The 56,101-nt window shown below is 58.7% G+C and carries 56 protein-coding genes and 1 pseudogene; 25 read left to right on the forward strand and 32 right to left on the reverse strand.

Annotation, left to right across the window (positions count from 1 at the left end):
* Positions 1-880 (reverse strand): Hsp33 family molecular chaperone HslO (hslO, locus tag AC2FEE_RS21255; protein WP_496867355.1); only part of this gene is annotated, 880 nt, incomplete at its 3' end.
* A 76-nt stretch (positions 881-956) separates the two neighbouring features.
* Between hslO and AC2FEE_RS21260 the strand changes: the two genes are divergently transcribed.
* Positions 957-1,400, forward strand: a complete 444-nt coding sequence (locus tag AC2FEE_RS21260; protein WP_496867356.1) for an NUDIX hydrolase — start codon at positions 957-959, stop codon at positions 1,398-1,400.
* On the opposite strand, the gene AC2FEE_RS21265 is transcribed toward AC2FEE_RS21260, so the two are convergent.
* The gene (locus tag AC2FEE_RS21265; protein ID WP_496867358.1) at positions 1,397-2,692 is read right to left on the reverse strand and encodes a PP2C family protein-serine/threonine phosphatase; all 1,296 of its coding nucleotides are present in this window, start codon (positions 2,690-2,692) and stop codon (positions 1,397-1,399) included. The genes AC2FEE_RS21260 and AC2FEE_RS21265 overlap by 4 nt on opposite strands.
* 132 nt (positions 2,693-2,824) lie before the next feature.
* On the opposite strand from AC2FEE_RS21265, the gene AC2FEE_RS21270 reads away from it, so the two are divergent.
* Positions 2,825-3,154, forward strand: coding sequence for an Hpt domain-containing protein (locus AC2FEE_RS21270; protein WP_496867359.1), 330 nt, complete (start codon positions 2,825-2,827; stop codon positions 3,152-3,154).
* Here the strand turns inward: AC2FEE_RS21270 and ilvA are convergent.
* Together ilvA and AC2FEE_RS21280 are read right to left on the reverse strand one after the other, a co-directional pair.
* Positions 3,151-4,377, reverse strand: coding sequence for a threonine ammonia-lyase IlvA (gene ilvA, locus AC2FEE_RS21275; RefSeq protein ID WP_496867360.1), 1,227 nt, complete (start codon positions 4,375-4,377; stop codon positions 3,151-3,153). The two genes, AC2FEE_RS21270 and ilvA, sit on opposite strands and share 4 nt — an antisense overlap.
* A gap of 58 nt (positions 4,378-4,435) precedes the next feature.
* Positions 4,436-5,203: a hypothetical protein gene (locus AC2FEE_RS21280; RefSeq protein ID WP_496867361.1), complete on the reverse strand. Its 768-nt coding sequence runs from the start codon at positions 5,201-5,203 to the stop codon at positions 4,436-4,438.
* Between the two features lie 141 nt (positions 5,204-5,344).
* Between AC2FEE_RS21280 and AC2FEE_RS21285 the strand changes: the two genes are divergently transcribed.
* The 5 genes from AC2FEE_RS21285 (at position 5,345) to msrA (ending at position 9,937) form a co-directional block, all read left to right on the forward strand.
* Positions 5,345-6,568, forward strand: a complete 1,224-nt coding sequence (locus AC2FEE_RS21285) for an argininosuccinate synthase (RefSeq protein ID WP_496867363.1) — start codon at positions 5,345-5,347, stop codon at positions 6,566-6,568.
* Positions 6,569-6,706: 138 nt separating this feature from the next.
* Positions 6,707-7,774 (forward strand): YjgN family protein, encoded by a 1,068-nt coding sequence (locus tag AC2FEE_RS21290; RefSeq protein ID WP_496867364.1) that lies wholly within the window; start codon positions 6,707-6,709, stop codon positions 7,772-7,774.
* A 3-nt stretch (positions 7,775-7,777) separates the two neighbouring features.
* Positions 7,778-8,821: a M48 family metallopeptidase gene (locus tag AC2FEE_RS21295; RefSeq protein WP_496867366.1), complete on the forward strand. Its 1,044-nt coding sequence runs from the start codon at positions 7,778-7,780 to the stop codon at positions 8,819-8,821.
* 63 nt (positions 8,822-8,884) lie between these two features.
* Positions 8,885-9,169: an SCP2 sterol-binding domain-containing protein gene (locus AC2FEE_RS21300; protein WP_496867367.1), complete on the forward strand. Its 285-nt coding sequence runs from the start codon at positions 8,885-8,887 to the stop codon at positions 9,167-9,169.
* Between the two features lie 96 nt (positions 9,170-9,265).
* Positions 9,266-9,937 (forward strand): peptide-methionine (S)-S-oxide reductase MsrA, encoded by a 672-nt coding sequence (gene msrA, locus AC2FEE_RS21305; protein ID WP_496867368.1) that lies wholly within the window; start codon positions 9,266-9,268, stop codon positions 9,935-9,937.
* Here the strand turns inward: msrA and AC2FEE_RS21310 are convergent.
* Together AC2FEE_RS21310 and AC2FEE_RS21315 are read right to left on the reverse strand one after the other, a co-directional pair.
* Positions 9,934-10,803, reverse strand: a complete 870-nt coding sequence (locus AC2FEE_RS21310) for a ribokinase (RefSeq protein ID WP_496867369.1) — start codon at positions 10,801-10,803, stop codon at positions 9,934-9,936. The two genes, msrA and AC2FEE_RS21310, sit on opposite strands and share 4 nt — an antisense overlap.
* Positions 10,800-13,064 carry an NADP-dependent malic enzyme gene (locus tag AC2FEE_RS21315; protein WP_496867370.1) on the reverse strand — a complete coding sequence of 755 codons (2,265 nt, stop codon included), beginning with the start codon at positions 13,062-13,064 and terminating at the stop codon, positions 10,800-10,802. Before AC2FEE_RS21315 ends, AC2FEE_RS21310 begins: the two co-directional genes overlap by 4 nt.
* A 161-nt stretch (positions 13,065-13,225) precedes the next feature.
* On the opposite strand from AC2FEE_RS21315, the gene mutS reads away from it, so the two are divergent.
* A complete protein-coding gene (gene mutS / locus AC2FEE_RS21320) occupies positions 13,226-15,838 on the forward strand; it encodes a DNA mismatch repair protein MutS (RefSeq protein WP_496867429.1) in 2,613 nt (870 codons plus the stop codon).
* A gap of 31 nt (positions 15,839-15,869) precedes the next feature.
* On the opposite strand, the gene AC2FEE_RS21325 is transcribed toward mutS, so the two are convergent.
* On the reverse strand, positions 15,870-16,433 hold the full coding sequence (locus tag AC2FEE_RS21325; RefSeq protein ID WP_496867372.1) for a nucleotide exchange factor GrpE: 564 nt from the start codon (positions 16,431-16,433) through the stop codon (positions 15,870-15,872).
* Positions 16,434-16,443: 10 nt separating this feature from the next.
* Positions 16,444-17,508, reverse strand: a complete 1,065-nt coding sequence (gene hrcA, locus AC2FEE_RS21330) for a heat-inducible transcriptional repressor HrcA (protein ID WP_496867373.1) — start codon at positions 17,506-17,508, stop codon at positions 16,444-16,446.
* 112 nt (positions 17,509-17,620) lie between these two features.
* On the opposite strand from hrcA, the gene rph reads away from it, so the two are divergent.
* The 4 genes from rph to AC2FEE_RS21350 are packed head-to-tail and all read left to right on the forward strand — an operon-like array spanning position 17,621 to position 20,446.
* Positions 17,621-18,334 carry a ribonuclease PH gene (gene rph / locus AC2FEE_RS21335; RefSeq protein WP_170326129.1) on the forward strand — a complete coding sequence of 238 codons (714 nt, stop codon included), beginning with the start codon at positions 17,621-17,623 and terminating at the stop codon, positions 18,332-18,334.
* Positions 18,331-18,945, forward strand: a complete 615-nt coding sequence (gene rdgB, locus AC2FEE_RS21340) for an RdgB/HAM1 family non-canonical purine NTP pyrophosphatase (RefSeq protein WP_496867374.1) — start codon at positions 18,331-18,333, stop codon at positions 18,943-18,945. The genes rph and rdgB overlap by 4 nt, the downstream gene beginning before the upstream one ends.
* Positions 18,935-20,089, forward strand: coding sequence for a radical SAM family heme chaperone HemW (gene hemW, locus AC2FEE_RS21345; RefSeq protein WP_496867375.1), 1,155 nt, complete (start codon positions 18,935-18,937; stop codon positions 20,087-20,089). The genes rdgB and hemW overlap by 11 nt, the downstream gene beginning before the upstream one ends.
* A gap of 3 nt (positions 20,090-20,092) precedes the next feature.
* Entirely contained in the window at positions 20,093-20,446 is a 354-nt protein-coding gene (locus AC2FEE_RS21350) for a YbaN family protein (protein WP_496867376.1), read from the forward strand.
* Here AC2FEE_RS21350 and AC2FEE_RS21355 read toward each other — a convergent pair.
* From AC2FEE_RS21355 to AC2FEE_RS21385, 7 genes are all read right to left on the reverse strand, one after another.
* Positions 20,436-21,329 (reverse strand): ParB/RepB/Spo0J family partition protein, encoded by an 894-nt coding sequence (locus tag AC2FEE_RS21355; RefSeq protein ID WP_496867377.1) that lies wholly within the window; start codon positions 21,327-21,329, stop codon positions 20,436-20,438. The genes AC2FEE_RS21350 and AC2FEE_RS21355 overlap by 11 nt on opposite strands.
* 20 nt (positions 21,330-21,349) lie before the next feature.
* Positions 21,350-22,153, reverse strand: coding sequence for a ParA family protein (locus tag AC2FEE_RS21360; RefSeq protein WP_496867378.1), 804 nt, complete (start codon positions 22,151-22,153; stop codon positions 21,350-21,352).
* On the reverse strand, positions 22,146-22,760 hold the full coding sequence (rsmG, locus tag AC2FEE_RS21365) for a 16S rRNA (guanine(527)-N(7))-methyltransferase RsmG (protein WP_496867379.1): 615 nt from the start codon (positions 22,758-22,760) through the stop codon (positions 22,146-22,148). The genes AC2FEE_RS21360 and rsmG overlap by 8 nt, the downstream gene beginning before the upstream one ends.
* A complete protein-coding gene (gene mnmG / locus AC2FEE_RS21370; protein WP_496867380.1) occupies positions 22,757-24,625 on the reverse strand; it encodes a tRNA uridine-5-carboxymethylaminomethyl(34) synthesis enzyme MnmG in 1,869 nt (622 codons plus the stop codon). The genes rsmG and mnmG overlap by 4 nt, the downstream gene beginning before the upstream one ends.
* A gap of 12 nt (positions 24,626-24,637) precedes the next feature.
* Positions 24,638-25,924 (reverse strand): tRNA uridine-5-carboxymethylaminomethyl(34) synthesis GTPase MnmE, encoded by a 1,287-nt coding sequence (gene mnmE, locus AC2FEE_RS21375; RefSeq protein WP_496867381.1) that lies wholly within the window; start codon positions 25,922-25,924, stop codon positions 24,638-24,640.
* 30 nt (positions 25,925-25,954) lie between these two features.
* Positions 25,955-27,226, reverse strand: coding sequence for a transcription termination factor Rho (gene rho / locus AC2FEE_RS21380; protein WP_496867382.1), 1,272 nt, complete (start codon positions 27,224-27,226; stop codon positions 25,955-25,957).
* A 122-nt stretch (positions 27,227-27,348) separates the two neighbouring features.
* Positions 27,349-27,798 carry a CopD family protein gene (locus tag AC2FEE_RS21385; protein WP_496867383.1) on the reverse strand — a complete coding sequence of 150 codons (450 nt, stop codon included), beginning with the start codon at positions 27,796-27,798 and terminating at the stop codon, positions 27,349-27,351.
* A gap of 404 nt (positions 27,799-28,202) precedes the next feature.
* On the opposite strand from AC2FEE_RS21385, the gene AC2FEE_RS21390 reads away from it, so the two are divergent.
* The 4 genes from AC2FEE_RS21390 to dnaQ are packed head-to-tail and all read left to right on the forward strand — an operon-like array spanning position 28,203 to position 30,937.
* Complete coding sequence (locus AC2FEE_RS21390; protein WP_496867384.1) at positions 28,203-28,802, forward strand: Maf family protein; 600 nt, start codon at positions 28,203-28,205, stop codon at positions 28,800-28,802.
* Positions 28,799-29,632, forward strand: a complete 834-nt coding sequence (locus tag AC2FEE_RS21395; protein ID WP_496867385.1) for a shikimate dehydrogenase — start codon at positions 28,799-28,801, stop codon at positions 29,630-29,632. The genes AC2FEE_RS21390 and AC2FEE_RS21395 overlap by 4 nt, the downstream gene beginning before the upstream one ends.
* Positions 29,629-30,222: a dephospho-CoA kinase gene (coaE, locus tag AC2FEE_RS21400; protein ID WP_496867387.1), complete on the forward strand. Its 594-nt coding sequence runs from the start codon at positions 29,629-29,631 to the stop codon at positions 30,220-30,222. The genes AC2FEE_RS21395 and coaE overlap by 4 nt, the downstream gene beginning before the upstream one ends.
* The gene (gene dnaQ, locus AC2FEE_RS21405; protein WP_496867388.1) at positions 30,215-30,937 is read left to right on the forward strand and encodes a DNA polymerase III subunit epsilon; all 723 of its coding nucleotides are present in this window, start codon (positions 30,215-30,217) and stop codon (positions 30,935-30,937) included. The genes coaE and dnaQ overlap by 8 nt, the downstream gene beginning before the upstream one ends.
* 27 nt (positions 30,938-30,964) lie before the next feature.
* On the opposite strand, the gene secB is transcribed toward dnaQ, so the two are convergent.
* A complete protein-coding gene (secB, locus tag AC2FEE_RS21410; RefSeq protein ID WP_496867389.1) occupies positions 30,965-31,462 on the reverse strand; it encodes a protein-export chaperone SecB in 498 nt (165 codons plus the stop codon).
* 54 nt (positions 31,463-31,516) lie between these two features.
* Entirely contained in the window at positions 31,517-32,017 is a 501-nt protein-coding gene (locus AC2FEE_RS21415; protein WP_496867391.1) for an FxsA family protein, read from the reverse strand.
* Between the two features lie 107 nt (positions 32,018-32,124).
* Here AC2FEE_RS21415 and AC2FEE_RS21420 point away from each other — a divergent pair, with 107 nt between their 5' ends.
* From AC2FEE_RS21420 to AC2FEE_RS21430, 3 genes are read left to right on the forward strand one after another with little or no spacing between them, the layout of a single operon-like run.
* Positions 32,125-32,784, forward strand: coding sequence for a Tim44/TimA family putative adaptor protein (locus AC2FEE_RS21420; RefSeq protein WP_496867392.1), 660 nt, complete (start codon positions 32,125-32,127; stop codon positions 32,782-32,784).
* Positions 32,781-33,821: a murein transglycosylase A gene (gene mltA / locus AC2FEE_RS21425; RefSeq protein WP_496867393.1), complete on the forward strand. Its 1,041-nt coding sequence runs from the start codon at positions 32,781-32,783 to the stop codon at positions 33,819-33,821. The genes AC2FEE_RS21420 and mltA overlap by 4 nt, the downstream gene beginning before the upstream one ends.
* The gene (locus tag AC2FEE_RS21430; RefSeq protein WP_496867394.1) at positions 33,821-34,408 is read left to right on the forward strand and encodes a Smr/MutS family protein; all 588 of its coding nucleotides are present in this window, start codon (positions 33,821-33,823) and stop codon (positions 34,406-34,408) included. The genes mltA and AC2FEE_RS21430 overlap by 1 nt, the downstream gene beginning before the upstream one ends.
* Here AC2FEE_RS21430 and AC2FEE_RS21435 read toward each other — a convergent pair.
* The 3 genes from AC2FEE_RS21435 to hslU all read right to left on the reverse strand — a co-directional run bounded on the left by AC2FEE_RS21435 (position 34,405) and on the right by hslU (position 38,123).
* Positions 34,405-35,622: an MFS transporter gene (locus AC2FEE_RS21435; RefSeq protein ID WP_496867395.1), complete on the reverse strand. Its 1,218-nt coding sequence runs from the start codon at positions 35,620-35,622 to the stop codon at positions 34,405-34,407. The two genes, AC2FEE_RS21430 and AC2FEE_RS21435, sit on opposite strands and share 4 nt — an antisense overlap.
* Positions 35,619-36,719, reverse strand: a complete 1,101-nt coding sequence (locus AC2FEE_RS21440; RefSeq protein ID WP_496867397.1) for an alpha/beta hydrolase — start codon at positions 36,717-36,719, stop codon at positions 35,619-35,621. The genes AC2FEE_RS21435 and AC2FEE_RS21440 overlap by 4 nt, the downstream gene beginning before the upstream one ends.
* A gap of 96 nt (positions 36,720-36,815) precedes the next feature.
* Positions 36,816-38,123, reverse strand: coding sequence for an ATP-dependent protease ATPase subunit HslU (hslU, locus tag AC2FEE_RS21445; protein ID WP_496867399.1), 1,308 nt, complete (start codon positions 38,121-38,123; stop codon positions 36,816-36,818).
* 191 nt (positions 38,124-38,314) lie between these two features.
* Between hslU and AC2FEE_RS21450 the strand changes: the two genes are divergently transcribed.
* The gene (locus AC2FEE_RS21450) at positions 38,315-39,556 is read left to right on the forward strand and encodes an MFS transporter (RefSeq protein WP_496867401.1); all 1,242 of its coding nucleotides are present in this window, start codon (positions 38,315-38,317) and stop codon (positions 39,554-39,556) included.
* Here AC2FEE_RS21450 and hslV read toward each other — a convergent pair.
* Entirely contained in the window at positions 39,548-40,105 is a 558-nt protein-coding gene (gene hslV / locus AC2FEE_RS21455; RefSeq protein WP_496867402.1) for an ATP-dependent protease subunit HslV, read from the reverse strand. The two genes, AC2FEE_RS21450 and hslV, sit on opposite strands and share 9 nt — an antisense overlap.
* 197 nt (positions 40,106-40,302) lie before the next feature.
* On the opposite strand from hslV, the gene AC2FEE_RS21460 reads away from it, so the two are divergent.
* Positions 40,303-40,497, forward strand: a complete 195-nt coding sequence (locus tag AC2FEE_RS21460; protein WP_496867403.1) for a DUF1127 domain-containing protein — start codon at positions 40,303-40,305, stop codon at positions 40,495-40,497.
* Between the two features lie 57 nt (positions 40,498-40,554).
* Here AC2FEE_RS21460 and AC2FEE_RS21465 read toward each other — a convergent pair whose 3' ends face one another.
* The 10 genes and pseudogenes from AC2FEE_RS21465 to regB form a co-directional block, all read right to left on the reverse strand.
* Positions 40,555-40,917: a Lin0512 family protein gene (locus AC2FEE_RS21465; RefSeq protein WP_496867404.1), complete on the reverse strand. Its 363-nt coding sequence runs from the start codon at positions 40,915-40,917 to the stop codon at positions 40,555-40,557.
* A complete protein-coding gene (locus tag AC2FEE_RS21470) occupies positions 40,914-41,264 on the reverse strand; it encodes a Lin0512 family protein (protein WP_496867406.1) in 351 nt (116 codons plus the stop codon). The genes AC2FEE_RS21465 and AC2FEE_RS21470 overlap by 4 nt, the downstream gene beginning before the upstream one ends.
* 66 nt (positions 41,265-41,330) lie before the next feature.
* Positions 41,331-41,669 (reverse strand): annotated as a pseudogene (gene trxA, locus AC2FEE_RS21475) (thioredoxin); the annotation flags it as partial.
* Between the two features lie 42 nt (positions 41,670-41,711).
* Positions 41,712-45,071: a double-strand break repair helicase AddA gene (gene addA, locus AC2FEE_RS21480; RefSeq protein ID WP_496867407.1), complete on the reverse strand. Its 3,360-nt coding sequence runs from the start codon at positions 45,069-45,071 to the stop codon at positions 41,712-41,714.
* The gene (addB, locus tag AC2FEE_RS21485; protein ID WP_496867408.1) at positions 45,068-47,995 is read right to left on the reverse strand and encodes a double-strand break repair protein AddB; all 2,928 of its coding nucleotides are present in this window, start codon (positions 47,993-47,995) and stop codon (positions 45,068-45,070) included. Before addB ends, addA begins: the two co-directional genes overlap by 4 nt.
* Positions 47,988-48,674 (reverse strand): nucleotidyltransferase family protein, encoded by a 687-nt coding sequence (locus AC2FEE_RS21490; RefSeq protein WP_496867409.1) that lies wholly within the window; start codon positions 48,672-48,674, stop codon positions 47,988-47,990. Before AC2FEE_RS21490 ends, addB begins: the two co-directional genes overlap by 8 nt.
* Positions 48,671-49,675 (reverse strand): aminoglycoside phosphotransferase family protein, encoded by a 1,005-nt coding sequence (locus AC2FEE_RS21495; RefSeq protein WP_496867410.1) that lies wholly within the window; start codon positions 49,673-49,675, stop codon positions 48,671-48,673. The genes AC2FEE_RS21490 and AC2FEE_RS21495 overlap by 4 nt, the downstream gene beginning before the upstream one ends.
* On the reverse strand, positions 49,672-50,145 hold the full coding sequence (gene tsaE, locus AC2FEE_RS21500) for a tRNA (adenosine(37)-N6)-threonylcarbamoyltransferase complex ATPase subunit type 1 TsaE (RefSeq protein WP_496867412.1): 474 nt from the start codon (positions 50,143-50,145) through the stop codon (positions 49,672-49,674). Before tsaE ends, AC2FEE_RS21495 begins: the two co-directional genes overlap by 4 nt.
* A 41-nt stretch (positions 50,146-50,186) precedes the next feature.
* Positions 50,187-51,692, reverse strand: a complete 1,506-nt coding sequence (locus AC2FEE_RS21505; RefSeq protein ID WP_496867413.1) for a PAS-domain containing protein — start codon at positions 51,690-51,692, stop codon at positions 50,187-50,189.
* Positions 51,693-51,753: 61 nt separating this feature from the next.
* A complete protein-coding gene (gene regB / locus AC2FEE_RS21510; protein WP_496867414.1) occupies positions 51,754-53,151 on the reverse strand; it encodes a sensor histidine kinase RegB in 1,398 nt (465 codons plus the stop codon).
* Positions 53,152-53,243: 92 nt separating this feature from the next.
* Between regB and AC2FEE_RS21515 the strand changes: the two genes are divergently transcribed.
* The 3 genes from AC2FEE_RS21515 to AC2FEE_RS21525 all read left to right on the forward strand — a co-directional run bounded on the left by AC2FEE_RS21515 (position 53,244) and on the right by AC2FEE_RS21525 (position 54,900).
* Complete coding sequence (locus AC2FEE_RS21515; RefSeq protein WP_496867415.1) at positions 53,244-53,864, forward strand: SCO family protein; 621 nt, start codon at positions 53,244-53,246, stop codon at positions 53,862-53,864.
* A 76-nt stretch (positions 53,865-53,940) separates the two neighbouring features.
* Complete coding sequence (locus AC2FEE_RS21520; protein WP_496867416.1) at positions 53,941-54,495, forward strand: ActR/PrrA/RegA family redox response regulator transcription factor; 555 nt, start codon at positions 53,941-53,943, stop codon at positions 54,493-54,495.
* Between the two features lie 60 nt (positions 54,496-54,555).
* Complete coding sequence (locus tag AC2FEE_RS21525; protein WP_496867417.1) at positions 54,556-54,900, forward strand: hypothetical protein; 345 nt, start codon at positions 54,556-54,558, stop codon at positions 54,898-54,900.
* A gap of 36 nt (positions 54,901-54,936) precedes the next feature.
* Here AC2FEE_RS21525 and AC2FEE_RS21530 read toward each other — a convergent pair whose 3' ends face one another.
* The gene (locus tag AC2FEE_RS21530; protein ID WP_496867418.1) at positions 54,937-55,530 is read right to left on the reverse strand and encodes an HD domain-containing protein; all 594 of its coding nucleotides are present in this window, start codon (positions 55,528-55,530) and stop codon (positions 54,937-54,939) included.
* Between the two features lie 205 nt (positions 55,531-55,735).
* Here AC2FEE_RS21530 and AC2FEE_RS21535 point away from each other — a divergent pair, with 205 nt between their 5' ends.
* Complete coding sequence (locus tag AC2FEE_RS21535) at positions 55,736-56,050, forward strand: hypothetical protein (protein ID WP_480641434.1); 315 nt, start codon at positions 55,736-55,738, stop codon at positions 56,048-56,050.
* Positions 56,051-56,101 lie beyond the last annotated feature (51 nt).

The raw sequence follows: 56,101 nt of genomic DNA on the forward strand, positions 1-56,101 counted from the left end.
TCATCTTCTCGATGTCCTTGGCCGAGTAGATCGACAGGCTTTGCCGCACGCGGTCCTCGGAACAGGTACAACCGAACTGTACGGCCTGCGCGTCGTAGACCCGCGGCTGTTCCTCGTGAAACAGGCGGATCAGCAGGTCGGTCGGAGCCACCGAAGGCCCGATCAGTTCCAGATCCTCGACCGTATCCAGCAGGATATTGACGCGGCCCCAGTTTTCACCCTCTTCGCCGTCCACCAGATCTTCGGCGGTCAGGATCTGACCCTCACCTTCGCTGGTAGCGACAAACGGCGAGGCTTTGGGCATGTGCTGCAACATGACCCCGCCGGCGCGCCAGTGCTCACCAACGCCCGGTTCGGTCGATTTACCGAAGCTCAGCGAGAATCGGGTCGGCAGCTGTTCGGACTGCGCAAAATATGCCTCGGCACAGGCGCTGATCGAACCACCGGCCAGCGGCGTGATCCCCTGGTAGGGCTGCGAACCCTTGCCCTGATCGATCATGATGGCGAAATAACCTTCTCCCACCTGATCGAACGGCGCGCCGTCGGTTAGTCGGTCGCGGTCGAAACTGGCATAGGCGCGGATCCGCGCCGCTTCACCCTCTTGCTTGGGTGCATAATAATCGGTCGCAATCATGCGCACCGGACCCTTGGACTGAACCTGCAGCGACAGTTTCCAACGCAGCGAAATGGTCTGGCCGATTAGCGCTGTCAGCAGGGCCATCTCTGCCACCAGCGCCTCGACCTTTTCCGGATAGTAGTGCTGTTTCAGGATACCGTCCAGAACGCCATCCAGACGGGCCACGCGCCCGCGCATATCCGATACATCAAGTTGAAAGGGCAGGACGGTATCGTCCCACGCGATTTTTGTTCCAAGAGACATGGGGTTTCCTTACACGCCACAGGTTGGCATACCGCCAGCATATAGGTCGAACAATTCGGGTTTTAAGGGGCCATACATGATCAGACGGTTCGGTGAAACCCCGCAAGCGGGTCAGAAATACACCAGACGTGTGGGTGTTTATGCATTATTGCCACGTGGTCGGCACCTTTTGCTGACTTGTCAGATGGAGCCCGGCCCTGATCTGCAACTGCCCGGCGGCGGGATCGACCCCGGCGAATCACCCGTCACCGCCCTGCACCGCGAAGTGTTCGAGGAAACCGGCTGGCTTGTTGCCAACCCGCGCCGGGTCGGCGCGTTCCGACGGTTCACCTTCATGCCTGAATACGACCTGTGGGCGGAAAAGGTCTGCCTGATCTATCGCGCCCGCCCCGTGCGCCGCATCGGCCCGCCGACCGAGCCGTTTCACGAGGCCTTATGGATGGATACCGCAGATGCAACCCAGATGCTGGGCAATGCGGGCGACCGCCACTTTGCCATCCAGCATCTGAACAGGCTTTAGGGGCCGTTATATTCAAAGAACACCGCTGACACGTCGTCATCCATGCCGCTACCGGGGGCCATGGCCTGTGTCAGACGCCAGAACATATCGTCCAGAAACTCTGGTCCGCTGCGGCCGGGCGCGCATTCGAGGGCCATCCGGCGCAACCCTTCTTCTTCCAGCAATCCACCGTCTGCGAGGCCGCATTCTGTAAAACCATCTGAATACAGCAACAGCTTGTCGCCGGGTTGCAAATAGGTTTCGATCTGCTGAAACGTGACATCCGGCAACAACCCGATGGGTAACCCGCCTTCGCCCAGAAACTCGGTACTGCCGTCGTGGCGCAGCACGAGCGGATGCGGATGCCCGGCCTGCACCATCTTCAGATGGCCATTTCGCAGGTCGATGATTGCATAAACCATGGTGAAATATTCTTCGACGCCCGCATCCGCCATCAGGCGGCAATTGAGCATCTCGGCCACCTGCTCGGGCGGCAGCAGCGCATAGAACTTGTCGAACCGCTTTTCCATCGCCACGTTCTGTTCGAAATGGTTGCTGGACAGATAGCCACCCAGACGCGCCGTCATCATCGCCGAGGTGATGCCATGGCCCGACACGTCGATGCTGTAGAACCCCAGTCGATTGACCCCGGGCGAGAACATTCCCACCAGATCGCCGCCAATATGGCCACAAGGTTTCAGCAACATGCTGACCCTCGACTTGCCGAACTCTCGCGTCAGTTCCGGAACAAGTGAATCCTGAATTTTCCGGGCCTGCATCAGATCCTTGTCGATGGCATCATGCGCCACGCGCAGCTCTTCCAGCGCGGTTTCGATCATCCTGTTTTTTTCGGACAACTCGCGCTGCATGTCCAGAATACGCGCCCCGGCCGAAATGCGCGCGCGCAGTTCATCGGCCTCAAGGGGTTTGATCAGAAAGTCATCGGCCCCGGCATCCAGTCCCTTTGCCACCTCCTGTTTTTCGCTTTTCGAGGTCAGCAGGATGAAATAGCTGTATTGCTCGCTTTCCAGCGCCCGGAACGCGCGGCAGAATTCCAGCCCGCTCATCCCCGGCATGACCCAGTCGCTGACCACCAGATCTGGAGGGTTGGCGTGGCACATCTCGATGGCGGTGTCACCGCTGTCGGCCTCAAGCACCTCAAAGCCCCATTTTTTCAGCGAGGCCACCAGAATCCGCCGTTGCAGGCGGCTGTCATCAACGACAAGCACCTTTTGGATCGCGCCAAAATTCAGCTCTGCCCTGGCTTCTGCCTGACTGCCTTCTGCCACCTGCACCCCCTGCACTGCGACCATACCTGAACGCACCGACCCTAACGCGCGCCGCTTTAACATCCCGTGAAGGCGTCTTGTTTGCGTTGCTTAACCCCCTCTTTACCGGCCCTGGGTTACGCAGGTCATGTCGCAATATGTGTGGAGAGACCGAACATGATCGACTGGTCCAGGGTCAGACAGCTGCGGGATGCGGTGGGCGCCGGTGAGTTTGACGAGGTGGTGCAAATCTTTCTGGACGAGGTGCAGGAAGCCATTGATCGGGTGCACCGGGACAAAAACCGGGCCGAGTTCGAGCAGAGCATGCATTTCCTCAAGGGCAGCGCGCTGAGCCTTGGGTTCAACCGCTTCTCAAGCCTCTGTCAGGATGCCGAGCGAAACGCCGCCGCAGGCAAAGCGGCTGAGGTCGATCTGCCTGCGATTCTGAGTATCTATGATGAGTCCCGGGTCGTGTTCCTGGCCGGAAAGGCCGAGAACCTGACCTAGATCACGAATTGCGCCAGTGTCTCGTCTTCGGTGATGTCGGTATAGGTGAAACCGGCTTCATCCAGATGGGCGAACAGCCTTGCAAAGTTTTCAGGCTTTTGGGTTTCGATCCCGATCAGAACCGAACCGAAATTGCGCGCCGACTTTTTCATGTATTCGAACCGGGCGATATCGTCCTCCGGACCCAGAATACCTAAAAACTCCTTCAATGCACCGGGGCGCTGCGGCAGGCGCAGGATGAAGTATTTCTTGACGCCTGAATAGCGCTGCGCCCGTTCCTTGACCTCGGGCAGACGTTCGAAATCGAAATTCCCGCCCGACGTGACGCAGACAACGGTCTTGCCGCGAATGAAGCTCTGCACATCTGCAACCGCCTCGATCGCCAAGGCGCCGGCAGGTTCCAGTACGATGCCTTCGACATTCAGCATCTCGATCATGGTGGTGCAGATGCGATCCTCGGACAGGACCAGAACGTCGGAAAGGTGGCGATCTTTGAGCAACTCAAACGGTTTTGCGCCGATTTTCCCCACGGCCGCACCGTCGACGAAGTTATCCACGTGGTCCAATGCCACCGGATGCCCCGCTGCCATCGCCGCGTGCAGACAGGCCCCGCCTTTGGGTTCAACAAACAGGCAATGCGTCCGATCCCCGAACCACGTCGCCACGCCCGAGGACATGCCACCCCCGCCCACCGGCAGGATCACATGATCAGGCAACCCGCCCAGCTGCGCCTCAATCTCAACCGCCAGAGAGGCCTGCCCTTCGATCACATCCTCATCATCAAACGGAGACAGGAAATGCCCACCCTGCTGCGCACACCACGCCTGCGCGGCGGCCAGAGTGTCGTCGAAATAGTCGCCGACCAGGTGAATCTCGATATTGTCGCCACCAAAGATGCGGGTCTTCTGAATTTTCTGCTGCGGCGTCGTCACCGGCATGAAGATCACACCCTTCACGCCCAGATGTTTGCACATGAACGCCACGCCCTGCGCATGGTTGCCCGCGCTGGCACAAACGAACAGACCCTGCCCCTGTTGCTTGCGCATCGCGTTGAACGCACCCCGGATTTTATACGACCGTACCGGGCTGAGGTCTTCCCGCTTGAGCCAGATATCTGCCCCATAGCGGTCGGACAGATGGGCATTCCGTTGCAGAGGTGTGGGCGGAAACACGTTGCGCATCGCCTGTTCGGCGGCACGGGCGTGGGTCATGAAATCAGTCATGACCGTTTCACTGCCGTATCACCGCCGAAAGGGCAAGGAATACATATGTGTACGCGGATCAGGCGAGTTCGCGTTTTTCGATGAAGACGCCGTACATGGTGGTGAAAAGACTGACACTGATCATGGGCAGGACCAGCACTCCAAAGAATACTGACAGCAATATCCCCAAGACTGGAATGATAGCCAACGCAGTGAAGACAAGCTGAACAAGTAACTGGAACAGGAACGCCACGACAATCAGCGCCAGTACGGCTCCGGCCGCTCCGGCCGTGCTGTTCCAGGCTTCACCAAGAGTAATTGGCTGGCCGATGGCAGCTGCAGGCAGGATGATCGACAGTCGATAGAAGCACACAAACAAAAAGATCGCATAGGCTACCATCAAGATAATTGCCAAAACTGGTGAGCTTTGAACCAGTCCACCAAGAATAAAGCCAGCTGGAATCCAGGCAATGCCCATCAGCAATCCAAGCAGGATAGCTCGTCCGAGGTATGCGAGGATGCGGTCGAAGCGGAACGCAGGAAAAATACCTCTGGGATACTCCTCAAGAAGGATAAACCGGTGCCAAGACACTGCTATCCAGAACATGGTGACAAGCATCACCGCAAACAGCCCAAAAATGAATACGAGGACCTCACCTGCAGTGACTCCCGGTGGTAGGCCGTTTGCGTCTGCCTCAAAAGCTTCAAGCGGAATACCTGATGCCATGAACAACAAAACGATCAAAGCTGTTGCAATCAAAGCAGGACCAATAGTGATCTGCAGAACCTGCTTGATGTTCCCAAACACCATCCGCACCGAATGCACAAAAATCTTCCAACCCAACATCCTTAACCTGCCCTCTCAACCAATCCTTGTTCTCTTTGCACTCGTTTCACCGCAATTCGCACCCGGCGTCAACGCAGATAACTTGCCCCCGCTTTCAAAACCCGTTAGGGGCCAAGCGTTCTACGCATAAGGGGAAGTCAGATGTCCGCGCCCAAGAAAGTTGTTCTGGCCTATTCCGGTGGCCTTGATACCTCGATCATCCTGAAATGGTTGCAGACCGAGTATGGCTGTGAGGTCGTCACCTTCACCGCCGATCTGGGTCAGGGTGAGGAACTGGAACCCGCCCGCCAGAAGGCCGAACTGCTGGGGATCAAGCCCGAAAACATCTATATCGAGGACATCCGCGAAGAGTTTGTCCGCGACTTCGTCTTCCCTATGTTCCGCGCCAATGCACAGTATGAAGGTCTGTACCTGCTGGGCACCTCTATCGCGCGCCCCCTGATCTCAAAACGTCTGGTCGAGATTGCCGAGGCAACCGGTGCTGATGCCGTCGCCCATGGCGCGACTGGCAAGGGTAACGATCAGGTGCGGTTCGAACTGGCAGCTTACGCGCTGAACCCCGACATCAAGGTCATCGCCCCTTGGCGTGAATGGGATCTGACCAGCCGCACCAAGCTGCTGGAATTCGCCGAACAGAACCAGATTCCGATTGCCAAGGACAAACGCGGTGAGGCCCCCTTCTCGGTCGATGCCAACCTGCTGCACACCTCGTCCGAAGGTAAGGTACTGGAAGACCCCGCTGATATGGCGCCGGATTACGTCTATCAGCGCACCGTCCACCCTGAGGACGCACCGAATGAGCCCGAGTTCATCGAAATCGGCTTTGAAAAAGGCGACGCGGTCAGCATCAATGGCGAGGCGATGAGCCCGGCCACCATCTTGACCAAACTGAATGAATATGGCGGTAAGCACGGCATCGGCCGTCTCGATCTGGTCGAAGGTCGCTTTGTCGGCATGAAGTCACGCGGCATTTATGAAACGCCCGGCGGCACCATCCTGCTGGAAGCGCACCGTGGGATCGAATCCATCACCATGGACCGTGGCGCGATGCATCTGAAAGACCAGTTGATGCCGCAATATGCGGAACTGATCTATAACGGTTTCTGGTACTCGCCCGAGCGTGAGATGCTGCAGGCCGCGATCGACAAGTCGCAAGAGCACGTCACCGGCACCGTCCGCGTGAAACTGTACAAAGGTCTGGCCTCGACCGCGGGCCGCTGGTCGGATCACTCGCTCTATTCCGAGGCGCATGTGACCTTTGAGGAAGACGCCGGCGCCTATGATCAGACCGATGCGGCGGGCTTTATCCAGTTGAACGCCCTGCGCCTGAAGCTGCTGGCAGCACGGGACAAACGCCTGAAGTAGAGGCACTGCTGCAAAAAAGTTGATTTGACCGGACGGGTCGCAACTTTGCCGCAGAATTGCCCAGTTGGTTGAACACACAGAACGGGTCGGCCCTGCAAAGGTTCGGCCCGTTTTTCATTCAATCCAATCGAGGTTTTTATGCAGGCAGATCACCTACAGGAACCCCCGGCAGAGTTCGAGTTTCGGGGATCGGCGAGTGAATACTTCGGCATCTGGATCGTAAACCTGCTGTTGTCGCTATTGACCTTTGGCATCTACAGCGCCTGGGCCAAGGTGCGCACAAAAAAGTACTTTTACCAGAACACCTATGTCGCCGGGCGCAGCTTTGATTACCACGCGACGGGCGTGCAGATCCTGATCGGGCGGATCATCGTGATTGCCGGGATCGTCGCTTTCACCGTTCTGGGCGCAATACCGCTGGTGAACCTTGTTATGTTGCTGGGGCTGGTGTTCCTGATCCCCTACTTGCTGGTGCGCTCGTTGCGGTTTCAGGCGCGAATGTCCAGCTGGTCGAATGTTCGGTTCGATTTTCAGGGCACATGGGGATCGGCGGCGGCCAACTATTTCCTTTATCCCTTCATCGCAGCGCTGACCCTGTATACGACCTGGCCGTTCGTCACCCGTTCGATCCAGCGGTTTCACGTGAACGGGCACAAATTCGGCACGACTCCTCTGCATTTCGACAGTCCGATTGCACCTTTTTACAAGGCCTTTCTGGCAACGGTTGCCTGGGTCATTGTCAGCGTTGCCGTGATCGGTACTCTGCTGGGGGTAAATTTGTCTACGTTCGACGCGTTCCGGACCCTGGAAGATAACCCCGAGGACATCACGGCCATCCTGACCATTTTCACGATCTATGCGTTTCTTCTGCTGGTGCTGGTCCCGGCCACGATCATCTATCGGGCCATGGTGCGCAACACGGTCTACAACTACACCATTCTGGGCGACGGACACCGGTTCTATTCGGATGTGAACGCCCTGCGTTTGTTGTGGATTTCCGTGTCCAACGCAGTGATAGTCGGCATGACATTGGGCCTGATGCTGCCTTGGGCGCATGTGCGCAGGGTACGCTATCTGGCCAATCACACCACATTTGTCCCTGCCGGTCCGCTGGATGATTTCGTTGGCGGTGTCAGCGCAAATGTCAGTGCCATTGGCGACGCCTACGGAGATATCGAGGGCTTTGATATCGGCATCGCGGTCTGACCTTTGGGTGCGTTTCCCGAAGATATCGGCGCGCCTGTCCACGGGCGCGCCTATCCGCCTCTCAGCTCGCGCGAGATCCCTGCGCGGCTGGCAGTGGGCACCAATACTGTCTGGCTGATTGACGATCTAGGTCAGATCCAGACCCGCTGCACCCCCGAGGAGTTGTCGGTGGAGACCCGCGTCGGATCAACCGAACGGCGGGTGAAGTTCCCTGATGGCACCCTGTTTCTGACCGACAAGCACGCGGCGCTCGAGCATCTGATCTCCGAGTCCAGCGGATCGCGCCTGCATCAGGCAGAGAAGTTTCACCCCCGTCTCATCCTTGTCACACTGGCCAGTCTGGTCGCGATCTGGGGTGTGTGGAAATACGGGCTGGCGGTGTTGGTGGCGCTGGCGGTATGGATGACCCCTCCCCCGCTGGTGGATGCCATTGATGCGGGGGTTATGCAGGCCCTGGATCAGGTTATGACCGAACCCAGCGCCCTGAGCGACCAGGACAAGGCCAGGGTTCAGGACAGCTTCGACCGGATTCTGACAGCCCTGGGACCAGCGGCCGAAGACTACGGCTACACGCTGGAATTCCGCGACCTGCCCGGCATGGGCCCGAACGCTTTTGCCCTGCCGGGTGGCACGATCGTGGTGACCGATGAACTGGTGCGGCGGGTCTCGACGGATGCGCTGGCCGGGGTGATCGGGCATGAGATCGGGCATGTGGCAGAACAGCACGGGCTGACACAGATCTACCGATCGCTGGGGGCGTTTGTGCTGATCGGGATGATGGCGGGTGATACCGGCCCGGTACTGGAACAGGTGCTGCTGGAAGGCAACCTGATCCTGTCCCTGTCCTATTCCCGCCAGCACGAGTTGGCAGCTGACCGTTTTGGCGTCGATCTGGCCAAAAAGGCAGGTTTCGACCCCAATGGTCTGTCGGATTTCTTCGAGCTGCTGGAACAGGAATTCGGCGATCAGGATATGGATTGGCTCAGCACCCATCCCCGTTTCGAAGACCGTCAGGAAAACCTGAAATCCGTGACCCAAGGTCACTAGGCGCGGGCCATTGCCTGCACCCGGCCAGACCCCTAACCCTGTGGCTTAAACAGGAGGACCTCTATGACACTTGCCGCTATCGCTGATGGTATTCAGAAAAACCTTGTCGGGCGCAGCTTTGAAGGCTCATTAAAATTCGACTGCGGTGATGACGGTGTCATTGTTCTGGCCGAAAATCAGGCCACCACGCAGGATCGCGACACCGACTGCACCATCCGCCTTTCGCAAGACAACCTGACGAAACTGCTGACCGGCAAACTGAACCCGATGACCGGGGTGGCTTTGGGCAAGCTCAAGATCTCGGGCAATATGGGTGTGGCGATGAAGCTGGGACAGCTATTGGGATAAGGCGATAAACTCGTCTCACCACCGCGTGACAAACCATGTCAGCGGATTGCGCCGGTGCATAAGTCAGGGCAGCCTGAGCCTGAAAGGAGCCCTGCCATGACCCGCATCGCTTATCTCGACTTCGTCAAACCGACACTGCTGTTCACGTTGATCGCACTGGTGGCTTTGTTGCGCGCCGCGCCTGCACCAGCAGCCGGGTCCGAGACCCTGACGGTTGCAGGGGGTTGTTTCTGGTGCGTCGAATCTGATTTCGAATCCGTTCCCGGGGTGATCGGAGCGGTTTCCGGCTTTACCGGCGGCAAGACAGCCAACCCAACCTATGACCAGGTCACCAAGGGTGGCACCGGCCATTACGAGGCTGTCCAGATCACCTTTGACCCGGCCCGCGTTTCCCGTGAAACGCTGCTGAGCATGTTCTTCCGCTCGGTCGATCCCACCGATGCGGGCGGCCAATTCTGCGACCGGGGTGACAGCTATCGAACGGCAGTTTTTGTCTCTAACACAGGGGAAAAAGCGCTTGCGCAGCAGGCCAAGGCAGATGCGCAGCGGGCGTTGGGTCAAACCATCGTCACCCCGATCCTGCAGCAGGGCGCGTTCTATCCGGCCGAGGCCTATCATCAGGATTACTACAAGGGCACCAAGCTGGTCCTGACCCGCTTTGGCCCCAAGCGTCAGCACAGCGCCTACAAGGCCTATCGCAAAGCCTGCGGACGGGACGCCCGCGTCAAGCAACTCTGGGGCAGCGCGGCGCCGTTCGCGGGGTCTTAATCGAACCGCGCCTCATGTACCTCTTTGAGGTCGGGGATCACATCCGCCGTTCCGTGCCGCGTAACCATCAGAGCCGCGGCACGATTTGCTTGGGCAATCGCTTGCGCCATCGGCATCCCATGATCCATTCCGGCCAGAACATAGCCAGTGAATGTATCGCCGGCACCAGTGGTATCCACGGCCTGCACCTTAAGGGCCGGAAAGTCCGAGGCCGCACCTCGGTGGTAGTAGCGCGCGCCTTTTGACCCCAGCGTGACGATCACATGTTCGATTCTAAGATCTGTCACCGATTGTCCGGTGGCATCGCGCAACTGCTCGGCCTCGACCTCATTCAGGATCAGAAAATCCAGATAGGGCAATACGGCCTGCACCGCTTCAGCCTGAAACGGGGCTGCGGCGTAGCAGACGGACAGGCCCAGCGCACGGGCTATTTTAGCGGCTTCGACCTGCAGGGTGGTTTCGTTCTGCATGACCAGCAGATCGCCCTGTGAGGCAGATGACAGCGCCTGCCCCAGTTGGTCCGGTGTGATTGCATGGTTCGAGCCCGGAAACAGGATGATATTATTCTCGCCCTGCGCATCCACAGCAATGATGGCGTGACCAGTGGGGACATCGACCTCGGCAATATAGCGGGTGTCGACGCCGTATTCCGTCAACCGATCCCGCGCCCAGCGCCCATCTGGCCCCACGGCACCGATATGCGCCACCTGTGCACCGGCCCGCGCCGAGGCCACGGACATATTTGCCCCCTTGCCACCCAGAAACCGATCCAGTCGATTGGCCGAAAGCGTCTCTCCCGGCCCAGGCAGGTGCGGCACATCATAAATCATGTCCGCGTTGATCGAGCCGAGATTCCAGATCGTCATGGCTTGCCCGAAATATCGCACGAGGCCAGGATGGCCATGTTTAGGATGTCATTCGCCGTCGAGACGGTCGAACAGATCTGGATCGGCTTGTCGACACCCGACAGGATCGGGCCGATCACCGTGGCACCACCCATTTCCTGCATCAGCTTCGTCGAAATCGACGCCGAGTGCCGTGCGGGCACGATCAGGATATTCGCCGGGCCGGTCAGACGCTGGAACGGATAAACCGCCTGTTGGTCCACGTTCAGGGCCACATCCACGGTCATTTCGCCTTCGTATTCGAAATCGACGCCGCGCTGGTCCAGAACGGCGGGCGCGCGGTGCATTTTCTCGGCCCGTTCCGACACCGGATAACCGAAGGTCGAAAAGCTGACGAAAGCCACGCGCGGCTCAAGCCCCATGTGCCGGGCCACTACAGCTGAACGCTCGGCAATAGTGGCCAGGTCATTCTCATCGGGCCATTCATGCACCAGCGTATCCCCGATCAGAACAATGCGGCCCTTGTGCAGCAGCGCAGTCACACCGGCGGCGCCATGCGCCGCGTCGGCGTCGAATACGTGGTTGATCCGGTCCAGAACATGCGCCGATTTACGAGTGGCCCCGGTTACCAGACCGTCGCCATGCCCGTGCGCCAGCATCAGGGAGGAGAACACATGTCGGTCGCGGGCGGCCAGCCGGTGAATGTCCTTGCGGTCAAACCCCTTACGTTGCAGGCGTTTATACAGGAAGTCGTTATAGGTATCGAGATGCGCGGTGTTGGCAGCATTGACCACCTCCAGCTCGCGCACGGCATCGCCTAGACCGGCCTCTTCCAGCTTTTGCTTCACGTCCTCGGCACGACCCACAACCAGCGCCTTACCAAAGCCCGAGCGCTGGTACATCACTGCGGCCCGCAAAACGCGGGGATCGTCGCCCTCGGCAAAGATCATCCTGCTTTGCGCCTGACGGGCGCGGGCGTTCAGGCCGCGCAGGATGCTGGCGGTCGGGTCCATGCGGGATTTGAGGCTCAGCTCATAAGCGTCCATATCGATGATAGGACGGCGGGCTGCGCCGGTATTCATCCCAGCCTTGGCCACTGCGGGTGGAATGCGGTGGATCAGGCGTGGATCAAACGGCGTTGGGATGATGTAATCCCGACCAAAGGTCAGCGACTTGCCGTAGGCCATGGCGACCTCATCCGGCACATCCTCGCGCGCCAGATTGGCCAGCGCGTGGGCACAGGCGATCTTCATCTCGTCATTGATGGCACGGGCGTGAATATCCAGCGCACCCCGAAACAGGTAGGGGAAGCCCAGAACGTTGTTCACCTGGTTCGGGTAGTCGCTGCGGCCGGTGGCGACGATGGCATCAACACGAACCTCATGCGCCTCTTCTGGCGTAATCTCCGGGTCCGGGTTCGCCATGGCGAAAATCACCGGATTGTCCGCCATGCTGGCAACCATATCCTGCGTCACTGCCCCTTTGACCGACACACCAAGGAATACGTCCGCGCCCTTCATCGCCTCTTCCAATGTGCGCAACTCGGTGGTGATCGCGTGTGCCGATTTCCACTGGTTCATGCCCTCGGTCCGGCCCTGATAGATCACACCCTTGGTGTCACAGACGATGCAATTCTCATGCCGCGCGCCCATCGACTTGAGCAGTTCGATACAGGCAATCCCCGCCGCCCCCGCACCGTTCAGCACGATCTTTACGTCCTCGATCTTCTTGCCCGAGATATGCAGCGCGTTCAGCAAACCCGCGGCGCAGATCACCGCCGTCCCGTGCTGGTCATCGTGGAAGACCGGAATATCCATCTCTTCCTTCAGGCGCTGTTCGATGATGAAACACTCGGGCGCCTTGATGTCTTCCAGATTGATGCCACCGAAGGTCGGTCCCATCAGTCGCACCGCACGGCAGAACTCATCCGGGTCCTCGGTGTCCAGTTCGATATCGATCGAGTTCACATCGGCGAACCGTTTGAACAGGACTGATTTGCCTTCCATTACCGGTTTCGACCCCAGTGCGCCCAGATTTCCAAGGCCCAGAACAGCCGTCCCGTTCGAGATCACCGCAACAAGGTTGCCCTTGTTGGTATAGTCATAGGCCGTCTCGGGCGCTTCGGCGATGGCTTCACACGGAACTGCCACACCGGGACTGTAGGCCAGCGACAGATCGCGCTGCGTGGTCATGGGAACGGTGGCCTGCACCTCCCACTTGCCGGGGGTCGGGTCTAGGTGAAAGGCCAGCGCCTCTTCTTTGGTGATCTTCGCTTTGGGCATTTTAAACGTCGTTTCCATGACTTCGGGGCTGTCGCCTCATAACGCAGGAGAACGCGCGCCTCAACGAGAATGAGTTTTCGGCTTTTACAGAAGATGCGGGATTTGTAAGGTCGCGCCCGGAACACGCCAGAAAGGGACCGCTTTTGTCCACAGTCACGCCGATGATGGCGCAATATCTCGAGATCAAAGAGGCCCATTCGGACGCCCTGCTATTTTACCGCATGGGCGATTTCTACGAGATGTTTTTCGAAGACGCCGTCAACGCCGCCGAGGCGCTGGACATCGCCCTGACCAAGCGTGGCAAACACAATGGCGAGGATATCCCGATGTGCGGTGTGCCGGTGCATTCGGCCGAAGGGTATTTGTTGACCCTGATCCGCAAAGGCTTTCGCGTCGCCGTCTGCGAGCAGATGGAAAGCCCGGCTGAGGCGAAGAAAAGAGGCTCTAAATCAGTTGTAAAACGCGATGTGGTGCGTCTGGTGACCCCCGGCACTCTGACCGAGGACGCCCTGTTGGAAGCCCGTCGCCACAACTTCCTGGCCGCCTATGCCGAGGTCCGGGATGAGGCGGCGCTGGCCTGGGCAGATATCTCGACCGGCGCATTTCACGTGATGCCTTTGACCTCCGTCCGCCTTAGCCCAGAGCTGGCGCGGTTGGCCCCGTCTGAATTGATCGTGGCCGATGGCGTGCAGGATAAACTGGGTGAACCGGTGCGCGATCTGGGGATCTCATTAACCCCGGTTGGACGGGCCAGTTTCGACAGCACCGCCGCCGAAAAACGCATCTGCGGGTTGTTTCACGTGGGTGCGCTGGACGCGTTTGGTTCGTTTGGCCGCGCCGAGATTTCCGCCATGGGCGCGCTGATCGACTATCTCGAGATTACGCAAAAGGGCAAACTGCCCCTTTTGCAAACACCGCTGAAGGAATCCGAAGACCGCGTTGTACAAATTGACGCCGCCACACGCCGCAATCTGGAACTGACGCGATCTCTGTCTGGCGGTCGCGCCGGATCACTGTTGTCCGTGGTCGACCGGACCGTGACACCGGGCGGCGCGCGCTTGCTGGAGCAACGCCTCTCCAGCCCCTCGCGCAATCTGGATGTAATCCATGCCCGGCTTGACGCGGTGTCCTACGCCACCGATGACAGCTTGACCGCCTCGGACCTACGCGAGGCGCTGCGCAAAACCCCCGATCTTGACCGGGCCTTGTCTCGCCTGTCGCTGGACCGCGGCGGCCCCCGCGATTTGACCGCCATTCGCAACGGGCTGACCCAAGCTGCGGCAATTGCCGGGATTTGCGAAGGTCAGGACCTGCCGGTATTGCTGGCGACTGCGTTGCAAAACCTCGTTGGCTTTGATGATTTGCTGAACTTGCTGGATGAGGCCCTGGTTGCGGAACCACCCCTTCTGGCCCGCGACGGCGGGTTTATCGCCCCCGGCTTCGATCCCGAGCTGGACGAAGCCCGCACCCTGCGGGACGAGGGCCGCTCGGTCATCGCGGGGTTTCAGCAGAAATACGCGGAACACACCGGTATCTCCTCGTTGAAGATCAAGCACAACAACGTGTTGGGTTATTTCATCGAAACCACGGCCACCCATGCCGAGAAGATGCTGAACCCACCCTTCTCCGAAACCTATATCCACCGCCAGACCACCGCCAATCAGGTGCGGTTCACGACAGTGGAACTATCCGAGATCGAAACCCGCATCCTGAACGCTGGAAATCTGGCGCTAGAGATTGAAAAGCGGCTCTATCAAAGGCTTTCTGACGATATTCTTGCCCTTTCTGCCCGGCTTAACCAGGCCGCCCGCGGGCTGGCCGAGTTGGATTTGACCACTGCTCTCTCCGATCTGGCGCGCGGAGAAAACTGGTGCCGTCCGCAGGTCGACACCTCGCGCGCCTTTGATGTACAGGGTGGCCGCCACCCGGTCGTGGAACACGCCCTGCGCCAGCAAAGCGGCGACACCTTTATCGCCAACGACTGCGATCTGAGCGCTGACAAAGGCGCCGCGATCTGGTTGCTCACCGGTCCCAATATGGCTGGTAAATCAACTTTCCTGCGCCAGAACGCCCTGATCGCACTGCTGGCCCAGATGGGCAGCTATGTCCCTGCGGAACAGGCGCATATCGGCGTCGTCAGCCAGCTTTTCAGCCGGGTCGGAGCCTCGGACGATCTGGCCCGGGGCCGCTCGACCTTCATGGTCGAGATGGTTGAAACCGCAGCGATCCTGAATCAGGCCGACGAACGCGCGCTGGTCATTCTGGACGAAATTGGGCGCGGTACGGCCACTTATGACGGCCTGTCGATCGCCTGGGCCACGCTGGAACACCTGCACGCCGCAAACAAATGCCGCGCACTGTTCGCCACCCACTACCACGAATTGACAGCGTTGGCCGGTAATCTGGAAGGCGTGGACAACGCAACCGTCGCCGTCAAGGAATGGGAAGGTGAGGTCATCTTTCTGCATGAGGTCCACAAAGGCGCCGCCGACCGATCCTATGGTGTTCAGGTTGCGCAGTTGGCTGGCCTGCCTGCCTCGGTCGTCGATCGCGCCCGCGTGGTTTTGGATCAACTGGAGAAAACTGAACGCGAAGGCGGCAAGCAGAAGGCCCTGATCGACGACTTGCCGCTGTTCTCAGCCGCCCCGCCGCCGCCTCCGGCGCCCAAAATCTCACCTGTTACGGATTTACTGGATGACATCCTGCCGGATGAATTGACCCCGCGCGAAGCCCTGGATCTGATCTACAAAATGAAAGAGGCGGCCAGAACCTGACCGCCTCGACACTGTTCAGCTCCATAGCCGCTTAGCTTGCGGGCGTCGATGACACTCCGACCTGTGCCGGGCGCAGCAGGCGATCATGCAACATGAAGCCTTCGGCCGAAACCTGAATGATGTCGCCAGCACGAGTGCCTGGCACCGGTGCTTCGAACATCGCTTCGTGCACGTTGGGGTCAAACCGGTCGCCAACTTGGGGCGTGATCACTTCGATCCCGTGCTTTTGGAATACGTCCTTCAGCGCCCGCATGGTCAGTTCGACGCCTTCCAGAAGCGGTCCTGCCACCTCTTTTTGCTCGTCGGTCGCGGCTTCAAGTGCGCGTTTCATGTTGTCATAGACCGGCAGCATATCACGAGCCAGTTTCGACCCACCATACTGTTCCGCATCCCGGCGGGCTTTGTCACCACGCTTGCGCGCATTCTCGGCATCCGCCAAGGCGCGCATGAACTTGTCCTTGTAATCGTCCCGTTCGGCACGCAGCTCATCCAGTTCCAGCGCTTCGTCGCTGAATTCCGCGATTTCTTCCGCCAGCTCTTCCGCTTCGGCCGTTGCGATATCGTCCAGAAAATCTTCGTTCTTGGGCTCTGCCATCTCTTACCCTCTAGCTCCGGTCGGATATCAGCTTGCCGACCAGTTGCGCCGTATAATCCACGATCGGCACGATCCGTCCATAATTCAGACGTGTGGGCCCGATGACCCCGACCGCACCGATTATCTTTCGATCAGCGTTCATATATGGAGACACCACCAAAGAGGAACCCGAAAGTGAGAAAAGTTTGTTCTCAGAGCCGATAAAAATGCGCACACCCTCGCCTTCTTCGGTCAATTCAAGGAATTCAGCGATGTCTCGCTTGCGTTCCAGATCATCGAACAGGGTTCGGATACGGTCCAGTTCCTCTTGCTGACCCGGTTCATTTAGCAGATTCGCCCGTCCGCGTACGATCAGACGGGCCGAGTCGCCGCTGCCCCCATCCCAGGCCGCCATGCCACTTTCCACCATCTCGCGCGCCAGCACGTCGATCTCTTGCTTGCGGGCGTCGATCTGGGTCTGCATCTGACGGCGAACTTCACCCAATGTCCGCCCCTCGATCAGCGCATTCAGGAAATTCGCCGCCTCGCGCATAGAACTGGGCGTCTGACCGGGTGGCGGCGCGAACAGGCGGTTTTCCACCTGTCCGTCCGAGAACACCAGAACCACCAAGGCCCGGTCATGACCCAGAGAAACGAACTCGATATGCTTGATCTCGGCCTCATGCTTGGGGGTCAGCACCAGCGAGGCCCCTTGTGTCACGTGTGACAATGCCGCACCCACACGATCCAGCATTCCGCCCACATCACTCGCGTTAGAGCCTAATGTCTCGTCCAGTTTCTGCCGATCATCCGCACCCAGATCGCCGACTTCAAGCAGCCCATCCACGAACATACGCAGCCCCTGCTGTGTTGGAATCCGTCCCGCACTAACATGCGGGCTGTCCAATAAGCCCAGAAACTCCAGATCCTGCATCACGTTCCGCACCGTCGCGGCACTGACCTTTTCCGACAGGGTACGGGTCAGAGTACGGCTACCGACGGGCTCGCCGCTGTCCAGATAGCTTTCGACGATCAACCGGAATACTTCGCGTGACCGGTCGTTCATCTCGTTTAGAATTTTGCTCGCTTCGCTCATCGGCGGTCCCCTGCTGGGTCGTCATTAAATCGCAGGCAAATGAAAGGTCAATCGGGGTTGCATCGTAACGCCGCAGGGCGTTATCCCCAACCCAGCAAACAAAGGATTTTTCATGCGACCCTCAGGACGAGATTTAAGCGAAATGCGCGCCGTTTCAATCGAAACGGGGTTCACCAAACATGCCGAAGGTTCCTGCCTGATCAAAATGGGCGACACCCACGTGCTGTGCACCGCCACGATCGAGGATCGCGTGCCGCCCTTCATCAAGGGCTCGGGCCTGGGCTGGGTCACCGCCGAATACGGGATGCTGCCCCGCGCAACCAATACCCGGATGCGGCGCGAGGCGGCCTCGGGCAAGCAAGGCGGTCGCACCGTAGAAATCCAGCGCCTGATCGGCCGTGCGCTGCGCGCCGGTGTGGATAGGGTTGCGCTGGGTGAACGCCAAATCACGGTGGACTGCGATGTGATCCAAGCTGACGGCGGCACCCGCTGCGCCTCAATCACCGGGGGTTGGGTTGCCCTACGTCTGGCGGTCAACAAGCTGATGAAGGCGGGTGACGTGATTTCCGATCCGCTGGTCGATCCGGTCGCCGCCGTGTCCTGCGGTATCTATGCCGGTCAGCCGGTTCTGGATCTCGACTATCCCGAGGACAGCGAAGCAGGCGTGGACGGCAACTTCATCATGACCGGTTCCGGAAAACTGATCGAAGTGCAGATGAGCGCCGAGGGCTCGGTCTTTAGCCGCGCCCAGATGGATCAGCTGATGGACCTGGCTGAGAAAGGCGTGGCAGAATTGGCCGCTGCGCAAAAGGCCGCCACCGCATGACTCGCAAGTTCGACAGCGACAGGCTGCTGGTGGCCACGCACAACAAGGGCAAGCTAGAGGAGATGGGCCATCTCCTCGAACCCTTCGGCGTGACGGTTGTTGGTGCGGCAGAGATGAACCTACCTGAACCGGAAGAGACCGAGGATACTTTCGTCGGCAACGCCCGGATCAAGGCTCATGCCGCGGCACAAGCCACCGGTCTGCCTGCCCTGTCGGACGATTCCGGGATCACCATCGACGCACTGGACGGCGCACCCGGCGTTTACACCGCCGACTGGGCCGAAACCGGCAATGGCCGTGATTTCCTGATGGCGATGACCCGTGCGCATAACGAGCTGGAGGCGAAAAACGCCCCTCACCCGCGCACGGCCCAGTTTCGCAGCACGTTGGTTCTGGCCTGGCCTGACGGGCATGATGAAGTGTTCGAAGGTATCGCCCCCGGTCATCTTGTCTGGCCAATCCGGGGTGACGGCGGTTTTGGCTATGACCCGATGTTTGTCCCCGACGGGTACGACATTACCTTTGCTCAGATGGATCGCTGGGAAAAGAACAAGATCAGCCATCGCGGCCGCGCGGTGGAGATGTTCGTGAAAGGCTGCTTTGGCGGATGATTGGCGCAACGGGGGCTTTGGCCTGTATGTGCATTGGCCTTTTTGCGAGGCCAAATGCCCCTATTGCGATTTTAACAGCCATGTTTCCAGTAATATTAATCAAAAACAATGGCTTAACGCATATTTGAGAGAACTCCGCCGCTCGGCTTCCGAGACACCCGACCGGGTCCTGAACACGATCTTCTTTGGTGGCGGCACCCCGTCCCTGATGGAGCCCGACACCGTCGCCGCAGTCATCGCCGAAGCCCGCGCTCTCTGGCGGCCTGCCAATGATATGGAAATCACGCTCGAGGCCAATCCCGGTTCGGTCGAGGCTGGCAGATTTGCCGCCTATCGCCATGCTGGCGTGAACCGCATCTCGATGGGTGTGCAGGCCTTGAACGACGAAGACCTGCGCCGGCTGGGCCGCATTCACACCGTGGCCGAAGCCCGCGCCGCCTTTGACATTGCCCGCAATTGTTTTGACCGGGTGAGTTTCGATCTGATCTACGCCCGCCAGCATCAGACCCCGGATGCCTGGCGCGCGGAACTGACCGAGGCACTGTCGATGGCCGTCGATCACCTGTCTCTGTACCAGCTGACTATCGAGGAGGGCACAACGTTCGGCGACCGTTACGCGATTGGAAAACTGCGCGGGTTGCCCGAGGATGACTGCGCCGCCGACATGTATCTGGCGACGCAAGAAATCTGCGAGGCACACGGCCTGCCCGCCTATGAGGTTTCTAATCACGCCAGACCCGGCGCGGAATCGCAGCACAACCTGATCTATTGGCGCTATGGCGATTATGTCGGTGTCGGACCGGGGGCGCATGGGCGCATCACACTGAACGGTCAAAAACTGGCGACGGAAACCTATCTGTCTCCTAACGCGTGGCTGACCGCTGTGGAAAACGGGACCGGAGAAAAACTGCGCGCCACACTATCACGGCAAGATCAGGCAAATGAGTACCTTATGATGGGCTTACGTATCAGGGAGGGACTAGATGTTGATAGATTTAATACTTTATCAAACCTACCTTTGTCGCAGGACAAACTGTCTGATCTAGCTGGGTTTGGCATGATCGATCAGACAAACGGACGACTGATCGCCACCAAAGACGGGCGAGCCGTGCTGAATGCGGTTATCCGGGAATTGTTAGGATAGATGATGCAATATATCTGGGCCATTCTGGGATTGATCTGCGTCGGGCTTGCGATGGTGGGCATCGTCCTGCCCCTGCTGCCAACGGTGCCCTTTCTGCTTTTGGCAGCGTTCTTCTTCGCCCGATCGTCTTCGCGACTGCATAATTGGCTGATCACGCACCGCTCATTCGGGCCGTTGATTGTAGACTGGCAATCTTCGGGCGCCATTCGTCCGGGCGCTAAAAAGGCGGCGACCATTTCGATCGCCGCCGTATTTGGTTTGTCTGTCTTGCTGGCCTTGCCCTCCCATGTCCTGATCATTCAGGCCTTGGTGTTGGGCTGCGTAATGGTCTTTATCTGGACCCGGCCTAACGGCTGAGCTTGGAGCAAAGATCGTCCAACTGATCCAGGTTTTCATAGGTCAGCACCACCTGCCCAGTTTCGGTTCCGGCCTTGTGGTTGATCACAACCTTCATCGCCAGAATCGCGGACAGATCCTTCTCAAGCGCCCGCGTGTCCGCATCTTTACCCGCATCCAGGTTTCTGGAGCGCGGCGCAGCCTTAACCGGGTCGCCCTGCTGTTTCTTCACCAGCGCCTCGGTCGCCCGCACCGAAAGCCCGTCCCGCACCACGATTTTCGCCAACTCAGACGGGTTTTCCGCCGTAATCAGCGCCCGTGCGTGGCCCGCTGACAGCTTTCCTTCGATCACCAGAGTCTGCACATCCAGCGGCAGCGACAGCAAACGCAGCAAGTTTGCAATGTGACTGCGGCTTTTGCCCAGGGCTTCGGCCAGTTTTTCCTGCGTATGCCCGAACCGATCCATCAGCTGTTTGTAGCCTGCAGCCTCTTCGACAGCATTCAGATCTGCCCGCTGAATGTTCTCGATAATCGCGACTTCCAGCACCTCGGTATCGTCAAAATCACGCACGATGACCGGAATATCGTGAAGCTGTGCCATCTGAGCGGCCCGCCAGCGGCGCTCGCCGGCCACGATTTCATATTGGCTACCGTTAACTTCCCGCACGATCAGCGGCTGAATGATGCCTTTTTCTTTGACCGAGGCTGCCAACTCGTCCAACTGATCCGGCAAAAAGGTCCGGCGCGGCTGATTCGGGTTGGCCCGCAGTTTTTCAATCGGAACTTTCATGTCCGGCCGCCGGGGTTCTGACGGAACAAAACCTTCGCCTTCCTGCGTCACATCTGCCATCAGAGCCGACAAACCGCGGCCCAAACCTCGGGGTTTTGATTTTTTGACGGCCACTGAGCCCTCCTCACTGCCGCTCAGGCGGCGGCTTTCTTATTCTTGTAAATGACTTCGCGCGCCAGGTGTCGATACGCCATCGCCCCCAACGACCCTGAGTCATACTGCAGAACCGGCAAAGCGTAAGACGGTGCCTCACTGACCCGCACATTTCTGGGTATCTTGGTTTTAAATACCATCTCACCCAGATTGTCACGTGCATCCTTTTCGACCTGACGGGACAAGTTGTTGCGGTTGTCATACATAGTCAACACAACACCTTCGATTCTGAGGTCTGGATTCGCGGTTTGGCGGACCTCTCGTATCGTCAGCATCAACTGGGACAACCCTTCAAGTGCAAAGAACTCGCTTTGCAGCGGAACCAGAACGGAATGAGCCGCGACCATGGCGTTTACGGTCAGCAGATTCAGCGATGGGGGGCAGTCAATGAGCACAAAATCAAGCTCAAACCTGTCAATTGGCGTCTGGCGCAGTGCATCATGTAATAGATAGCTGCGCTTCTCGTTGGAAATCAGTTCAATATCGGCTGAACTCAGATCCACAGTCGCGGGAATCACAAATAACCCTTCGATCTCAGTTTCTTGCACCACGGCCTCAAGCGGAGCATCGTCGAGGATCAGATCATAGGTCGTCCAATCCCGGTCCTCGACACCCAATCCGGTCGACGCATTGCCTTGCGGATCAAGGTCAACAACCAGAACCCTGCATCCTGCTTCGGCCAGACCTGCCGCCAGGTTGATCGCCGTCGTCGTTTTTCCCACCCCACCCTTTTGATTGGCAACCGCAATTATCCGGGGCCCTGAGGGACGAGACAGATCAACCACGCGATACTCCTTTGATCCTTAGGATAACAGCTTGGGGTTCAGTTAAACTTGTAATCGGCTCGCACTCGAAATTCCATTCCTCGCGTGCGGCTTCCAACTCTTTTTTCCAACTTGCACCTTTCGGCAACAATGCAATACCGGTTTTTCCTAAATGTCTGTCACAAAATGACAATAATGCGTTCAGATCGGCAAGTGCCCGCGCAGATAGAACTTCTGCTTGCAAGGGTTCCACGATTTCGATTCGCTTTGAAATGACTGTGCAATTAACATTACATTCCCGTGCCACACTACGTAAAAAGGCCGATTTGCGCTGGTCGCTTTCCACGAAGGTGAATTTGGCATCTGGTGCTTTTTCTATGGCCATGATCGCGCAGACCATACCGGGGAATCCGCCCCCGCTACCCAGATCTACCCAGGTTTTGAACGCCCTTACACAGCGGAAAACCTGTACGGAATCCAGAATATGCCGCGTCCAGATGTCCTTTAAACTGTTACGAGATACCAAATTGATCTTGGGATTCCAGCGCTGCACCAGATCTACATAAGTTTCGAGCCGCTCGAATGTTTCACGTGAAACACTCAAACCATCAAAGATCTCCTGGCTCATGCCTTGCGTACCTTTTGCTCGCGCCTCAATTTAGCCAACAACAATGTAAGTGCGGCCGGCGTTACCCCTTCTACCCGCCCGGCTTGAGCTATGTTTGCGGGTCGGGCCTGCGACAACTTCTGTTTCATCTCGGATGACAGGCCTTCCAACGAGGAATAGTCAAAATCCTGCGGTATTTCATAAGATTCATCGCGTTTCATCGCTTCGACGTCTTTTTGCTGACGCGCAATGTAGTTTGCGTAAAGCGCGTCACGCTCGACCTGAAGTCGAATGCCTGTTTCCACGCCTTTCAACGCTGGTACAAGGGGAACCAAATCATCAAATGATACGTCAGGGAACGCCAAAATCGCCATGCCGTCCCGGCGATTACCGTCCTGATTGACGTTGATGCCCACGGCACGCACTTCTTTCGGCGTGTATGTGCGATCTGTCAAAATGGACTTCGCAGAGGTGAGTTTATCCATTTTTTCGTCAAATCGGGCCTTACGCTCTGCCCCGACACATCCAAGGTCAATACCCAGTGGTGTCAACCGTTGATCCGCATTATCTGCCCGTAAAGAAAGTCGAAACTCTGCCCGAGAGGTGAACATACGGTAAGGTTCGGCCACACCTCGTGTGGTCAGATCGTCAATCATCACTCCAATATAACTGTCGGCACGGGTGAAATGAACAGGATCGCGCCCAAAAACCGCCAAGGCCGCATTCAATCCGGCGACAAGGCCTTGCGCAGCCGCTTCCTCATATCCTGTGGTTCCATTGATTTGTCCGGCAAGATATAGCCCCGGTGCTTCAGGTAACGACAAAGACGATGTCAGAACACGGGGGTCGACATAGTCATATTCGATCGCATAACCCGGCTGCAAAATCTCGGCATTTTCAAGCCCTTTGATCGAACGTACATATTCCTGCTGCACATCTTGAGGCAAAGAAGTTGAAATCCCGTTCGGATATATGGTGTGGTCATCAACCCCTTCAGGTTCCAGAAAAATCTGATGGGAGTCCTTTTCCGCAAATCGAACGATCTTGTCCTCGATCGAAGGGCAGTACCTTGGGCCCACCCCATCGATATGCCCTCCATACATGGCGGACCGGGACAAGTTTTTTTCGATGATCTCATGGGTGCGTGCGTTTGTATGCGTGATTCCGCAGGAAATCTGCGGCGCAACAACGGATGTGGAAAGAAACGAAAACAGCGTAGGGTCGTCGTCCCCGTCCTGACGTTCAAGATCGGACCAGTCGATCGTCCGACCATCCAGCCTTGGTGGTGTCCCAGTTTTCAAACGCCCCAAGGGCAACTTAAAACTGTCCAATCGTTCAGCCAGCTTAACAGAAGGGCGGTCCCCCATCCGCCCGCCCGGTCGAGAAACATCACCAATATGGATGATCCCGCGTAGAAAAGTACCCGATGTCAGAATAACAGCGCCAGCGTGGATCTCCGAGTCGTCCGCCAGCCTGATCCCAACAACTTTGGATCCATCCATCAAAAAATCGACAACCTCTCCGACCACAACAGACAGGCGATCCTGCACCCGCGTCTCATTTTGCATGGCTTTTCGGTACAAAGCGCGATCAGCTTGGGTTCTGGGGCCCTGCACCGCAGGGCCTTTGCGGCGATTCAACAGGCGAAACTGAATACCGGCCTGATCGGCGACCCGGCCCATGACACCGTCCAGCGCATCAATCTCGCGTACCAGATGCCCTTTCCCCAATCCGCCGATAGCCGGGTTACAGGACATCACGCCGATATCTGACGCTGACAGGGTGACCAAAGCAGTCTCCGCTCCCATACGTGCTGCAGCATGAGCAGCCTCGGTACCAGCATGGCCAGCGCCAACAACGACAACATCAAATTTCGAATGTTTCACGTGAAACACTCCTTACTTACCCAGGCAGAAACTGGAGAAAATCTCATCCAGAAGATCTTCAACCCCTATTCTACCCACCAATGTTTCCAGAGCACGGATCGCAGTACGCAATTCTTCGGCAGCGATATCATACAAGTCTGGGCCTGATTCCAGAACCGCCATCGCAGCTCCCAGTGCCGCCCGGGCATCATCCAGCGCGACGCGGTGCCTTTCGCGGGTCGCGATACCATGGCTGGTAGATCGCTCACTTAGAACATACGATATATGGGAAATTAGCTGATCGATGCCCTGCCCCGTTTTTCCGGATATTCCGCCATTGCTATCTATACGAAGGTCAGATTTCGGCAACATCTGAATATCGTCGTCCAGCATTTGAACGCCAAGCTCTGAGGGATCATCAGTCAAAAACACCCGCAAATCGGCCGCGTCCGCGCGTTTGCGGGCCAGTTCGATCCCAAGGTTTTCGACATGATCCTCAGTTTCGCGCAGGCCAGCCGTATCCAGCAGCGTCACCGGCAGGCCGGCCAAATCCATGCGAACCTCAATGACATCGCGGGTTGTCCCAGCGTATTCCGAGGTGATTGCAGCCTCTCGCCCGGCCAATGCGTTCAATAAGGTCGACTTGCCCGCGTTTGGCAGGCCAACTATCGCGACCTCGAACCCGGACCGGATGCGCTCGGCAATCTTTACGCCCTCCGCTTCACGCTGCAGGTCCTGCATGACGCCAGTCACCAACATACGCACTTCGGGTGTGACATCCGTCGGCACCTCTTCATCGGCAAAATCAATGACGGCTTCCAACAACGAAGCCGCCCGGATCAGATCGCGACGCCAGCGTTCAGCCAATCCCCCCAGCTCCCCGGCCAGAATGGTCTGAGCTTGCTTACGCTGTGCTTCGGTTTCGGCATCGATCAGATCGGCCAGGCCTTCGACCTGGGTCAAGTCCATCTTGCCGTTTTCCAGCGCGCGACGCGTGAATTCTCCAGGTTCCGCCAACCGCAGCCCGTCAGTGTCCGACAGGCAGCGCATCACTGCATTGACCGATGCAGTACTCCCGTGGATTTGCAATTCGGCCACATCTTCGCCGGTAAAACTGGCCGGCGACTGAAAGGTCAGAACCAGCCCGTCATCCAGTCGCGATCCGTCATCCCCATGCAAGGACCGAACCCGCATACCGCGGGGCGGCAGCAGGCCGCCAGTCAGGCCAGCCGCAGCGGAATGCGCCAAGGGGCCAGAGAGGCGGATGACCGCCACCCCTGCTTTGCCCTGTGCGCTGGCCACGGCGAATATCGTATCCATTCGAAGGCCTCGCGTCGTTTAAGACCTGTGTCAGGTGTTCATCGAATCGAAGAACTCGCCGTTTGTCTTGGTCTGCTTCAACTTCGACAACAGGAACTCGATCGCATCGGTGGTGCCCATCGGGTTGAGGATGCGGCGCAGAACGAAGGTCTTGGCCAAATCGCCCTTGTCGACCAGCAGGTCCTCTTTCCGGGTGCCGGACTTGAGGATGTCGATGGCCGGGAACACACGCTTGTCGGCGATCTTGCGATCCAGAACGATTTCCGAGTTACCGGTGCCTTTGAATTCTTCGAAGATAACTTCGTCCATCCGGCTTCCGGTATCGATCAGCGCGGTGGCGATGATGGTTAGCGAACCGCCCTCTTCGATATTCCGTGCCGCACCGAAGAAGCGCTTGGGCCTTTGCAAGGCGTTTGCGTCCACACCACCGGTCAGAACCTTGCCCGAGGAAGGCACCACAGTGTTAAATGCCCTACCAAGTCTTGTGATCGAATCGAGAAGAATAACAACATCTCGTTTATGCTCAACCAAACGTTTGGCTTTTTCGATCACCATCTCGGACACGGCCACGTGCCGGGTCGCCGGTTCGTCAAAGGTCGAGGACACAACCTCACCCTTCACCGACCGCTGCATGTCGGTCACCTCTTCCGGGCGTTCATCGATGAGCAGGACGATCAGGTAACACTCAGGATGGTTCTGTTCGATCGAGTGCGCGATATTCTGCAGGATCACCGTCTTACCGGTCCGTGGCGGCGCCACGATCAGCGAACGCTGCCCTTTCCCGATAGGTGAGACCAGATCGATCACCCGGGCCGACTTGTCCTTGATGGTTGGATCCTCGATCTCCATCTTCAGACGCTCATCCGGGTACAGCGGCGTCAGGTTGTCGAAGGCAATCTTGTGCTTGGCCTTCTCGGGCTCTTCAAAGTTGATCTTGGTGACCTTGGTCAGCGCAAAGTAACGCTCGTTCTCATCCGGAGCTTTGATATCCCCTTCAACCGTGTCACCGGTGCGCAGCGAATGCAGGCGGATCATGTCGGGCGAGACATAGATGTCATCCGGACCCGGCAGATAGTTCGCCTCAGGCGAGCGCAGAAAGCCGAAACCGTCCTGCAGGACCTCAAGGACACCATCGCCGCCGACGGTCCAACCTTCATCCGCGCGTTCGCGCAGGATCTGGAACATCATCTCGCCTTTTCGCATGGTCGAGGCGTTTTCGATCTCCAGCTCTTCGGCCATCGCCAGAAGGTCTTTGGGGCTTTTGGCCTTCAGGTCGGCCAGATTCAGGGCTTCAGTTGTCATGATATATACCTTCACCGCTGACAGCGCGGCACGAAGTGGAATTTCAGTACGGAAGATACGCCGCCCGGACGGGCGTGTTGACCCCTACATAAGCGCGACCCCCGTCGGAGTCAAACAGGCCCTCAGAACTTCAGAACGACCGCCATGACGATGGCAACCATCAATACAGTGGGAACCTCGTTCATCATGCGGTACTGCCGCCCAGTGAGCTTGTTTCGGCCCTCTACGAAGTCTTTGCGCCGCACCATCAGCCAATGATGGAACCAGGTCATTCCGATAACGGCCGCGCCCTTCACCCAAGGCCAGGACCAGTCCCACCCGACGATCCCCGGCGTAAACACCATGATCAGCCCGCAAACCCACGCCACGATCATCGCAGGACCCATGATTACGCGCAGCAGCTTATCTTCCATTTCAAAGAAGATGGTTTCTGCCCCCTCGACCGCTTGTGCCTTTTCTACGTGATAGACGAATAGTCTGGGCAGATAGAACAAGCCCGCCATCCACGAGATCACGGCCATGATGTGCAAAGACTTCACCCACGGGTAAATCGTGAAAAGAAGATCGGTCATTTTGGCTCCGGGGGTTGCTCGGAACTCTCCCTATAAAAAAAATAAGAAAAGAAAAAGGATGATGGTTTTGTAGGATGAACAAAATCCGTGGATTACTTTTTTAAACATGTGTTTTCCCCAGGTGGAAAGTTTTCCAGTACAGGGGAGTGATTCTGTGAGTTTCAAGAAAAATCTTTTAATTACAGTTATATAATAGATACCTTATGCGGTCTGTCTGGGGATAAATCGCGGGGTATCTGTGGAGTTTCCGCTTATCCCCCCTGTTCGACTTATCCTTGTCCCGGATGGACTGCGTTCGAGCGACTCAGGGAAGTTTTGCGCGAAATTCCCGGGGTTGCGTGTCAATCGGAAAACCATACAAACCGTTCAAGAACGCTCAACGATTTGCACACGGGGTTGTCCACATGTCTGTCCCCATCATCCTCGCCTCGGGGTCATCCGTTCGCGCGCAGTTGCTGGAAAACGCAGGCGTGCCGTTTTCTGTTCAGGTCGCGCGCGTGGACGAAGAGTCCATGAAACGCGCGCTGCTGGCCGAAGGTGCCCCGCCCCGCGATATCGCCGATGCGTTGGCTGAGATGAAGGCGCGCAAGGTCAGTGACAAGACCCCCGGTGCTATGGTTCTGGGCTGTGATCAGGTGCTGGATTTCGAGGGGCAGTTGCTCTCGAAACCCGAAACGCCCAAGGATGCGCTGGCACAGCTCAAGTCAATGCGGGGCAAGCGGCACATGCTGTTGTCGGCGGCGGTGATCTATCAGGATGGCGAGCCGATCTGGCGCCACGTCGGTCAGGTGCGCCTGCGGATGCGGATGAGTTCGGACGCTTATCTGCGCGAATATATAGACCGCAACTGGGACAGCATTCGCCACGCGGTCGGCGCTTATAAGCTGGAAGAGGAAGGCGTCCGCCTGTTCGCCACCATTGACGGCGACTATTTTAATGTCTTGGGTATGCCCCTGTTGGAACTGCTCAATTTTCTGGCCACCAAAGGGGTGATCGATCAATGACGCATAACCGTATTCCGTTGGCCGGGGTGATCGGCCACCCGATTGCGCATTCGAAATCGCCCCAGTTGCATGGGCATTGGTTGAAGAAATACGGGTTGGCCGGGCATTACATCCCCATGGACGTGGCCCCCGATGATTTTGAGACAGTTCTGCGGACTTTACCCAAGGCCGGATTTGTCGGCTCCAACGTGACCGTTCCCCATAAAGAGGCCGCGTTGCGTATTGCTGATCACGCGTCCGAGCGGGCCTCGGTCATCGGTGCGGCGAATACGCTTGTGTTTCAGGAGGATGGTACGATCCACGCGGACAATACCGATGGCTATGGGTTTCTTGAGAACCTGCGCAGCGGCGCGCCGGACTGGACGCCTTCGGACGGCCCGGCCGTAGTGTTTGGCGCAGGCGGCGCGGCACGGGCGGTGCTACAGAGCCTGCTGGAGGCGGGCGTGCCGCAGATCTTGCTGACCAACCGCACCCGCGCCCGGGCAGACCAATTGCAGGAGGAATTCGGCGACCGCATTTCCGTGGTGGATTGGCTGCAAGCTGGAAACGTCATCGAAAATGCAGAGCTGGTGATCAACACGACCTCTTTGGGTATGCAGGGGCAGCCGGAATTGCGGGTACCGCTGGACGGGTTGCAGCCAGGCGCGGTTGTGACCGATCTGGTCTATGCTCCGTTGAAAACGCTCCTGTTGCAATCAGCGGAGGCGGCCGGCTGCACCACCGTCGACGGCCTGGGCATGTTGCTGCATCAGGCGGTTCCCGGGTTCGAACGCTGGTTCGGCACCCGCCCCGAGGTGACAGACGACCTGCGCGCGGCGGTTTTGGGATGAGTTTCGCGCTTGGCCTGACGGGCTCGATCGGGATGGGCAAAAGCACCACGGCGCAGATCTTCGTCGAGGAAGGCTGCGCGCTTTGGGATGCGGATGCGGCCGTACATAGACTCTATACAAGGGAAGGAGCCGCCGTTGAGCCCATGCGCGCGGCCTTTCCCAATGCCATTGTCGATAACGCGGTCAGCCGGGATGCGCTGAAGCGGGTCATCGCGCAGGACCCTTCTGCGTTGAAACGGATCGAGGCCATCGTGCACCCGTTGGTGGCCGCTGATCGCGCTGCTTTCCGGGAACAGACCAAGGCCGATATTCTGGTGTTCGACATTCCGCTGCTGTTCGAAACCGGCGGAGATGTGGCGATGGATGCAGTCGCGTGTGTTTCGATCCCGGCGGATGAGCAAAAGCGCCGTGTAATGGAACGGGGCACCATGACCGAGGCGCAGTTCGAGCAGATCCGCTCCAAGCAGATGCCAAACGACGAAAAATGCGCACGGTCGGATTATGTGATCGTGACGGATACGCTGGACCACGCCCGCGCGCAGGTGCAGGATGTGGTCAGGCAGATACGGGCGGGACTGGCAGATGCGTGAGATTGTACTCGATACTGAAACCACAGGATTCGACCCCGAAAGCGGCGACCGGATTGTCGAGATCGGCGCGGTCGAGTTGTGGAACCACGTGGCCACAGGTGAGACCTATCATGTCTACATCAACCCCGAACGGTCGATGCCCGAAGAGGCGTTTGGCGTGCATGGGATCGGCCCGGACCTGCTGGAAACCCCGCGCCCACCGGAAAAGGGCGAGGTTACGCTGAAGGACAAGCCAGTCTTTGCCAAGGTGGGTCAGGGGTTCCTTGATTTCATCCGGGATTCCAAGCTGGTGATCCACAACGCGTCCTTCGATATGAAATTCCTGAACGCGGAACTCAGGTGGATGGCGTTGCCGCAGATCCCGATGAATCAGGCGCTGGATACGCTGGCCATTGCGCGCAAACGGTTTCCGGGCTCGCCCGCGTCGCTTGACGCACTGTGTCGGCGGTTCAACATCGACAATACCAACCGTGTGCTGCACGGAGCGTTGCTCGACTCGGAAATTCTGGCCGAGGTCTATCTTGAACTGATCGGAGGGCGGCAGCCGGATTTCGGTCTGTCTACATCTGCATCTTCGGGCGCAGGTGGTCAGGACGACTGGCGCCCAACGGGGCGCCCGACCCCATTGGCGTCAAAGATCACCGACGAAGAAGGCGCGGCGCATGAGGCATTTGTGGAGAAACTGGGCGAAAACGCCCTGTGGACCCGCGCCTGAGACACATTCCGGCGCGGATCAGGTCAATCAGGCTTCGGTTTTTTGGGCTTCGGCCTGACGGCGCATCAATTCGTTGCGATACAGCGTGACGAAATCGATATTGTCCAGGTTCACCGGCGGATAGCCACCGTCGCGGGTAATGTCGCTGACGATACGGCGCAGGAACGGGAACAGCATCCGCGGGCATTCGATCATCAGGAAAGGGTGCAACTGATCGTCTGCCACACCTTCGATGTGGAACAGGCCGCAATAGTCGATCTCGCACAGGAACAAAACGTCCTCCATGCCTTTGGCTTTCGACTTGAGGTTCAGCTTGATCGCCACTTCATACTGATGCTCGACCGAACGCTTTTTCGCATCCAGGTTCACCTGAACCGCGATCTCGGGCTGTACGTCACCGGACACGCCTTTTTGCGCCATCACGTTTTCAAAGGACAGGTCGCGAATGAATTGTCCCAGGACGCGCATCTGAATTTGCGGGGCGGTCTGTGCCGCGGTGTTTTCTGCAGGGCTTTCGTCAGCCATGGATCTACTCCGAAAATGAAATTCGCCACTGCTTAGCAAGTTGGGCGCGGCACCTCAATGCTGGTGGGGGCCTTCGACCCATTTGGACGGCTTAGACGGGTCCTGACGTGGCCGGACCTCGGAAAACTCGCCGTCGATCACGTCATCCTGATCAAATGGCTGGGGACCGGACCGAAACTGTGCACCGGTGCCCATCTGGAACTGCGTGATCTGCACTTTCGACTTGAGATAGCGGAAAACGGCCACCCGAACGCTGGGGATCAGCAGCGCAAACCCTACTGCATCGGTGAAAAATCCCGGCGTCAACAGCAGAACACCCGACAGCAGGATCATTGCGCCATGGGCTAACGGCTCGGTAGGGTCGTCCAGTTCGGCAAAGGATCGCTGCAGATTGGCCAGTGCCATGCGACCTTGTGTCCTGACCAACGCGGTGCCCAGAACGGCCGTCAGGACCACGATCGCAAGGGTTGGCCACAGGCCGATCAGGCCACCCACCTGAATGAACAGGGCGATTTCGATGATCGGGACCAATAAAAATGCCAAGAACAGATACATTTGCGTTATCCTTTACCAGAGGTCGGGCGGTGGACTTGCCACGAACTGTCACCTACATAGTGGCATGAGGCCGTGTATACAAAGTCGCGGTCTGAAAAGAGGATGAAATGAACGAACCGATGATCCAGTTGCTGGTCCTGGCCGGAATTGCCGTTTTCCTGATCCTGCGCCTGAAAAGCGTGCTGGGCACGCGTGAGGGTTTTGAAAAACCTCCCGTTCAGCAGCAGCCTGATACACAGAACGCCCGTCGCGGGTTCGAGGTGATCGAAGGCGGTCCGGATCATGACATTACAGATCATGTTGCCGAAGACAGCGAACAGGCACAAACGCTGGCCGCGATGAAGCGGGTTGAGCCCAGCTTCTCGGTCACTGAGTTTGTGCAGGGCGCACGCGGTGCCTATGAAATGATCGTCATGGGGTTCGAAAAGGGCAATCTGGACGAAATCCAGCCTTTCCTGTCCGAAGAGGTGTTTGACACCTTCGTTTCCGTCGTTGCAGCCCGCGAAGATCAGGGGCTGACAATCGAAGCCGAGTTCATCGGCGTCCGCGAAACGACGCTGGCGGATGCGAGGTTCGACAAGGATACCAATCAGGCCGAGATCACCATGAAATTCGTGGGTGAACTGACCTCGGTCGTGCGGGATCGCGGCGGTGATATCATCGAAGGCAGCCCGAACACCGTCAAACGCCAAAAGGACAGCTGGACCTTTGCCCGTGTGATGGGCTCGGACGATCCGAACTGGCTGCTTGTTGCCACGGACGCATGATTGCCGCACTCCGGTCGCTTTTACTGGTGGTCGCGATGACCACCGCAAGCGCCGCCGGAGCCGAGGCGACGCGCTCTATCCTGTCGTTTGACGATCTTGAAGGCTGGACCGCCGATGATCACGGCGCGGCCCTTTCGGTGTTTCTGAACACCTGCGGTGATTTGGACGACCCGGATTGGCGCGCGCTGTGCAATGTTGCACAAACCTATGAGGCCGATGCTGCGCGATCCTTCTTTGAGCTGTTCTTTCGCCCGGTTTTGGTCGAAGACGGCAAAGATGCGCTGTTCACCGGGTATTTTGAACCCGAACTGGATGGGTCCCGCAGTCGGACAGATCGTTTCAAATACCCGATCTATAAGATGCCGCCCGAGGCGCGGGCCGAAGGACCTTGGCTCAGCCGCCGGGAAATCCTGACCGGTGACGCCATGACCGACCGGGGGCTTGAGATTGCCTGGGTCGATGACCCGGTCGAGCTTTTCTTTTTGCAGATTCAGGGCTCGGGCCGTATTCGCTTGGCCGATGGCGGGGCTTTGCGGGTGGGTTATGGCGGCGCCAACGGGCACCCCTATCGTTCCATCGGAGCTGAGCTGATCCGGCAGGGTACGTTGGCGGCGCATCAGGTCAGTGCCCAGATGATCAAAGCCTGGGTGCGCAAGAACCCAGAGGCCGGGGCGGAATTGCTGTTTCACAACCCCTCTTACGTGTTTTTCCGCGAGGTTACCCGTGTTGCGCCTGAGTTTGGGCCGCTGGGCGCGATGAACCGATCCGTCACCACCATGCGCAGCATCGCCGCAGATCCGGCCTATACGCCGCTGGGGGCTCCGGTCTGGGTGGAAAAGGACGGGAAAGAGCCCATGCGCCGACTGATGATCGCGCAAGACACAGGTGCGGCCATCAAGGGGGCGCAGCGGGCGGATATCTTCATTGGTACAGGTGATGAAGCCGGACAGGCCGCCGGACGTTTGAAAGACCCGGGCCGGATGGTCCTGCTGCTGCCGATCCAGCGCGCCTATGCCCTGATCCCGGATGAGTTCTGATGTCCCGCCGCAAATTGACCGCTGAAGAGATCGAGCTGTGGCGCAAGGTCACCAAACAGGCCGAGCGTCTGCATCCCGAGCTGCCGCAGTCGGTGCATCCGACCTCTCTGCCCAAGCCCAAGCCGTCCAAACCGCCGAAAATCCGGCTTGAAGGATTCGAGGTCGGCCAGGCCGCGCAGGTCAAACCGGTGCGTCATGCGCTGAAACCTTCTGTCACCGACAGCCTGCGGGCCAGCCCGGTGCAGATGGACACCAAGGCATTCGGGCGAATGAAACGCGGCAAGCTCAAGCCTGAAGGAAAGCTGGATCTGCACGGGATGCGTGTCGATACGGCGCATCCGGCGTTGATCCGGTTTGTCCTGACATCGCAGGCACAGGGCAAGCGGTTGGTTCTGGTGGTTACCGGCAAGGGCAAGGATCGGGATGAACTCGGGCCCATTCCCACCCCGCGCGGCGTGTTGCGCAATCAGGTGCCGCACTGGCTGTCGATCCCGCCGCTGGCGCAATCAGTGCTGCAGGTGACCCCCGCGCATATCAGCCACGGCGGTGATGGGGCTTATTACGTCTATCTGCGGCGCAACCGCTAGAACCCGGCCCGGGCGCGACGGATGCCAGTCCACGCTAGTGCGCAGACCAAAACAAAGAAAACGGCAATCCACAGGAATTGCGTACCCAGCGAAACGCCGCGGTCGATCAGCACGCCTGTCAGTGCCGGGCCGATGGCTGATCCCAGTACCATCACCGCTGTGGACAGCGCCTTGATCGCGCCGATATGCCGTGTGCCATAGAACTCGGCCCAAAAGGCGCTGGGCAATGTGTTGTTCGCGCCGACGGTCAGGGCCAGAAAGATCAGGCCGATCAGCGCCCCACTGATCGTGCCCACGACCGAGAGGATGGCAAACCCGACTGCCATGGGCAGCTGGTAAAACGGCATGATCCGCGCTGTGCCCCATTTATCCAGCGCCCAGCCCGCTGCAAACATCGACAGGATCGAGACGCCGGTGAAAACCGGAAACAGGGCGACCAGTTGGATATGCGGCCAACCCTTGACTGCGGCCAGATGCACCTGATGAAAGAAAAAGGCGGTGATAAAGGCCGACGGCCCTAGGATTGCGGGGGCCATGAACCAGAATAACGGATGGAGCAGCGCCGCGCGCCGGGTCCAGTGCCGGTCCTGCATTCCGGTGGCAGTGTGATCGCCCGTCAGGCTCTGCGGCGTGCGTTCCTGTTGCAGCAAGCCCATCAGGACCGGGATGCCCAGGATTGTCACTCCGGCGGCCACCACCCACAACCAGCGCCAGTCCAGAAAGGCCATTGCGGCCACAAAGATCAGCGGCAGCAGGGATTCCCCGATCGCATAGCCCAGCGATGCGATGGACAATGCCTTGCCCCGGGTGGCGGTGAACCAGCGCGCCATGGCGACCTGCGCCAGGTGGATGCTCATCCCCTGCCCGAACAGGCGCAGCAGAAAGATCACGAAGGGCAGCAGCAACAGCGCGCTGTTTGTCGCCATCGCCAAAGCCGCAAGGGCCAGACCGGACAGAACCACCGGCCCCAGTACCCGCACGCGGAAGATATCGGTCAGCCCCCCTGCCCAGATCATAACGATGGCCGACACGGTGGTGCCCAGCGAATAGATTGCCCCCCATGAACCATGGCTCAGGCCGAACTCTGCGCGGATCTGCCCCGAGAAGATCGAGATGAAGAAGGTCTGCCCAAAGCTGGACAAAAAGGTCAGAAGGACACCCGCGCTCAGCCAGTTCGCATTTTCGATCAGATACCGACGCAGGCTGAACGTCACGGAGTGGTCACCTCGGCCTCGCCGGTTTCTGTCAGGACGATCTCAGTCGCACCATCGGGGTTGCGTTGGTTGCGCGGTACCAGAACGTCGATTCCGGGTCGTTCATCGGGTCCGAATGTGTTGCTGACCCGTCGGACCGAGCTGAGGATCGCCAACAGTGCCGGAGAAGTGGCGGCCACGAAATGCGACGACTGCGCATCGCTGCTGAACGCTGTGGTGTCGATCACGTTGATCGGAAACTCTGCCAGGCCGCTGATCGAGCTGATATTGCCCAGCCGTTCCCCCTTGGCCGTTCCCCGCATTCGGGCCGAGATGTTCAGAATTTTGTCTTTCTGCGAAACCATGACCACAAACGGATCCGGCGGCGTGTCGATCCGCTCCATCTGCGAGCGGAACAGGTCCACGTCCAGATCGGGCGAGATCAGAATGACCCCTTCGATGTTTCTGTTGGCCCAGCCGGGTTCCTGCAATTCGGCTTGTCGCATCATCTCCATCGACAGGGCGCTGCCCATCGAGTGCGCCACCAGAATAACCCGTTTGACGCCCATGGATTTCAGTTCACGAATGGTCTGCTCCAATCCGTCGCGGGCAAATAACATACTATCCAGGTCGTAGGCATACCCGAATCCCGTCGCGCGGCTGGGCCAGGAATAGACAAGAATAGATCCGGGCAGACCGATGTCGTGGGACAGCTGCGCCGCACGGAAGATGGTTTCCGTTTGGGTCGAGTTATAGCCGTGCACAAAGATCGTAACGTCGTCCTCGCCATGCAGGTGTTCCCGCAAGCCTTGCGGGCCATCCAGTTCGGTTATCCCCGCCAGAACAAATTCTTTTTGCGGATCCGGATTGGCATAAGAAAACTTCAGCGTCCCTGGTGTGTGGCTCGGCGGGATCGAAACCTTGGTTTCCAGAAACTGCAGCGTTTCGCCGCGCTGAAACCCGTATGACCCGTCCGGCTCGCGGGCGCGCGTTGTGCTGGCAAACACGGTTTGAGGCGTGCCAATGGTCAGGGCCGAGGGCACGGTCTCAGTAATCGTCCTGTCGACGCAGGCGGTCAAAGACAGGGAGGCAATCAGAACAATAAAATAGCGCAGCACGGAAAACCCTCAGAGCGTTTTGCGCTAAGCTATCGATTTCTGGCCCCACGTCCAGCGACATGGGGTAAGGGGAACGGCAAAAACCGGCTGTTCGTGTTACAGAACGTAACGGCTGAGGTCGGTGGACTTGGTCAACTCACCCAGATTGTCATCCACAAACTGCGCGTTCACTGTGATCTCGGCGCCAGCCTGATCGGGGGCGGTGAAGGACAGTTCTTCGAACACCCGCTCCATCACGGTGTAAAGCCGCCGCGCACCGATGTTCTCGATGGTCTGGTTCACATTAGCGGCGATACGGGCCAATGCCGCGATGCCGTCTTCGGTAAAGCTGACAGTGACTTCTTCGGTGCCCATCAGGGCGGTGTACTGGAGGGTCAGGGCGTTGTCGGTCTCGGTCAGGATGCGTACGAAATCCTCTTCGGTCAGCGCGCGCAGTTCGACGCGGATCGGCAGGCGCCCCTGCAGTTCCGGCAGCAGATCAGAGGGTTTGGCAATGTGGAACGCCCCAGATGCGATGAACAGGATGTGGTCGGTTTTCACCGGACCATGTTTGGTCGACACGGTCGTGCCTTCGATCAGGGGCAGCAAGTCGCGCTGCACCCCTTCCCGGCTGACATCGCCGCCGCGTGCGTCTGACCGGGCGCAGACCTTGTCGATCTCGTCCAGGAACACGATGCCGTTCTGTTCGACCGACTCCAACGCCACGCGGCTGACGGTTTCATCGTCCAGCAGCTTGTCGGCCTCTTCCCCGATCAGGGCGTCATAGCTTTCGGCGACGGTCATTCGTTTCTTGACGGTGCGCCCGCCGAAGGCTTTGCCGAAGATATCGCCCAAGTTCATCATGCCCATCTGGCTGCCGGGTTGGCCCGGAATGTCGAACATCGGCATCGGGCTCGAACTGTCTGACAGCTCCAGCTCGATCACCGTGTCGTCCAGCTCACCGGCTTTCAGCTTTTTGCGGAACATCTCGCGGGTGCCCTCGCGGGCGTCTTCACCGGCGATGGCCTCGATCACCCGTTCTTCGGCCGCCTGGTGGGCCCTGGCCTTCACATCCTCGCGCATGTATTCGCGGGTCTGGATGATGGCGGCATCGGCCAGATCGCGGACAATCTGTTCCACGTCGCGGCCGACATACCCGACCTCGGTGAACTTGGTGGCTTCGACCTTGATGAACGGTGCGCGGGCCAGTTTGGCCAGACGGCGGCTTATCTCGGTTTTACCTACACCCGTTGGGCCGATCATCAGGATGTTCTTGGGATAGACCTCATCTCGGATGTCGTCGGCCAGCTGCTTGCGGCGCCAGCGGTTGCGCAGGGCCACGGCCACGGCACGCTTGGCATCTTTCTGGCCGATGATGAAACGGTCCAGTTCCGAGACAATCTCGCGCGGGGTCAGGTCGGTCAAAGCGCAGTCCTTTCGGTCGGCATAGCAAAACTTGGGCTTAGGTAATCACCGTTGAGGCGAAAACAACCAAGCCTGTTTCATTGGCAGCGTTGGTTAGCAATGCCCCACCCGGTTTGCAAACGCTTTCCATAGGTGAAACGCGCGCGTTCTGTTACAATGTTTTCAAGGCGTTGAACGTCAGGAGCGCGGACATGACGAAAATTGCCAAGATCACTTTGCTGTTTGTGGTGTTTGTGGATCTTATCGGACAGGGGCTTGTCTTCCCGATCATCAACTCACTGATCATGGAAACGAAATCCGGTTTCCTGCCCGAGAGCACCCCGGATGGCCGCCGCCATTTCTACTATGGGCTGGTGATAGGGTGCTTTTTCCTGTCGTGGTTTCTGGGGGTGGTTTACGTCTCGAAGGTCTCGGATTCCATCGGGCGAAAAAACGCGCTGTTGGTGTGTCTGGGTGGTGCGTTGGCGGGCTATGCCATCACCATCGCTTCGCTCTATATGGACAGCTTGCTTCTGTTGATTCTTGGGCGGTCGATCACTGGGTTCACAGCCGGCAATCAGCCCATCGCGCAGGCAGCGATGATTGACGGCAGCACCGATGCTGCCGATCGGGACCGAAACATGGGCTATATCGTGACCGGTGTCAGTTTTGGCCTTGTCGGTGGCCCGATCATTGGCGCTGTTTTGTCGGACTCGGCTCTGCTGGGTAGTATTGCCACGCTGAAAACCCCTTTCTACGGCGCTTTTATTCTGGTGCTGATCGCCATATTCCTTGTCCTGACATTCTTCAAAGACACGCGCACAGAGCGCACAGCCTTCGTCTTTCGCCCCCGCGATATAACCGACAGTCTGATCGCGGTGCGCGGACATCCGATGGTTCTGAAAATCCTGCCGGTCTATTCGTTCTTCATGATTGCCAATGTCACATTCTACGTGTTTGTCGACAATTTTCTGACCAGCCGCTTTGGCTATGGCGTGATTGGCGGCAGCGTGGCGATGGTGGTGATCGGCTTTGCGCTGGCCTTTTCCAGTACCTTCCTGGTGAAACCGGCACAGGAGAAGTTCAGCAAGCACCAGATCGTCTACACCTCGCTGATCGTCATGGTGATCTGCGGATTTGCCTTCGCGTTTAGCCCCAGCGGTGTGCTGAGTTACGTGCCGGTCTTCTTCTTCTATTTCTTCTTTGGCGTTTCTTACCCAACCCTGCTGGGCTTGTTTTCGTCCAGCGTCAGCGAGACGGATCAGGGCTGGGTCATGGGTGTGACCACGGCGGTCTTCTGTCTGGCCGGAGGGGTCATGTCACTGATCGGCGGCGGGTTGATGAGCATCGATATCCGCGTGCCTTATTACATCGTGATCATCGCTGCGATCTTTGGCCTGATCGGGATGCACCGCCGCTGGAAAGGGAAAGAGATCAAGGCGTTGTTAGCCTGAAATAGTCTCAACCGTCAGATTGCCGTTGGTATAGACGCAGATATCGGCGGCAATCGCCATCGCCTCACGCGCGACCTGTTCGGCCGATTTGTCGCCGTCAATCATCGCGCGGGCTGCGGCCAGAGCGAAATTGCCGCCCGACCCGATGGCCGCCACGTTGTGTTCCGGCTCCAACACGTCCCCTGCCCCGGTGATCACCAGCAAATCCTTGCCATCGGTGACGATCAGCATCGCCTCAAGCTTTTGCAGGTACTTGTCGGTGCGCCAGTCCTTGGCCAATTCGACTGAGGCGCGGGCCAACTGGCCGGGCGTGGCCTCAAGCTTGGCTTCCAGCCGTTCCAGCAGGGTGAACGCGTCAGCTGTCGATCCGGCGAACCCGGCGACGACCTCGAACCCGCCCGGTGACAGTCGGCGGACCTTGCGGGCGGTGCCCTTGATCACGGTCTGACCCAGGCTGACTTGTCCGTCGCCGGCAATCACCACTTGGCCGCCCTTTTTGACGCCAATGATCGTTGTGCCGTGCCAACCGGGAAATTCGCTGTCTGCCATCAGGGCCTCCGTTCTTCGTTGGCATCCTATATGGGCCGGACCCGTCCGCAGCGCAACAGTTCACAAGCTGCTTAAAAGATATGCAAGAATCGCAAATCGGGGTTACCGGACTAGCAATTGTGAGTCGCGCCGCCTGGTCCTAAATGAGGCTTACAACCGACGAAGGGTCGGCTGTTTCAGTTTGAAGGAATGCGCAAATGGCAACCACCGCAAATATCCATGCGCCGCTCGGAGCAGCTACCATCCTGCATGTAGTGGACGCGTTCACCGCAGCTTTCGAAAAAGCCGCCGAGTGGAATGAAACCCGCAAGACACGCAAAGTTCTGTTGGAACTGAGCGACGCACAGCTGGAAGATATCGGCCTGTGCCGCGCGGACATCAAAAATATCTGATCCGCGATCAGTACGACCGCAATAGATAAGCCGCTCATTCGAGCGGCTTTTTCTTTGTCACACCAGTTTGTATTGACCCGAACGGTCAGGCAAGAAGGCCTCAATCGCAGCTGTCGCCACGACATGCCGGGTACCGGATTCGGCGTCTTCTACATCCAGACCGCCTTTGACGGCCCGTACTTCGGCCCGGCCGCGTGGCAGATCAGCGGCGACCAGGTCACAATCCACACGCTCAGGTTCTTGTACGCCAATCGTGACCATCACGCGCATCTCGGCATGGTCGATACCCAGTTTGGAAAACAGAGTGATCGACGAATGATGCAGCGCATCCTGAACCGCCCTCCGCGCCGCCTTGGTGTAGTCCTGCCCGTAGAGGTCATTGCCGGTGCCCATCTCAAGAATGATGCGTTTTTCGGTCATCCCACGGGCTCCATGTCGAACGAGACAACGATGGCCGCATTGGCAATGACAGTGCGTCCCTCGGTATGCGGTTTTTCGATATCCAACCCACCCTGCGTGACGGTGATATTCGGCTGGCCGTAGGGAAAGATGGCTTTCAGCGCGTCTTGATCCACCTGATCGGGTTTCTGCACCCCAATCTCGGCGTCGATGATCATCGCTTCTTTCGGGAAGTCAAACAGCTCGGCCATGTTGACCGAATTGTGCCACAGCGCGTCTTTGATCGCCCGCAGCGCGGCCTCGGTATAGTCTTCCCGCCGCAGCGATGTGCCCATGCCGAATTCCACAAGAACCCGTGTCTTTGCCATCTGATCCTCCGGTGTAAAAAAGGCGCCCGGTGCGGGGCGCCTTTGATCTGTGTGCATCCAAACGGATCAGATGGATTCGTCGATCCAGTTTTGCAGCGCCGCCTTCGGGGCCGCACCTGCACGGTTCGAGACAACCTGACCGTCCTTGAAGATGAACAGCGCCGGGATGCCGCGCACGCCCATGGCGGCAGCTGCGTTCGGGTTGCTGTCCACGTCCACCTTGGCGATCTTCACTTTGCCGCCGTATTCAGCAGCCAGCTCTTCGAGAGCAGGGCCGATCTGCTTACAGGGGCCACACCATTCGGCCCAGAAATCGACAACAACGGGGATGTCGGAATTCTTGACTTCGGCGTCAAAGGTATCGTCGGTTACGGCTACGGTCGACATTTTCTGTCTCCTGAATGGGGTAAACTCGGGAACAGAACGTAGGGGCCGGGCATGGCAAGGTCAAGATATATGGGTGCGGGCCAGTGCATCCGTCACAAGATCGTGTGGCAACCACATAAGCTCCGCCGTTCGGGTCCACAGGATCGCCGTTCGGATTTCGCGACCCGGATAGATCTGGGCCAGCGCCTGCGCACAAGCCCCCATCTGCCGCAACAGACCTTCGGGGCAGGCCGATGGGCTGCTGGGAACCGTGGCATTTGATTTGAAATCAACCACCTGCACATCGGTATCCGTCACGATCAGCCGGTCGATCACCCCGTGCATACGCCGCCCGCTCAGCTCGGCAGTCACCGAAACCTCGGCCAGTGCGTCGCCTGCAAAAACGGCTTGCAGATGGTCCGCTGTCAGTACGGCTTGCGCCTCGATCAGTAGCTCTTGCCGGTCCACTTCCTGCATATCGGGCAGAATCCGGGCGCAGAGCTGAGGCCAGTTTTCTTGTGTAACCGACGACAAGTGTTCCAACAGCAGGTGCAGACGCGTACCGCGCAGCTTGGCGGTCTCTTCATCCTGACCGGTATCGCCGGGCAACGCCTTGGCCCCGCCCAGATCCGAGGGGCTGAGCGTTTCAGGTGCCGGTTCCGGCGCCGTTGCGGCGTTCAGGAAACGGTCCGGCAGCGGAGTTTGGGCCACCTCGGGCTCAGAATGTTCCACAATCGGCAGCGGGTCCCAATCCGCATGGGACAGGCGCAACGTGTCGGACTCTGGCAGTTGAGTGGCCCCTGCCCGCGCCATCGCCGCCTCGACCATCTGATACCAGCTGGTTCCGTCCTTGCCGACATCCCCCGCCGCGCCCACAATCAACCACTTTTCAGCCCGTGTTAGAGCCACGTAAAGCAACCGAAGTCGTTCATTTTCTTCCCGCGCCCGCGCGTCGGCCCGCGCCGAAACCATCAGGGCCGGAGAGGCATCTGCCGGCACCTTCCACAGCGGTGTGCCCTCACCCACCATGATCTCGGCGTCGCGTGGGGCCTGCCGTTTGCCTGTATCCGGAAGGATCACGATCGGAGCCTCAAGCCCCTTGGAGCCATGCACTGTCATAACCCGGATCATGTTGCCAACGCCGCTCATCTGCCGTTTGATTTCCAGATCGTCTGTCTGCATCCAGACGAGAAATCCAGTCAGGCTGGGGATATCGGTGCGTTCATAAGCCAACGCCTGCGAGAGCAGCGCGTTGATGCCATCCTCGGCCTCGGCCCCCAGACGACCCAGCAGCTTGCGCCGTCCACCATGGCGGGTCAGGATTCGCTCGATCAGGTCATAGGGGCGTAGGAAGTCGATTTGACCACGCAAGTCGTTCAGGATTTCCAAGGTTTTCGGAAATTCCTCGGCACGCTGGCGCAGAGCAGCCCACAGGAATTGCTCCTGCCGCCGATGCGCCAAATCGAACAGTTGCTGTTCGCTCCAACCGAACAAGGGTGATTTCAGCACGGTCGCCAGCGACAGGCTGTCCTCGGGCGTGGCCAGAAAACTCAGCAACGCGGCCAGGTCTTTCACGGCCAGTTCCGCTCCGACTTTCAACCGGTCAGCCCCGGCGATGGGCAGGCGCAGGGCCTTGCAGGCGCGGATGATCTCGGCAAACAGATCGGAGCGGCGCTGCACGAGTATCAGGAAATCCCCTGGTTGCACCTTGCGGCGTACAAATGTGCCTGGCGTATCGCCATCCTCAGGGATCGTCTCTTCGCGGTCGATCATGTCCTTGATCGACTTGGCCACCTTCTCGGCCAGAATGACGGTGTGGTGCCGCGCGCCGGGGCGATCGACCGGATCGGTCCAGTCGCCATCATCGTCTTCTTCGACCTTCTCGACCACTGGCCACAGATCAACCCGACCGGGCAGATCAGCCTTGAAAGCACGGTGCAAGCTGTCCTTGTGAAACCCGGCTTCAGTCCGGTTCTCGAACAGGATATCGACCAGAGACAGGATCGCGCTGGAGGACCGAAACGAAAACTCCAGCGTCGAATTCCACAGTTTAGAGCCTGATTCCGCCAATCTCCGCCCGAATTCCTGCTGCATCCGGTCAAAGGCCTGCGGGTCGGCGCCCTGGAAGGAATAGATCGATTGTTTCTTGTCACCCACCACGAAAATCGTGCGTTCTACCCCGGATCTGGCCCCTTCCCCGCTGGTGAATTCCTGCGCCAGTTTCTCGACCACGTCCCATTGATCGGGGCTGGTATCCTGTGCCTCATCGACCAGAATGTGGTCAATGCCACCGTCCAGTCGGTACAGTACCCATTCCGCCACCGCCGGATCGTTCAGTACCTGCCGCGCACGCAGGATCAGGTCATCGAAATCAAGCCAGCCGCGCAGTTGCTTGCGCCGCTCGTATTCCGGCAGGAATGCGGTGGCAAAGCGGTGCAACACATGGGTTTTGCGCGCCGCAACCAGCGCCAACCGTTGTTCGCGCGCGGCCTCGATACGCAACATGAAGGATTCCAACTGCGGCATCTGATCCGCCAGTGCACCTTCGCGCAGAGCTTTGGTGGGGAAGCTGTTGATCTTGGCGCTGAATGGTTCTTTGGCGGACTTTCCTGTCAGAAACACGCTTTCCAATATGGGCAAGCTGCCGGTCCGCGCCTCGGTAAACGTCGCCAGTTTGGCAGCCGCCTTGGCGTTGTTGCCGCCGCTTTCGGTCAGTGCAGGCAGGATCGAGCGGATAAGATCAACTTCACTGCCCAGAAAAACGCGGGCCTGCAGGGTGTTTTCATCAAACCCCTCCGGCAAGTTGAACCGTTGCAGCAGGTCGCGCCAGTCCAGCGGCTGCGCAAACAGGTTGCGTTTATGAGTGATGGCGGCAGTCAGGCTTTCAAACCCGGTATCGGTGACGAATCGCGCGACTTCCTCGATCAGCGCGGCTTGCTGGCCTTCGGCGAAATCTTCCACGATTTCTTCCCGCAGCAACGCCGCCGCGCGATCTTCCATTTCCGAGAATTGTGGACTGACCCCGGCCTCCAGCGGAAAACGGCGCAGCAATGAGGCGCAGAACGAGTGGATCGTCTGAATCTTCAGCCCGCCGGGCGCCTCGATGGCGCGGGCGAACAGGGTGCGGGCCTGTGCCAACCTGTCGGGGTCAATTACGCCCGGCACGCCCAGGTCGGTCAATTGAGCCAGCAGCGCACTGTCGCCCAACATCGCCCACTCACCCAACCGTTTGAACAGCCTGTTCTGCATCTCGCTGGCGGCGGCTTTGGTGTAAGTCAGGCACAAGATGTGCTGCGGTTGCACCCCACCCAGCAGCAACCGCGCCACCCGGTCGGTCAAAACCCGCGTCTTGCCCGAGCCGGCATTGGCCGCCAGCCAGGTTGAGGCGTCGGGTCGTGCCGCCTGCACCTGCCGCTCGGTTGCGTCGTTGCGGGCCTTCATTTCAGCACCTCGGGATCGGTCTCATCGGTTCGGTCCCATTCGCCGAAACGGGCGAGGTGGTCATAGTCGCCAATGTCGGTGTCCTTTTGCAGCATTCGGCGTGATGTGAAGCCTTGATCAGGCTCTAAATAAGCAGAAACAAGCTCTTTCAGTTCGGAAAGAACCTTGTCGGGCGGTTCCTTGGCCAACGGGGCTGTGACCTCTTTATACGTGCCGCCCATGCCGATAAAGACAGCCTCGGCCACGGGAATCGGATCGATTCCGTCGATGGCGCCCTGTTCGGCCATCGCGGCTTCGATCAGCAGTTGTTTGTCGAACTTGGCCTGCTGGCTTTCGGTCGGAGGCGTGCCTGTCTTGTAATCCACAATCCGCAGCGCGCCGCGACTGTTGTGGTCGATCCGGTCCGCCCGGCCTGCGATGGTGAAATCCACAGGGCTCAGGACCAGTTTCATCGCGGCCTCAAAAGCCACCGGTCCTCCGTCGCCGCGACGGGCGGTTTCGGCGGTCAGAAAGTCGTCGGCGATGCGTTCCAATCGCGCCAGCCAGAGCTTGCGGGCCGTGGGCCAGGCCACATGTTGATCCAGCAGCGTCTCGGCCCGTTTCAGGAAATTCTCGCGGGTCAGCAAGGCGCTGTCTAAAACACTGTCCTTGATGAAATGTTCGAGGATTTCGTGGATGACTATCCCGCGCAACAGGGCATCCGGTGCCTGAACCAAAGGGTCCAGCGGGCGCAGCCGCAGCACATGTTTGGCGTAGATCGCGTACGGGTCGCGGATCAGGCGTTTGATTTCGGTGACGCTCAGACGGCGTGGGCGTGCGGTGGCCGGCGGGCGTGGAGACGGGCGCGGTGCCGGGTCGATCCGGGGTGCGGCTTCAAGTTGTTCCGACCAACGCAGGTATGACTGTCCACGGGCACGCATCGCCGACAAAGCCGCAGGGCCACCCTGCCCCGGCAAACCCTGCAACAGGTTCGTCATCCGGTTCAGCCAGCGCGAAGGCACGGTTTCGGCGTCGTCCGACCGGGTCGCGCGGGTCAGCCAGACCTCGGGCGCGCCGACAGCCTGTTGAAAGTCGTGAGCCGACAGGCCGATGCGGCGTTCGGGCAGCAACAGCCCGGCCTTGTCGCGCATCTGGCGGTTCAGCCAGGGATCAGGTGCAGCGGCTTCGGGCCAGCTGCCTTCATTGAGGCCCCCAAGGATCAGCAGTTCGGCGCCCTGCACCCGTGCCTCAAGTGTGCCCCAGATCATGATATGCGGATGCGGCGCGTCGCGGTCGCGGACCTCTTCCCCGGCCAGCAAGGCACCCAGCAGGTCTGCGAAGTCATGGGCGGACATCGAGCCACCATGTTCAGCCTCATCCTCTAGCGCCGTCAGAACCGACAGTGCCTTTTGACCTGCGTTCTTCTCCCACAGCGGGCCGGTTTCGCCCTCGCTACCGGCTGAAATCGCTTCTGCCAAAATACGCAGGCGCTCCACCCAATCTGACAAGGGCAGCTCACCCTTTACATGCTGGTCGCAGAAATGCGTCGTCAGCCAGCCCATCCAACCCTCGGGCACCTCTTTGCGGATGGCGAATGCGGTCAGGCTGGCGCTGTCAGGGTATGGTGGGCCGTGACGCCGCAAATCCAGTTCAAGATCGCGGCTATGCAGCAGATGTGCGCCGCGATCACCGCCGCCATGGCAGAGCGGATGTTTTAGCAGGGTCAGCAGCGCCTCACCTTCCAGCCGCCGGGCGAACAGACCCGCCACATGGCGCAGGAACCGGCCCGGAGGTGACAATTGCAGCGGTAGGCCCGCACTGTCATCAGGCAGGATGTTCCAACGATCCAGCGCGGCGCTGACCTGACGGGTCAGCATCCGGTCCGGGGTAATCAGTGCGGCGGTCTGGCCGGTCTCAGCCGCTTCGCGCAGGCGCAGCGCGATGGCCAGCGCCTCGGCCCGGGGGGATTGCGCCTCGACCAGTGTCAGGTTTTGCGTGGCATCGTCCAGATCGGTCAGCTGCGGCCCTTCGGACATCCAGGCATCAGTGATCGGAGCGGGACGTAACGCCAGTGAAATCAACCTGTTGCGCGCAGGTGAGGGGGCAGGATCATCAGTCCATGGTTCGATTTGGCCAGGTTGCATATCAAGCCGTGCCATCAGCTTGCGGAACCGGTATTGCGGGTGATCTTCTGACGTCAGCGCCTCGTCCAGCCCTTGCCAGACGTGATCCGGCTGATTGAAATCGTAACCGGGCAGGATCAGAGCGCCTTGGGGCAGGCGCGCGACAGCCTCCATCAGCATCAACGTGGTGCCGCGCGATCCGGTTGAACCCGCAAGGATAACGGGATGCTGCGGTGGGACCACCTGCCAGCGGTCAATCAGGTTCTCCACCACGCGCCGTTGCCGCGCCTGCGCGTCCAGCGTATCGGGGCCGGGGTCAATAAAGTGATCGGCAATCCCGATAAAGGCCTGTGCACGCGCCCAATGCCCGGACATGTCGCTGACATCCAACTGCCGGATTGCATCAGGTGAAACGCTTTCGCCCTGCATCTCATCAATCAGCGCCGCCAGACTGTCGGACAAGTCGAACAGCGAGGAGCGCGCCGCCAGATCAGGTTGCTGTTCCAAGAGCTTGGCGATCAATTGCGTTAGTTCCAACCTGCGTCTCAGCGGCGGAATGGCGGGTGGAACTTGCGCCAGATCGACGCTTTCGCCCAGATCGGTGACCAGTGAAAGCCGCGGCAGCAGGCAAGCGGGGCCCTGATCGAACAGATCGCGCACGCGGCGGGCCATACGGCGGGTGTTCACGACAAGCTGCACACGTGCCAAGGCCTCGGGCGGGTGTTCGGCGCCGCGCAGGTGAAGCCCATCCACCAGCGCTTTGGGAAAGTCCGATCCGGGCGGAACGGCAAAGACACGCGGCGTGGCGCTGGGCTTAAACATCCGCAATCAGCCCCTCGGCCAATGTGATCCCTTCGGGGCGACCTACGTCGCACCAGCGGCCGGGATAGGTGGCCGCGAACAGGCGACCTTTGCTATGCATTTGATCCCAAAGCAGGTTTAGCGAGAATGCCTTGTCCGGGATCGCCATCAACCCCTCGGTCTTGAGAATTTGCGCCCCGCCATAAATCAGACCGGGACCACGGGTAATCCGACCCTCGGCATCGGCGGTGAAATCACCCATGCCGGCGTGCCCGATGGTCTGGTCGATAGGTACGCACATCAGTAACGCATCCATTCGATCGGGATCCCAGGCATCGCGTAACAGGGTCAAGGGGTTCGGCCCGGCCCAAATCGCATCGGTGTTCAGGGTGAAAACCGGATTCGGCCCCAACAGGGGCAAAGCGGCGCGCAACCCACCGCCGGTTTCCAGAATCTCGGGCTCTTCGCGGGACAACAGGACGCCTTTGGGAGACAGGTGAGTCCCGAGCTGATCGGGCAGATAGTGCAAGTTGGCCACCACACGCTTGGGGCCGAGACCGTCCACCAGATCCAGCGCATGGTCGATCAGGGGGCGGCCCGCGACCTCGATCAGAGGTTTCGGAAGGTCCTTGGTCATCGCGCCCATGCGTGTGCCAAACCCGGCAGCAAACAGCATCACGGCTTCGGGATGTCGGGTCATGTCTGTCTGAGCCTGTCCTGGTTTTCCGGGGTTGGATCGGGCAGGGCTGTGCGTAGCAGATCAGCTATGGTCGCCAGCGCCGGGTGGTCCAGATCGCGCATCAGATGTGCCCATGTGGCCGGTATAAGATCAACATACTGAGGTTTACCGTATTCCGTCGCCAGACGGGCAAACACGCCCAGAATTCGCAGATTTCTCTGCGCGCCCAGTACGGCATAGGCGGTGCGGAAGTCGTGATCATTCACGCCAGTTGCGGTGATATAGCGGTTGACCATTTGCATCTCGGTGCCCGGGGCTACGTCGCGGCGGACATCCTGCAGCATCGACACAAGGTCATAGGCCGGATGGCCCAGCATGGCGGTCTGGAAATCCAGCAATCCCACGCTTTTCACGCCTTCACGGTCCGGCAGCCAGATCATGTTTTCGGCGTGGTAGTCGCGCTGGACCACCACTTTGGTCCCGGATGTTTCCTGATGCAGAATGTCCGAAAACCGGTATTCGAACTGCTGCCGCGCGTCCGTGTCGTGCCGACCGTGAACCGCCTGCGCGTATTTGGTAAAGGACAGCGCTGCAAGTTCGGACATCAGCGACGGGTCATAAGAGGGCAAAGACAGGGTGGGGGCCTGATGCAGTGCAATCAAAACGTCAGTTGCGGCCTCGTATAGCTGCCGCTCCATCTTTGGGTCTTGCTTCAGAACGCGGGCAAACAGGTCATCGCCCAGATCTTCCAGCAGCAGAAAGCCGAATTCCGTGTCCTCGGCATAAATCTCGGGCGCGCTGAGGCCAATAGAGCGCAGGTGGTTTGCCATACGCACAAAGTTCTCGACCGGTTCGGCCTTGCCCGGGGGGGAGTCCATCAACACGGCGGTCTGGCCGGTTTCGGGATCGGTCAGACGCTCATATCGGCGGTTCGAGGCATCCCCAGCCAGCGGCGCACGCCTTGCGTTAACCCATGGTGTTTGTGCAATCAGCGCCTCGGCCAGCACAGCGCGGTTCGTCATGCGGCGCTCTCCAGCTTGCGGGGCCATTTCGGATCGGACCACGACAGGGTCAGAAGACGGTTTTCCATTGTATCAGGGTCTGTTTCGAAGCTTAGTTTCAGGGCGGTATCAGGGGTCAGCGGGCCCAGTTTGTCGGGCCATTCGACCAGACAGATGGCCGAGTCAAATGCCTCGGTCAGGCCCAGTTCCTCGATCTCTTCCACGGCGGTAAGCCGATAGAGATCGCAATGCCAGATCTCGCCCGCCGGGGTGTCATAGGCCTGTACGAGTGTGTAAGTGGGCGAGGGCACATCCTCGGGAACGGTCATCAGCGATTGAATCAGACTGCGTGCGAAATGGGTCTTGCCGCTGCCGATCTCACCTTCAAGCAGTACCACATCGCCGGTGCACAATTCTGCCCCGAGCCGGGCGGCGAATTGGGATGTTTCTTCGGGCGAAGTCAGGGTTATGGAACGAGGGTGCAACGTCATGGCGCCACAATGACCTCAGGCCCTGTCGGCTGCAACCCGGTTCAGGCGCTGATTTGGCGCAGCGTTTGCGATGTCCTAAGCTCGTCCACCACAAACCGGACAATCGTTGCGCCGTTCTGCATCGGGCTGACGACACAGGTCAGTTCGGTGCCGTTGCGCATACGAATATCACCGGACCATTCGGCGCGGTTGTCGCGCATCTCGACAAAATCGCGAACTTCACCCAGCAGAGGTGTGGCGGCGCATTGGTCCTGCCAGCTGCGGGTCACATCCAGCACCGAGTCCGGTTCGAACCCGGCCTCATCCGAGACGCTCCACAGTTTTTGATAGGCGAGGTTGGTGAAGGCCAGCGTTCCGTCATCGCCAAACACCGCGATGGCATCGGCCAGTTTGTCCAGAACCGATTGCATCAGGTCCATTTCCGAGCGGAAGCGGCGGGTCAGGGTAATCTCGGCCGTGATATCCTCGAACAGAAATGCCACTGCACCGTCGGGATGCGGGCGCCCGCTGACTGAATAGACCGACCCCGAGGGCAACGACCACGTTTCCTGATAGTTTCCGTCCTCGGCGGCCTCGAGCAGGTCGTTCATCTGGCTGCGCCAACTGCGGTAATTCTTGGGTTCAGGCATCATATGCTGATCGCGCAGCCGGTCGAAAAAGCTGGACAGGCTGGGGCGGCAACTGAGGAAGTCCGGGGGCAGGGTGGTCAGGTCGATCAGGGCCGGGTTGAACAGCGCCAGTTGCCGGTTGCGGTCGAAGATCGCCAGCCCGATTGACAGTTGGGCAAAGGTCTTCGTCATGGTCTGCACGAATTTGCGCTGGGTGGTTTCGGCGGCAACAATAGCATTGATATCAACCGCATAGCACAGGTGGCCTTCGGGGTGATCCACCAGTGTAAGGTCGAACCACAGTTTGTTCTCGCTGCTTTCGGACGAAATCGAGATGCGGGTCTTTGCACCCAACCTCGAGTCCCCGTCTGCGCCGGGAAACAGCGGCGCGGTCAGATCGGTATCCGGGCCACGGACCTTTCTGACCAATGAGACATAGGTGGCATTGCACCATCGGACACTGCTTTGATGATCCAGCAACCAGACGGGGTAGGGGGCTTGTTCCATCGCCAAACGGATCGGATCCTGCGCGTCGCGTTGGACCGGGGTCGGGCGTTCGGCGCTGTCGCGCAGCTGAACGCGGACGATGCCGTCAACCCATTCGCACAGAATGTCCCGTTCGACGGTGCAGTCGATCGGGGGAATGACCAGCGTGCCCTGATGACGAATATGGTCGGGTGTTTCGGGGAAACTGGGAAAATCCCGCTGTAACAGGCGGCGAAGGTCGGGCCAGTCGCGGACGGCTTCGAAACCTTCGAGCGCGATATCGGAATGGCTGATCAGGCGGTTGCCGTCGAACAAAAACACCGCATCATACAGCGATGCGGGCGCGGACAATCCGAAATTGTCACCCCTGTGCCGTCGGCGGGGTAAAAGCCATTGTACGGACAGGCTGGCAGACACCAGGCTGATCGCGGCCAAAATGATCCAGTCGACCATGCGCCCTCCGGGAACTGATACCGAAGGAAATATGTGTGTAAATGGTTAACGGGGTCTTAACTCAGACCTGGATTTGCTGGTTTTCACCCGACGGAACGGGAGTGTCGCCGGTCTGGGCATCCACCATATTGCGTGGCCACGACACACGAACAATCGCGCCTCGGCGCTCGGGATTGTCACAAAGGGTTTGGTATGGGTCCGCGCCGTTTGCAAAATCCAGCTCGGCGCCGCTGCGTTCCAGCAGGGTCTTGGCGATGAACAGGCCCAGCCCCATGCCCTCATATTCCGGGCGGGTTCTTTGATCGTTCTCGACCCGGCGGCGGCGCATGAAAGGGTCTCCGATCCGGCCAATCATCTGCGATGGATACCCGCGCCCGTCATCCATAATGTTAACGGTGATCTGATCCGTGCTCCATTCGGCCTCGACCCAGACATTTGCGCGGGAAAAGTCCACCGCGTTCTGGATAAGGTTGCGCAGCCCGTGAATGATTTCGGGCTTTCGCAGGATCGAGGGTTGTTGCACATCGCCATCCCCGGCTGGACCTTCGGAAAAGTGCACGGTCTTGCCTCGATGAAGGTGCGGCTCGGCGGCCTCATGCACCACGGTGGACAGGGGTGCCTGCCGCAGATGCAAGTCGTCCTTGCCAGCCCGGCCCATATCGCGCAGGATATCACGGCAGCGGTTGGCCTGTTCGCGGATCAGAGCGGCGTCGTCCTTCAGGTCGGGGCGGTCATCCAGTTCTTCAATCAGTTCGGAACTGGCTAGCTTGATGGTGGCCAGCGGCGTGCCCAGCTCGTGCGCTGCGGCTGCGACAACACCGCCCAGGTCGGTCAGTTTTTGCTCACGTGCCAGGGCCATATGTGTGGCGGCCAGCGCCTCGGACATCGATTGCACTTCGACGCTGACGCGGTGGGAATAGGCCCCGATGAACACGATCGCGATGACAACCGCCGCCCAATTGCCGAACAAAAGCATGTCCGGAATCTGCAGTATGAGGCCTTGTTCGGTACGCAAAGGCAGGTGAAACTCAGCCAGTAAGCTCGTCAGCACAATTGCCACTGCACCGACAATCAGGGTTGAGCGCGTGCTCATCACATTGGCCGAGATTGTCACCGGCCCCAACAGCAACAGGGCAAAGGGGTTGTTCAGGCCGCCGGTCAGGTACAACAGGATGGCCAATTGCGACAGGTCGAACAGCACCATCAGGAAGTTTTCGAATTCGGTCAGGCGCTTGTTTTTCGGGAACAGAAGAATGGCGGTCGTGTTTCCCATGACCGAAATACCGATGGCCAGATAGCAAAGCGCCAACTCCAGCTGCACCTGAAAATACTGCTGCGCAACAGTAATGGCGGTGAACTGACCGATGATGGCTACCCAACGCAGCAGGATCAGCGTGCGCAGGCGGATCCAGCTGCTGCGTTCCTGACTGCGCCATAATGTGATGTTGGAATTTGCCATCGGTCTATTATGTCCTGTTGCATCGGCTGATCATCTTGATAGGTGTCCGCGTCGAAACGATCAACAACCCCTCTCATCCCAGGATTGATGCCATGATCCGTCTTTATGCCATCCTTGCAACCGTTGTTCTGGCCGTCGGTCTGGGCGCCATGTGGCTGCTGACGCGAGGGGCGGGATCGGACGATCAGTTCGCGCAATGCCGTTCGGCGCAGATCGCGGGCGGTACCGCTGCAATCGGCGGCCCGTTCGAGCTGGTCAACGGCAAGGGTGAAACGGTCACCGACAAGGACGTGATCACCGAACCGACATTGGTCTATTTCGGCTATACGTTCTGCCCCGATATCTGCCCGTTCGACATGTCGCGCAACGCCGAAGCCGTGGATATTCTGGCCGAGCGTGGCCAATCAGTGACGCCGTTGTTCATCTCGATCGACCCCGACCGGGACACGCCGCAGGTGGTGGACGACTTTGCCTTCAACCTTGGTGGCAAAACCGTCGCACTGACTGGATCGCCCGAGCAGGTCAAAGCCGCCAGCCAGGCCTACAAGACCTATTACCGGGCACATGACAAGAGCGACGAATACTACCTGGTCGACCATTCCACCTTTACCTATCTGGTGACGCCCGAGCACGGATTCCTGGAATTCTTCAACCGCGATGACACCGCCGAACAGATGGCCGACAAGGTTGGATGTTTTCTGGACAAGCTTTGATGCGTTTGACCTTTGAAATGGCGCTGCTATTACTCATGTTTAAGCCAAAGGCGTGAAATAGCGGAAAGAACAGAATATGGCGGACAGCTCTGACTTCGATATCGGCCCCGATAAATCCCTGCTTCTGGTGGATGATGACGAGCCGTTTCTGAGACGTCTTGCCAAAGCGATGGAAAAGCGCGGGTTCGAAGTTGAAACTGCAGGCTCTGTCGCCGCAGGCCGCGCCATATCCACCGCCCGTCCCCCTGCCTATGCCGTGGTTGATCTGCGGTTGGAGGATGGCAACGGTCTGGACGTGGTCGAAGTGCTGCGTGAGAAACGCCCTGACAGCCGGGTCGTGGTTCTGACCGGATATGGCGCGATTGCCACCGCCGTGGCCGCCGTCAAAATCGGCGCGACCGATTACCTGTCGAAACCCGCCGACGCCACCGACATCACCAGCGCATTGCTGGCCAAGGGCGACGAACTGCCCCCGCCGCCGGAAAACCCCATGAGCGCGGACCGCGTGCGCTGGGAGCATATCCAGCGGGTGTATGAGCTGTGTGACCGGAACGTCTCTGAAACTGCACGCCGTCTGAACATGCACCGCCGAACCTTGCAGCGGATTTTGGCGAAGCGCAGTCCGCGGTAATAGGGCCGTCCAACCTTTAATTTGTTGAAACTTCTAGCCATAACTGTCCCTGAAACCCGAATGCAACGATTGGGTGCCCTAGTTTTTGGGACAAATTCGCTGATGGCGTTGATCGTTGTTGGAACTGTTGTTTCTCAAGTTTGGGCTGAGCCATGGACAGTAGCAGGAGAATCAGCGAGTGTCTTTGGGTTGGCAATTTGCACTATGTTGACTTTCTTTGGCTGCGCCCATGCGTTGACTGCCGTATTTCCCAATCTTCTAAGAGCGCGGCGCACGCGATCATCTCTTCAGTCTGTCGATATCAGTGAGATAAACGCCGAGAAGTTCAAGTTTCTTTATCAGGTTATTGGTTGGTTAACTTTGATCGGTTTGGTGACAATCGGTGTTTTCTACGTTGCCCAATAGAATAACCAGTCGATCAGAACTACATGCGCTCAGTTCTTACAGTTCATGAAGTAACTCCCTGTGCCGCTTCATATACGCCTCCCGCACCTCAACCGGCGGTCTTAGCGTTATCTCCAACCCCTCCATGACCGCCCGATCTGGGCGCCCGAAGAATTTGGTCGCCTCGGCCTCTGAAAACCCGGCAATCTGGGTCGCCTCCATCCAGGCGCTAATTTTGTCGGCCTTTTTGATCTGCCGCTTCACCGTTTTCGGCACCGCAGCAGGCAATCCGAACCGGATATGGATCGCCGCCGCCAACCGGTCGTCCAGCGCGCCGTAATCCGGACCGACGGCGGATTTGACCGGTGAGATCATATCTCCGATCACATATTCCGGCGCGTCGTGTAACAAAGCCGCGAGCCGCCATTTCACAGGTGCTTTGGGGGCAATCCGGCCAAAAAGCTCTTCGACCAGCAGGGAATGTTCGGCCACGGAATAGGCGAAATCGCCCGCCGTTTGCCCATTCCAGCGGGCCACAAAGGCCAGTCCGTGGGCGATATCTTCGATTTCGATGTCCACAGGGGTCGGGTCCAGCAGGTCCAGCCTGCGCCCCGACAGCATTCTTTGCCATGCTCTAGGTTGTGTTGCCATTCCGCCATACCATGTGAAGTTGGACACGTTAATTTCGCGCTTTTGTGTTATGATGTACCTGTCGAGATCACCAGCTGCCAACTTTTTCTTGACCAGACGTGCTTTGAACCAGCGCGTGGTGATACCGACATTTGTGCTGAGGGGGGTGCACGCTCCTCCTGGTGTGCCCCTCTCGGAACGTAACCCGTATCGAAAGGAGCTAGCTATGTTTAAGCGACTGTTTGGAATTACCATGGCCTTTGGAATGGCCGCCACTGCCCCACCCGCATTTGCCCAAAGTTGTGCACAGCGCGAGCATGTGATCGCCAAGCTGCAGGACAGCTATTCAGAAGAGCTGGTCTTTGGCGGATTGCAGAAAACACGCGGTGCGCAGACAATTATGGAGGTCTGGACCTCGAAGGAAACCGGAAGCTACACGGTTCTGGTGACCCAGGCGAACGGCATTAGTTGTATTGTCGCCGTTGGCACAGATTTTTTTGAAGCGATCCCAAAGATTAAGCTAAAGGGTCAACCCAGCTGAATTGAGCGGCGGAATACCCCGTTTCCGGCCAATAACGTTGCCACCTGCCCC

The organism is Ruegeria sp. YTSC199 (assembly GCF_059609725.1).

What these genes read in the sequence shown, in the direction of transcription:
- AC2FEE_RS21260 (WP_496867356.1), top strand. Translation starts at nt 957, where the DNA reads ATGATCAGACGGTTCGGTGAAACCCCGCAAGCGGGTCAGAAATACACC.
- AC2FEE_RS21265 (WP_496867358.1), bottom strand. Translation starts at nt 2,692, where the DNA reads ATGGTCGCAGTGCAGGGGGTGCAGGTGGCAGAAGGCAGTCAGGCAGAA.
- AC2FEE_RS21270 (WP_496867359.1), top strand. Translation starts at nt 2,825, where the DNA reads ATGATCGACTGGTCCAGGGTCAGACAGCTGCGGGATGCGGTGGGCGCC.
- ilvA (WP_496867360.1), bottom strand. Translation starts at nt 4,377, where the DNA reads ATGACTGATTTCATGACCCACGCCCGTGCCGCCGAACAGGCGATGCGC.
- AC2FEE_RS21280 (WP_496867361.1), bottom strand. Translation starts at nt 5,203, where the DNA reads ATGTTGGGTTGGAAGATTTTTGTGCATTCGGTGCGGATGGTGTTTGGG.
- AC2FEE_RS21285 (WP_496867363.1), top strand. Translation starts at nt 5,345, where the DNA reads ATGTCCGCGCCCAAGAAAGTTGTTCTGGCCTATTCCGGTGGCCTTGAT.
- AC2FEE_RS21290 (WP_496867364.1), top strand. Translation starts at nt 6,707, where the DNA reads ATGCAGGCAGATCACCTACAGGAACCCCCGGCAGAGTTCGAGTTTCGG.
- AC2FEE_RS21300 (WP_496867367.1), top strand. Translation starts at nt 8,885, where the DNA reads ATGACACTTGCCGCTATCGCTGATGGTATTCAGAAAAACCTTGTCGGG.
- msrA (WP_496867368.1), top strand. Translation starts at nt 9,266, where the DNA reads ATGACCCGCATCGCTTATCTCGACTTCGTCAAACCGACACTGCTGTTC.
- AC2FEE_RS21310 (WP_496867369.1), bottom strand. Translation starts at nt 10,803, where the DNA reads ATGACGATCTGGAATCTCGGCTCGATCAACGCGGACATGATTTATGAT.
- AC2FEE_RS21315 (WP_496867370.1), bottom strand. Translation starts at nt 13,064, where the DNA reads ATGCCCAAAGCGAAGATCACCAAAGAAGAGGCGCTGGCCTTTCACCTA.
- mutS (WP_496867429.1), top strand. Translation starts at nt 13,226, where the DNA reads ATGATGGCGCAATATCTCGAGATCAAAGAGGCCCATTCGGACGCCCTG.
- AC2FEE_RS21325 (WP_496867372.1), bottom strand. Translation starts at nt 16,433, where the DNA reads ATGGCAGAGCCCAAGAACGAAGATTTTCTGGACGATATCGCAACGGCC.
- hrcA (WP_496867373.1), bottom strand. Translation starts at nt 17,508, where the DNA reads ATGAGCGAAGCGAGCAAAATTCTAAACGAGATGAACGACCGGTCACGC.
- rph (WP_170326129.1), top strand. Translation starts at nt 17,621, where the DNA reads ATGCGACCCTCAGGACGAGATTTAAGCGAAATGCGCGCCGTTTCAATC.
- rdgB (WP_496867374.1), top strand. Translation starts at nt 18,331, where the DNA reads ATGACTCGCAAGTTCGACAGCGACAGGCTGCTGGTGGCCACGCACAAC.
- AC2FEE_RS21350 (WP_496867376.1), top strand. Translation starts at nt 20,093, where the DNA reads ATGCAATATATCTGGGCCATTCTGGGATTGATCTGCGTCGGGCTTGCG.
- rsmG (WP_496867379.1), bottom strand. Translation starts at nt 22,760, where the DNA reads ATGAGCCAGGAGATCTTTGATGGTTTGAGTGTTTCACGTGAAACATTC.
- mnmE (WP_496867381.1), bottom strand. Translation starts at nt 25,924, where the DNA reads ATGGATACGATATTCGCCGTGGCCAGCGCACAGGGCAAAGCAGGGGTG.
- rho (WP_496867382.1), bottom strand. Translation starts at nt 27,226, where the DNA reads ATGACAACTGAAGCCCTGAATCTGGCCGACCTGAAGGCCAAAAGCCCC.
- AC2FEE_RS21385 (WP_496867383.1), bottom strand. Translation starts at nt 27,798, where the DNA reads ATGACCGATCTTCTTTTCACGATTTACCCGTGGGTGAAGTCTTTGCAC.
- AC2FEE_RS21390 (WP_496867384.1), top strand. Translation starts at nt 28,203, where the DNA reads ATGTCTGTCCCCATCATCCTCGCCTCGGGGTCATCCGTTCGCGCGCAG.
- AC2FEE_RS21395 (WP_496867385.1), top strand. Translation starts at nt 28,799, where the DNA reads ATGACGCATAACCGTATTCCGTTGGCCGGGGTGATCGGCCACCCGATT.
- coaE (WP_496867387.1), top strand. Translation starts at nt 29,629, where the DNA reads ATGAGTTTCGCGCTTGGCCTGACGGGCTCGATCGGGATGGGCAAAAGC.
- dnaQ (WP_496867388.1), top strand. Translation starts at nt 30,215, where the DNA reads ATGCGTGAGATTGTACTCGATACTGAAACCACAGGATTCGACCCCGAA.
- secB (WP_496867389.1), bottom strand. Translation starts at nt 31,462, where the DNA reads ATGGCTGACGAAAGCCCTGCAGAAAACACCGCGGCACAGACCGCCCCG.
- AC2FEE_RS21415 (WP_496867391.1), bottom strand. Translation starts at nt 32,017, where the DNA reads ATGTATCTGTTCTTGGCATTTTTATTGGTCCCGATCATCGAAATCGCC.
- AC2FEE_RS21420 (WP_496867392.1), top strand. Translation starts at nt 32,125, where the DNA reads ATGAACGAACCGATGATCCAGTTGCTGGTCCTGGCCGGAATTGCCGTT.
- mltA (WP_496867393.1), top strand. Translation starts at nt 32,781, where the DNA reads ATGATTGCCGCACTCCGGTCGCTTTTACTGGTGGTCGCGATGACCACC.
- AC2FEE_RS21430 (WP_496867394.1), top strand. Translation starts at nt 33,821, where the DNA reads ATGTCCCGCCGCAAATTGACCGCTGAAGAGATCGAGCTGTGGCGCAAG.
- AC2FEE_RS21450 (WP_496867401.1), top strand. Translation starts at nt 38,315, where the DNA reads ATGACGAAAATTGCCAAGATCACTTTGCTGTTTGTGGTGTTTGTGGAT.
- hslV (WP_496867402.1), bottom strand. Translation starts at nt 40,105, where the DNA reads ATGGCAGACAGCGAATTTCCCGGTTGGCACGGCACAACGATCATTGGC.
- AC2FEE_RS21460 (WP_496867403.1), top strand. Translation starts at nt 40,303, where the DNA reads ATGGCAACCACCGCAAATATCCATGCGCCGCTCGGAGCAGCTACCATC.
- AC2FEE_RS21465 (WP_496867404.1), bottom strand. Translation starts at nt 40,917, where the DNA reads ATGACCGAAAAACGCATCATTCTTGAGATGGGCACCGGCAATGACCTC.
- AC2FEE_RS21470 (WP_496867406.1), bottom strand. Translation starts at nt 41,264, where the DNA reads ATGGCAAAGACACGGGTTCTTGTGGAATTCGGCATGGGCACATCGCTG.
- addA (WP_496867407.1), bottom strand. Translation starts at nt 45,071, where the DNA reads ATGAAGGCCCGCAACGACGCAACCGAGCGGCAGGTGCAGGCGGCACGA.
- addB (WP_496867408.1), bottom strand. Translation starts at nt 47,995, where the DNA reads ATGTTTAAGCCCAGCGCCACGCCGCGTGTCTTTGCCGTTCCGCCCGGA.
- AC2FEE_RS21490 (WP_496867409.1), bottom strand. Translation starts at nt 48,674, where the DNA reads ATGACCCGACATCCCGAAGCCGTGATGCTGTTTGCTGCCGGGTTTGGC.
- AC2FEE_RS21495 (WP_496867410.1), bottom strand. Translation starts at nt 49,675, where the DNA reads ATGACGAACCGCGCTGTGCTGGCCGAGGCGCTGATTGCACAAACACCA.
- tsaE (WP_496867412.1), bottom strand. Translation starts at nt 50,145, where the DNA reads ATGACGTTGCACCCTCGTTCCATAACCCTGACTTCGCCCGAAGAAACA.
- AC2FEE_RS21505 (WP_496867413.1), bottom strand. Translation starts at nt 51,692, where the DNA reads ATGGTCGACTGGATCATTTTGGCCGCGATCAGCCTGGTGTCTGCCAGC.
- regB (WP_496867414.1), bottom strand. Translation starts at nt 53,151, where the DNA reads ATGGCAAATTCCAACATCACATTATGGCGCAGTCAGGAACGCAGCAGC.
- AC2FEE_RS21515 (WP_496867415.1), top strand. Translation starts at nt 53,244, where the DNA reads ATGATCCGTCTTTATGCCATCCTTGCAACCGTTGTTCTGGCCGTCGGT.
- AC2FEE_RS21520 (WP_496867416.1), top strand. Translation starts at nt 53,941, where the DNA reads ATGGCGGACAGCTCTGACTTCGATATCGGCCCCGATAAATCCCTGCTT.
- AC2FEE_RS21525 (WP_496867417.1), top strand. Translation starts at nt 54,556, where the DNA reads ATGCAACGATTGGGTGCCCTAGTTTTTGGGACAAATTCGCTGATGGCG.
- AC2FEE_RS21530 (WP_496867418.1), bottom strand. Translation starts at nt 55,530, where the DNA reads ATGGCAACACAACCTAGAGCATGGCAAAGAATGCTGTCGGGGCGCAGG.
- AC2FEE_RS21535 (WP_480641434.1), top strand. Translation starts at nt 55,736, where the DNA reads ATGTTTAAGCGACTGTTTGGAATTACCATGGCCTTTGGAATGGCCGCC.